This is a genomic window from Rhodococcus sp. F64268 (genome assembly GCF_023015605.1).
Classification (GTDB): domain Bacteria; phylum Actinomycetota; class Actinomycetes; order Mycobacteriales; family Mycobacteriaceae; genus Rhodococcus.
On sequence record NZ_JALKAI010000009.1, the window covers coordinates 57,481 to 114,153 of the forward strand.

The following is a 56,673-nucleotide window of genomic DNA, read 5'->3' on the forward strand; positions in this document are numbered from 1 at the left end:
GTGGTGGCATGCCAAGTCCGTGGAACAACAACGCGACTGGCAGGCCAACGCCCAGGCCCTGCTCACACGGTGGGCAGAAATCCACGAAGCCGGCCACACACCCGGCTCACCAGTTGCTCGAGCGCACGCTGCCGACCACATGGCCTGGTTCGCTGACATCCCCGGGACACCCACCCACGTCGGCGATGTCGAACGATCCGCCGCAATGGTGCGAGGCATGGCCGACCTCTACGAAACCAATCCCGACTTCCACCAGACCTTCGGCAGCCCAGAGGCCGCGCAGTTCGCCGCGAACGCCCTGCGCATCCACGTGCAGCATCTGGCCTGACAGCGGCGGGTGCCGCGGCGCCGTCCCGGACCGAAAGATGCCATGTCCCATCCCAACGCTGCCCTCACACCGCGTCACCGTCTGAAGGTTGCCCAACTCGTTGTCGAGGAGGGCTGGCCGATCAGTGAGGTCGCCGCCCGATTCCAGGTCTCGTGGCCGACCGTGAAGCGCTGGGTCGGCCGCTACCGCGCCGGCGAGCCCATGCACGACCGGTCCTCGCGCCCGAAGAGCTCGCCGAACAAGACGAGCAAGCCCGTCACGAAGCGGTGCGTCAACCTGCGGATCAGGTTGCGGGAAGGGCCAGTTCAACTATCAGCGAGGCTCGGGATCGCGCCCTCCACCGTCCACCGCATCCTCACCACTGCTCGATTGAATCGGCTGTCGCACGTCGACCGGGCGACCGGCGAACCGATCCGTCGTTACGAGCACCCGCACCCCGGGTCGCTGGTGCACGTGGACGTGAAGAAGCTGGGGAACATCCCCGACGGCGGTGGCTGGCGCTACGTCGGCCGACGCCAAGGCGACCGCAACCGCGTCGCCACGCCGGACAAGCCACGCAATCAGCACGGCGGACCCAAGCTGGGCTACGCCTACGTCCACACCGTGATCGACGATCACTCCCGCGTCGCGTACACCGAGATCCACGACGACGAGACGGCTGTCACTGCCGTTGGCGTCCTGCAACGAGCTGTCGGCTGGTTCGCCGAGCGTGGGGTCACGATCGAGCGAGTACTGTCCGACAACGGCGGTGCCTACCGGTCGCATCTGTGGCGCGGTACCTGCGAGGCGCTGTCGATCCGTCCGAGGTACACGCGCCCATATCGCCCGCAGACGAACGGGAAGGTCGAGCGCTTCCACCGCACAATGGCCGACGGGTGGGCTTACGCCCCCTGCTACCGCTCAGAGGCAGAACGACGCGACGTTCTCGAGTCATGGCTGCATCACTACAACCATCACCGACCCCACACGGCCTGCGCCAACCAGCCACCCTTCACGAGGTTGATCAATGTCCCCGGTCAGTACAGCTAGCCGGTGACGCGCGCTGCGTTCCCCGCATCGATGGGCAGCACGGTTCCGCTGATGTGCGCGGCAGCCTCGTCGCAGAAGAACAACACCGCGCGCGTGATCTCGGCAGGCTCGAGCCACGGCACGGGCTGCGCGTGCAGCGACGTGAAGACCGGAGCGACATCGTCGGCGGTGGGGTTCTCCAGATCGGGCCGGAGCATGCCGTAGAGCGCGTCGTTGTGGATCATCGGCGTGGAGATATTGCCGGGTGCGATGGCGTTGACGGTGATCCCGTTCTGCGCGAGATCCAGCGCGGCGCTCTTGGTCATGCCGATGACACCCCACTTCGATGCACCGTAGGCCACCATGTTGGTGTTTCCGGCGCGCCCGAGCATCGACGAGATCGTCACGATCCGGCCGTATCCGCGCTCGATCATCCCCGGGGCAACGCACGCGATCGTGTTGAACACACCCGTGAGGTTCGACGAGATCGTCTCGTCCCACATGGCCTGCGGCATCGACTGGACCGGTGCTGCCGTCGACACCCCGGCGTTGGCGACCGCGATATCGATACGGCCGAGCTCGTCGTGGGCGCGTGCGACAAGCCGGTCCATCGCGGCGCGATCCGCGGTGTCGAGCTTCTCCGAGACGACCTTCGCACCGGCGGCTTCGGCCAGACGCACCGTTTCCGCGAGGTCGTCCTCGGTGGCGAGAGGGTAGCGCACGACGGGCGAATCCTCGCAGCGGTCGCACAGGACGAGATCTGCTCCCGCCTCAGCGAACGCGAGCGCGTGCGAGCGTCCCTGACCACGCGCGGCTCCGGTGACAAATGCGACCTTGCCTTCGAACCTGCTCATGCCGTTCCCTTCTCGAATCCCGTACCTGCCGGACTCGGTCTACACCACGGACCGGCGACATGCCCGGGAATCTCCCGAAGACCGGGAGTCCGGTCAGGACCGTGCCAGCATCAGGCCCGACGTCGGGACACCGGTACCCGCGGTGACGAGCACATTCTCGACGGCCTCCACCTGATTCACGGACGTCCCGCGGATCTGGCGGACGCCCTCGGCGATGCCGTTCATCCCGTGGATGTATGCCTCGCCGAGCTGGCCGCCGTGCGTGTTGAGCGGCAGGTGCCCGCCGAGCTCGATTCCTCCGTCGGCGATGAAGTCCTTCGCTTCGCCGGGCTTACAGAAGCCCAGTTCTTCGAGTTGCATCAGCACGTACGGGGTGAAGTGGTCGTAGAGCACCGCAGTTTGCACGTCCTGCGGGGTCAGGCCCGACTGGCCCCACAACTGGTCGCCGACGATGCCCATCTCGGGCAGCCCCGTCAGTCCGTCGCGGTAGTAGCTCGTCATGATGTACTGATCCGGGCCGCTGCCCTGCGCCGCCGCCGTGATGATCGCCGGCGTCTGCTTCAGGTCCTTGGCGCGCTCAGGTGTCGTGATCACCAGCGCCACACCACCATCCGATTCCTGGCAGCAGTCGAGGAGATGCAGCGGCTCCGCAATCCAGCGTGAGTTCTGATGATCCTCGAGGGTGATCGGCTTACCGTGGAAGAACGCCTTCGGGTTCTTCGCCGCGTGCTTGCGGTCGGCCACCGCGACAGCACCGAAGTCGGCGCTGGTGGCGCCCGTGACATGCATATAGCGCTGCGCGGTCATCGCAACGAACGAAGCCGGGGTGCTCAGTCCGTGCGGGTAGGAGAACGCGTTGTCGGTACCCGACGAATTCACCTGGGTCGCAAGGGCACTGTTGACCTGCCCGAAGCGAGCGCCGGAGCGTTCGTTGAATGCGCGATAGGCGACGACGACATCAGCGACACCGGTCGCGACCGCCATCGCGGCCTGCTGCACCGTCGCGGCCGCGGCCCCGCCGCCGTAGTGGATGCGGGAGAAGAACTTCAGGCTCGGGATACCCACAGCACGCGCGACTGCCACCTCGGTGTTGGTGTCCATCGTGAAGGAGACGAGACCGTCGACGTCGGCCGGCGTCAGTCCGGCGTCGTCGAGGGCATCGGCGACTGCTTCGGCGGCGAGACGCAGTTCGCTGCGCCCGGAGTCCTTGGAGAAATCGGTCGCGCCGATTCCGGCGATCGCAGCCTTACGTGACAGCGTGCTCATGCGACTTCCCCTTCGGACGCGCCCTTACCTGCGAGGAACGTGGCTTTCGCGACGATGTGGTTGCCGAGCGAGTTGCTACCCACGATGTCGAGGGTGATGACACCGTCGTCGTCGATGTCGGCGACGGTGCCGTTCAACGTGAGCGTGTCGTACGCATACCACGGGACGCCGAGGCGCAGTGAGATGGATTTGACGACGGCACGCGGCCCGGCCCAGTCGGTCAGGTACCGCTGGACGAGGCCGGTGTCGGTGAGGATGTTGACGAAGATGTCCTTCGAGCCCCGCTGCTGCGCGAGGTCGCGGTCGTGATGGACGTCCTGGAAATCTCTGGTGGCCAACGCCGTCGAGATCACGAAGGTCGGATCGCCGTGGATGGACAAGGGTGGGAGCTTCTCCCCCACCGTCATCGCGGGTGTGCTCACGCGTCCTCCTCACGGGGCTGCCAGGCGTAGAGAGTCCACGGGCTTCCGCCCGTCTCGTCGTCGCCGGGGAAGTCGAGATACGTTGCCTGGACCGGCATTCCGATCTTCACGTCGGCCGGATCGACACCGCGCAGCTCGCCGAGCATGCGGATACCACCCTCGAGTTCGACCAGGGCCACCACGAACGGGAGTTGCCGTCCGGGGGCTTTCGGCGCGTGGTGCACCACGAAGCTGAACACGGTGCCGCGACCGCTCGAGACCAGGTAGTCGGTGGTCTCGTTCTTGTCGAGCCACAATGCGGGCACCGGCGGATGTTGCAACGACCCATCCGGGCGGCGCTGGATCCGCAATTCGTGTGCCGCAACGCCGTCCCAGAAGAACTTCGTATCGTGCGAGGCGGACGGGCGGAGCATCCGCGTGGGATCGAGATCGTCCGGTACCTGCTGCGCTGTGACCGAAGGTGACGTTGAGTCGGTCGAACTGGCCGAAGGTGACGTTCGGTCATTCTGGGCGGGGGGCGCGAACTTCAGGATTCGGAATATCATCTCGGCGACCGCTTCGTCGCCGACCTTCCAGATGTTGCGGGTGGTGAAGAACCACCCCTCACCGAGTCCGGTCTTCTTGGGTCCGACGACGTCCTCGAGCGTGGACTCGATCGTCACCTCTTCACCCGGGCGAAGGTAGCGGTGGTAGATCTGGTCGCAATTGGTCGCCACCACCGAGGTGTAACCGGCCTCGTCGAGGATGGCGGTCATCCGGCCGAGCGGATCATCCTTCTCCCGTTCGGCGCCCAGGCCGCGCATCGTCCACACCTGCGCCATCGCGGGAGGTGCGACGAGACCTCCGTGACCGGCCGCAATGGCCGCGGCTTCGTCGGTGTAGATGGGGTTGTCGTCGCCCAGCGCCTCCACCCAGTTGCGGATCATCGGCAGGTTCACCGGGTCGCGCCCCCAGCGGGGGGCGGAGGCCCCGTCGGCACGAACAGCGTCGGCTGAGGCGAGGATCTCGTCGGCTGTGCTCATCGTGTTCGCCTCCGTCATCGCGGCACCCGGGGCATCCCGAGACCGGCTGTTGCGATCAGTTCCCGCATCACCTCGTTGACGCCGCCGCCGAAGGTGATGACAACGTTCCGCTTGGCCTGCATGTCGAGCCAGCTGAGCAGCGCACCGGTATCCGCGTCGGCGGGGTCCCCGTAGCGTCCGACGATCTCTTCGGCGAGCATGCCGACACGCTGGATGCGCTCGGTGGCGAAGACCTTGGTGGCCGACGCGTCGGCGATGTCGACGGCGTCGCCGTCGCTCGAGGCCACCTGCCAATTGAGCAGTTCGTTGAGCCGGTACGTCGCGTGGATCTCACCGAGTGCGCGACGCACCTCGGGTTCGTCGGTGAGCTTGTGTTCGCGCACCCACTCGAGGAGGTGCTCGTAGATGCCCGCAACCTTGCCCGCCGGTCCGAGCATGACGCGCTCGTGGTTGAGCTGCGTCGTGATCAGGCGCCAACCCTTGTTCTCTTCGCCGACGAGCATGCTCGCGGGCACTCGCACGTCGCTGTAGTACGTGGCGTTGACGTGGTGGGCGCCATCGGCGGTGATGATCGGGGTCCAGCTGAATCCGGGATCGCTGGTGTCGACGATGAACACCGAGATCCCTCGGTGACGGGAGTCCGCGGAGCCGGTGCGCGCGGCGAGCCAGATGTAGTCGGCGTCGTGACCGCCGGTGGTGAAGATCTTCTGGCCGTTGATCACATACTCGTCGCCGTCGCGGACGGCGGTGGTGCGCAGCGCCGCGAGGTCGGTGCCTGCTTCGGGCTCGGAGTAGCCGATGGCGAAATGGACCTCGCCGGCGAGGATTGCGGGCAGGAACTTCTGTTTCTGCTCGTCGGTGCCGTACACCTGCAGGGTCGGGCCTACGGTCTGCAGAGTGACGCTGGGCAGGGGCACGTCGGCCCGGACGGCTTCATTGGCGAAGATCTGCTGCTCGACATCACCGAAGCCGTGGCCACCGAACTCCTTGGGCCAGCCGACTCCCAGCCAGCGGTCCTTGCCCATGCGCCGGATCACATCTCGGTAGGTCGGTCCGTGCCGCTCGGTGCGCATGATCTCGGCCTCCTCGGGCGAGATCAGGTTGGAGAAGTAGCCGCGCAGTTCGGTCTGCAGTGCGCGCTGGTCTTCGGTCAGTTCGATGAACACCGGGCCCCCACGAGGTCGAGTCGGTACGAAGCGCCGCCGAGCAGCCGCGCAATATCCTTGGCCAGAGACGAATACCTGTGCATCGGATAGGTTTCGTCGACGCCGATGCCGCCGTGCAGGTGGTGCAGCACGCGCATCGCCGGGAGTAGTTCCGCGGCGATCCAGTACGCGGTGACGTCGAGATCATCTGCAGCGTCGAGATTCTCGGAGATCCGCCAGATGGTCGACAGAGCGGCCACGTGCAGGGTACGGGCGGTGACATATACGTCGGCGATCTGCTGCGCAACCGCCTGGAAAGCCGCGAGCGGCTTGCCGAATTGGTGGCGTTCGCTCACGTGCTTCGCGGTGAGTTCGGTGGCACCGGTGAGCAGCCCATCGGAGTACGCGGCGATCCCCGCGGTCGCGAGGCTGTACAGGGTCTGGACGTCGGACGCTGCGTCGCCGTCGCCGAGCCGCGTACCGACTGCGGACTCGAGCCGGACGGAGAATTCGGGGGTGTGCGCCGAGGTGGGACTCTCGAGCAGGGTCACCCCGTCGGCGTCCGGCGCCACCGCGACGACTCCGGCGGTGGTGGGAACGAGGATGCTCTGTGCGCGATCCGCGTAGGGCACCGCGACGAACGAGCCGGTGACCGCGACACCGCCGTCGACCTCGACGACTGCGGCGGCGGGCGCCTGCGGGAAGGGCCGGCCCGGCTCGGCGAGCGCTGCGGTGAGGATTCCTCCGGAGGCGACCTCGCTCAGCAGCGCGTCCTGCTGCTCTTCGCTCGCGAGCGCGAGCACGGGAAGCACGCCGAACCCGATGGTGGGTAGCGCCGGGACCAGTGCCGCAGCGCGGCCGACCTCGGTGAGGACGGTGAGCGCCTCGGCGACTCCGAGTCCGGAACCCCCGAGTCGTTCGGGTAATGCCAGCGAAAGGAGATCCGCACCCGCGAGCGCGGACCACAATTCGTCGGAGTCGAGCCCCCGACCGAGCAGGTCGGCGGCAACTCCGGCCACTTCCTCCTGCGTCTCGTCACGTGCGAAATCCACCGTAACCACCTTCTAGTTAGAACGTGTTCTAGTTGTAGCACCATTCCGGTGTCGGCGAAACCGCCGTCTGCCCGTATCGTGCACGCCTCCGGGAGTCACCGCCTGGCTCGTCCCGACCTTCGGGACTCCGGTCCGTCAGCCCCTGGGTAGCCCCAGAAGGCGTTCAGCGGCGAGGGTGAGCAGAATCTGCTCCGTGCCGCCCGCGATGCTCAGGCAGCGCAGATTGAGGAACTCGCGCGTGAGGGGGCCCTCCACCCACCCGGCCTCCCCCGCAAGATCCATCGCGAGCTCGGCGGTGTCCTGTCGCTGACGCACTCCGATCAGCTTCCGCACGCTCGACGCAGGCCCTGGATCCTGTCCCTCGAGCTGTGCGAGCGTGGTGCGCAGGTCCAGCAGCGAGCCGACCAGTGCCTCACCGATCTGAGCGCCGATGCGGTCGTCCGCCACCGCGTCGCCCGGAGCAGCCAGGGCGAGGAGTTCTTCGATCGCGGGACCGAGCGACGATTTTCCGCCCATCGCGACCCGCTCGTTCGCCAAGGTGGTCCGTGCAAGTTTCCAGCCCCCGCCGAGCGCACCGACAACACAGTCGTCGGGCACGAACACCGAGTCGAGGAACACCTCGTTGAACAACGCGTCGCCGGTGATCTCCCGAAGCGGTGCGACGGTGATGCCGGCAGATTTCATGTCGACAAGGAAGTATGTGATGCCCTTGTGCTTCGGAACGTCCCGGTCGGTGCGAGCCAGGCAGATGGCCCAGTCCGCCTGGTGCGCGAGCGAAGTCCATACCTTCTGCCCCTGCAGTGTCCAACCGCCGTCGACCTTCTCCGCTGTAGTACGCAGGGCCGCGAGGTCCGATCCGGCACCGGGCTCGGAGAACAGCTGGCACCACACGATGTCGCCGCGGAGGGTGGGCATCGCGAAACGTTCGATCTGCTCGGCGGTCCCGTGTTCCAGAATGGTCGGCACCGCCCACCAGCCGATCACGAGGTCGGGACGCGAGACACCTGCGGCAGCGAGCTCCTCCTGAATCAGCAGCTGTTCGGCCGGCCCGGCCCCGCGTCCGTACGGCGCGGGCCAATGCGGTGCGAGACAACCTGATTCAGCAAGCGCTACCCGGTGCTCGGATTCAGGACGCGAAGCGATCGCCGCAACCTCATCGCGGATACGTTCACGATCCGCGGCATGCTCCGACAGGTCGATGCCGAGATGACGGCGCGCACCTCCGCGGGTCAGGTCGGTCAGGCGTGCCCGCCACGTGGTCGAACCCCCGAGCAGCTGCCGCGTGGCGACCGCACGCCGCAGGTAGAGGTGCGCGTCGTGCTCCCACGTGAAACCGATTCCGCCGAGCACCTGGATCGCATCCTTGGCGGTCTCCACGGCCGCGTCCAGCGACACCGCGGCAGCGACGGCAGCCGCAACGGGCAGCTCTGCCGCATCTGCATCCGCGGCGACAGCCGAGTCCCAGGCGAGAGTTCGGATCTTCTCTGTGCGGCACAGCATTTCCGCGCACAGGTGCTTGACGGCCTGGAACGAGCCGATGGGCTTGCCGAACTGCTCGCGGATCTTGGCGTACTCGACGGCGGTGGTCAGTGCCCAGCCTGCGACACCGGCGAGTTCGGCCACCGAGAGCGCAACGGTGAGATCGCGGACGAATCCTGCTGGGGTTTGCACGATTCGCTCGGCGGGAACAACCGTCCCGCCGAGTCGTACCCGCGCGAGGGGTCGCGACTTGTCGATCGTCTCGAGCACATCCAGGTGCATGCCAGGCGCATCGGAGTCCACCAGCGCCCAGCGCTCAGTACCATCGCCACCGGTATCGAGGCGGACGAGGACTGCGACACCGGACTCCGCCGCGATCACGGCACCGGCTCCACCGGTGAGCACAGCCCCGTCGGCAGTGAGTTCTGCGGCAACCGGGTCGAGCGCGACGGCCGTGGGCAGCGCGCCTTCGGCGAGCAGTGCGGCCGTCTTCGCAACCGCGTCCCCACCACGACCGAACACGAGCGCTGCGACAGCGGTGGTGACGACGGGCCCGGGCGCAAGTTCGTGCGCGGCCTGTTCGAGCATCACGGCCAGGTCGACCACAGTGGCACCGAGCCCCCCGGCCTCTTCCGGAACAGCAACAGCGAACAGACCGAGTTCGGCGAGCGATGCCCAGCCCTCGCGCCAGGCATCACCGGGGTCGCGACGTATCCTCGACACCGGCTCCACGCCTCGTGACCAGGCCCGAACAGAAGCCTGAACGGCCCGCTGCTCCTCTGTCATGGCAATACTCACAGCGGGACTCCGACCTTTCGAAATGACATCATTAGCTAGAACGTGTTCTAATATGACATCGGTCCAGAGTCAAGGTGTGAGGAAACGATCTATGGTCACCCCGTCCCGCTCGCGTTCCAACGGCAACGGAACCCTGGCCGCCCTCACCGAGGACGATCTCAGTTCCAACGCCCAGAAGGAACGGCGCAAGCGGATACTCGATGCCACCCTGACGCTCGCGTCGAAGGGCGGATACGAGGCCGTGCAGATGCGCGCCGTGGCGGAACGCGCAGATGTCGCGGTGGGCACGCTGTACCGGTACTTCCCGTCGAAGGTGCACCTGCTGGTCTCGGCACTCGGACGTGAATTCGCCCGCATCGAGGGCAAGGGGAAGATCCCGCCCGGACACAGTCCGCTCGAACGCATGCACCTGATCCTGAGCCTGATCACCAAGGCCATGCAACGCGACCCGCTGCTCACCGAGGCAATGACACGGGCGTTCATGTTCGCCGACGCGTCGGCAGCCGCCGAGGTCGACCAGGTGGGCAAGCTCATGGACCGACTCTTCGCCAGGGCGATGAACGAAGGCGAACCCACCGAGGAAGAACTCGCGATTGCGCGCGTCATCAGCGATGTGTGGCTGTCCAACCTCGTGGCGTGGCTGACCCGCCGGTCCTCGGCAACCGACGTCGCACGTCGCCTGGAACTGACCGTCGACCTGCTACTCGGCGATTCCCCGCGCGAGGTCTACTCCACGCCGGGTAGCGCCGAGTCGCACGGCGATTCCTGAGCAGAACGACCCTTTCGTCCAGCACTTCGTGGGTGTAACGCGAAACACCCCCCGCGATTGCCTCCACACGGGTCGGTGCACCGGCTTTTTCGCCTACCTTGGGACAGGTGAGCGCACTAGACCTCCCCATCGAGCTGCGCCGGGCGCTGGCCGCCGTCGCACGCGCACCCCGGTTGCTGGTTGCGAGCGACTACGACGGCACCTTGTCTCCCATCGTGTCCGATCCCGACAACGCCCATCCGCATGCCGAAGCCGTCCGCGCCATGCGGGGCCTCGCGGTCCTGCCTGCGACGTCCGCGGCGGTCATCTCGGGACGCGCGCTCAAGGACCTGGCAGCGCTTTCGCGTCTGCCGGTGGAGGTCAAGCTCGTCGGAAGTCACGGCTCCGAATTCGATGTCGGATTCGTGCACGCGATCGACGACGAATCCAGGAGCCGGCTCCGTTACATCGTCACGGGGCTCGAGGCCATCTCGAGCCGATTCCCCGGTACCAGGGTGGAGGCGAAACCCGCCAGCGCCGCCCTCCACGTACGCAACGCCGAGCCCGGGGACGCCGAACACGCCCTGACCGCGGTACGCGGCGACCTCGCGTTGCTACCCGGCATCCAGGTCACCGAAGGTAAAGCCGTCATCGAGCTATCCGTCGTCCCGACCGACAAGGGCAGCGCACTCGACATCATCCGACACCAGGAAGCCTCCAGCGCCGCCGTGTTCTTCGGCGACGACGTCACCGACGAGAAGGCATTCGCCTCCTTGCGCGGACCCGACGTCGGCATCAAGGTGGGCGAAGGCGCGACGGTCGCCGAGTACCGGGTGGACCGCTCCGAGGACGTGATCGCGGCGCTGGCATTTCTGCTCGAAGAACGCCGCACGTGGCTCTCGGGTGCGCATGCCAGCCCGATCGAGCGACTCACCATGCTCGCAAGCCCACGGTCGAAGGCGCTGGTCACCCCCGATGGCACCATCACCTGGCTGTGTCATCCCGAGCCCGATTCGGCCGCGATCTTCGCGCATCTCCTCGGCGGCGACGCCGCCGGCCATTTCACCATCGGACCTACGCGCGAAGCACTTCCGCTGAGTCAGCGGTACATCGACTCGACGATGACGGTCGTGACCCGCTGGGCGAGTCTCGCGGTGATCGACTATCTGCCGCACGACGTCGAGGCCGGGCGCACCGACCTGACGCGTGTGATCTCCGGCCGGGCAACGGCGGTCGTGACGTTTGCACCGCGTCCCGAATTCGGCCAGGGCCAGGTGGTCCTCGAAGCCGTCGACGACGGCCTACGGGTGCACGGCTTCAACGAACCGTTCGTTCTGCGGTCGCCGGGAGTCCGCTGGGACATCACCAGCGAGGGCGTCCACCAGACCGCCCACGCTGTCGTCGATCCTTCCGACGGCGATATTGTCTTGGAATTACGTTGCGGTACAGATGATCTCGAGAAGCATCCGACATCGGAGGTGGAACGGCGGGCACACGCGGAAGCGTACTGGTGGCAATGGGCCGCCGAACTCGACCTCCCCACTCTCAAGCCGGATCTCGCCAAGCGGTCGGCGCTGACGTTGCGCGGCCTCGTTCACGAGCCGACCGGGTCGATTCTCGCTGCGGTGACCACCTCACTGCCCGAAGAGATCGGTGGGGTACGCAACTGGGACTACCGGTACTGCTGGCTGCGAGATGCGGCGCTGACGTCGCACGCGCTCGTCGACGTGGGCTCCCTCGCCGAGGCGGAGAACTACCTCGACTGGGTACACGACGTTCTCGAGACCCTGCCCGGCCCCGAGCGCCTGCATCCGCTCTACACGCTTGCCGGTGGCCCGCTGCCCCCGGAGGCCGTTCTCGATTCCCTTCCCGGATACGCCGGTTCACGACCGGTGCGCGTCGGTAACGCGGCCAACCAGCAGGTTCAGCTCGATGTGTTCGGCCCCATCGTGAACCTGATCGCCGCAATCGCTCACCGGCGGGATGCACTCGGCGCCGACCGGGTCACTGCGCTCACCGACCGCGACTGGGAGCTGGTCTGCTCGATGGTCACAGCGGTCGAGCGCCGCTGGTTCGAACCTGATCACGGCATCTGGGAGATCCGCGACAACCCTCGACACCACGTCTATTCGAAGGTGATGGGCTGGCTCACCGTCGACCGGGCCCTCACTCTCGCCGATACGTTCTCCCGCCCCGCCGGTGAAGGGTGGGAATCCCTCCGCGACGAAATCGCGGAGGAGGTCCTCGAGAAGGGCTGGAACGAAGACGTCCGCTCCTACACCGCCGCATACGACGGCACCGACCTCGACGCGGCAACTCTGTTCATCGGGCTGACCGGACTGATCGACCCCACCGACGAGCGGTTCCGCGAGACGGTCCGCGCCACCGAAGCGGAACTGCGAAGCGGTTCGACGGTGTACCGGTACCGCCACGAGGACGGGCTACCGGGCGTCGAAGGTGGCTTCCATCTGTGCGCGGCGTGGCTCGTCGAGGCGTACCTGCTGATCGGGCAGCGCAACGACGCAGAGGCACTGTTCGCACAACTCGTCGCCGCGGCCGGTCCGACCGGACTGCTCAGTGAGGAGTACGACCCGGTCGCTGAGCGGTCGCTGGGCAATCACCCGCAGGCCTACAGCCACATCGGCCTCCTGCGCTGCGCGCAACTGCTCGCCGCCAACCCCGCCTGAGCCGGCCTACTCTGCGTACCAGCCGGTGCTCTCGACCGGCCCAGAGGTCTTGCCGAAGACGAGCCGAGTGTCGAGTGTCTCGATCTCGGGGATACCCGAGTGCGCGGGCGAGGCCAGCAGGAGCTCACCCGCGCGACGTCCCTTGTCCTTCTGAGGCTGGCTCACCGTGGTCAGCCCTTCGCGCAGTGCCTCGTCGACGCCGTCGAACCCGGTGATCGACAGGTGGCCGGGGACGTCGAGCCCCGCCTGGTCGGCCCATGCGAGCGCACCGAGCGCCAGCACATCGGTGGTGCACATCAGCGCAGTGATCCGCGGATTGACGCTCATGATCTGCGCCGCAGCAGACTGCCCGTCAGCGGAGGTGTGGGTGAAACGCTCGACCACGGTGAGCGCGGAATCGTCGAGCCCGGCGTCGCGCATGGCGTCGCGCACGCCGAGTATCCGCTCATGTTGGACGTGGAAGCCCGTGTCTTCCAACGCAGCGAGGTCCACGACACCGTCGTGTCGTTCGCGACCGAGCCGCATGCAGACGATCCCGAACTCGCAGTGACCGAGCTCGATCAGGTGGGCGGCGAGGTCACGCATGGGCGAGCGGTCGTCGATGCCCACGACGGGCGCCGCCCCGATACCGCGAGGCTGATCGCATGCAACGATCGGCAGGTGCCGTTCGAGCACAGCGGCCAGATACGGATCCTCGGGCGGCACGGAATAGACGACGAACCCGTCTACGGACGAGCGATGCACGACCTGCGCGGCCTCGGCGTCGGTGAGGCCCGGCCCCGCGGGAATGAGTAGCAGACCCTGCCCGGCAGCCTCACATGCTTCGGAGAGGCCGGAGAGGAAACTCATCGCGGCCGGGTCGCGGAACGAATAGCTCAGCGCCTCGGTGAGAAGTACTCCGACCGCGCCGGCCTTGCGGGTACGCAGGGATCGGGCCATCGGGTCGGGGCCGGCGTAGCCCCGGCGCTTGGCGACCTCGAAGACTCGTTCGCGCAGTTCAGTAGACAGTTGGTCGGGCCGGTTGTATGCGTTCGAGACCGTGGTACGAGAGATTTTCAGCTCGGCGGCGATCGACGCCAGGGTTGCCTGTCGGCGCGGCTGACGGGACCTGGACATGATCGGACCGTAGTCCTGTGTCGATGCTCACGACCAGGCGGGTTGGGCGGAATGCGCGGAATCGTCCGCTAAAGTGGAACGGTAACGGTTTCCAATAGCGTTAGGGTGGCCTCATCGCCTTCCCCGCGCACCGATTCAGGAGAGAACACCAGTGCGTATGTCCTCCCGCGCCGCACTCGTCGCGGCTACCCTGTCGTGCGCCACCGTCCTCGCAGCGTGTGGCTCCGGCACGACCGGCGACTCGGGCTCGGACGACGAACTGAGCGTGGTCGCGTCGACGAACGTGTGGGGCTCGATCGCCCAGGCCGTCGCGGGCGACCGGATCGAGGTCGAGTCGCTGATCTCCGAACCGAACGCAGACCCACACTCCTACGAGGCCAGTCCACTCGACGCCGCTGCCATCAGCGACGCGTCGCTGGTGGTCTACAACGGCGGCGGATACGACCACTTCGTCGACGACATCCTCGGCTCCGTCGGTGGCGACATCCCCACCGTCGAGGCATTCGCACTGTTCGAGTCGGGTGAATACAGCGACCTGCACGCCGGCCACGACCACGGCACCGACAACGCCACCCCCACCTCCGATGCTCCGACGCCGGACGAGGCCGCCCACGGTCATGACGGCCACGATCACAGCGGCATCAACGAACACGTCTGGTACGACCTCGCGACCGCGGATGCGGTCGCGCACGCTGTCGCCGAGCAACTCGCAGGCCTCGACCCCGACGGCGCGCAGGTGTACCGCGACAACGCCGCGGCATTCCACGAAAGTCTGCACGACATCTCGGACGTCACGACTAGGATCGCGGAGACCCACGCCGACGCACCCATCGCACAGACCGAGACCATCGGTCACTATCTCGTGCTGGCGGCCGGTCTCCACGACGTGACTCCCACCGATTTCACCAACGCGATCGAGAACGGCACCGACCCGTCGCCCGCGAGCATCGCCGAGACTCGGCAACTGCTGCTCGACAAGAAGGTCGGGGTCCTCCTCTACAACCCGCAGACCGAGGACAAGGTGAGCAGGGAGATGCGCTCGGCCGCCGAATCTTCGGGCATTCCCGTCGTCGAAGTTTTCGAGACCCTACCCGAGGGCGTCGATTACATTCAGTGGCAGACCCGGACCGCCGAGTCGCTCGCCACCGGACTCGATTCTGCGTCGTAGTCCCCCATCCCCTGACCACAGCTCGAGAACACGGACCCCGGTGACATCTTCCCTCCCCGACCATCCCCACGCGGTCGAACTGAGCGGCGCCAGATTGGCGTTCGGCGAACGCGTCCTCTGGGACCACCTCGACCTCGCGGTGCACCCCGGAGAGTTCGTCGCAGTCCTCGGGCCGAACGGCGCCGGAAAGACCTCTCTCCTCAAAGTCCTGCTCGGTCAGCTTCCGCTCAGCGCGGGAACGGCCACCATCGCGGGCACACCGGTCCATACCGGCAGCCCTCATGTCGGATACGTACCGCAACAGAAGACGCTCGACGTAGGTGTTCCGTTGCGTGGCCGCGACCTTGTCGGACTCGGTGTGGACGGACACCTGTGGGGCACCGGTATTCGACATTTCAAGCGCCGCAAGGCCGCCGTGGACGCCGCGATCGCCCAGGTCGGGGCGCAGTCGTACGCGAATGCGTTGGTCGGCGACCTGTCCGGAGGTGAACAGCAACGGCTCCGGGTGGCGCAAGCACTCGTGGGTGATCCGCAAGTGCTGCTGTGCGACGAACCGCTGCTCAGCCTCGACCTCGCCAATCAGCATCTCGTGTCGGCGCTCATCGACAAGCGGCGCAAGGACCACGACACCGCCGTGCTGTTCGTCACCCACGAGATCAACCCGATCCTTCCCCTCGTCGACCGGGTGCTCTATCTCGTCGACGGCCAGTTCCGCATCGGCACACCCTCGGAGGTCATGACCTCCGAGGTGCTCTCCGAGCTGTACCGCACAGAGGTCGAGGTGCTCGAGATGCGCGGGCGGCTCGTCGTCGTCGGCACGGGCGACGCCATCGATGCGCTCGGCAGCGCGGGCGGGCTCCGCCCCGGCGAAGGCGTCCACCATCACCACCCGGAGGACCACGCATGAGCAGCAAGTTCTCGGACGCCATGGGACGGCTGTTCGATTTCCAGGCCACCGCAGAACTCCTGCAGTACGACTTCGTGCAGCAGGCCCTGATCTCAGGGGCCATCCTCGGTCTCCTCGCCGGTGTCATCGGCCCCCTGATCATCAGCCGACAGATGGCGTTCTCGGTGCACGGCACCTCCGAGCTGTCGCTCACCGGCGCCGCCGCAGCACTGCTGGTGGGGGTCTCCGTCGGGATCGGCGCGGTCGTCGGTGCCGTGGTCACCGCGATCCTGTTCGGATTGCTCGGAACGCGCGCCCGCGAACGAGACTCGGTGATCGGCGTCGTCATGGCCTTCGGGCTCGGCCTCGCCGTGTTGCTGCTGTGGGCATACGACGGGCGCACCGGCGCTGCGTTCTCACTGCTGACCGGCCAGATCGTTGCGCCCGGCGGAACCGGTGTCGCGTTGCTCGCAGGGTGCGCGGTCGTGGTGATCGGCGCCCTGGTCCTGATCTACCGCCCGCTGCTGTTCTCGAGCACCGACCCCGAGGTCGCGGCCGCACGCGGCGTGCCGGTGCGGGCACTGTCGATGGTCTTCGCGGTACTCGTCGGCATCACCGCCGCGCTCGGTGTGCAGATCGTCGGTGCGCTACTCGTGATGGCCCTGCTCATCACGCCCGCTGCCGCGGCGGCGCGGGTGACCCGTGGTCCGCTCGCCGCGACGATCCTGTCGGTGATCTTCGCCGAAGTCGCGGCTGTCGGGGGCATCCTGCTCGCGCTCGCACCCGGCGTCCCGGTGTCGAGTTTCATCACCGCGATCGCCTTCGTCATCTACCTCGTATGCCGGGCGATCGGGTCGGTGCAGCGCCGCCGGGGCGCGGGGCGGGTTCTCACACCGGCGGCCTGACGTCCATTCGCTGCGGGACAATCAGCGGATGCGCTCCCGTACGAAAGTTCTCGACGCGACACTCGCGCTCATCACGAGCGACGGGTTCGATGCCGTCACCATCGCGGGCGTAGCGAAGGCGGCCGGTGTCTCCCGACAGACCGTGTACTCGATATTCGGGAGTCGGGAAGATCTGGTGTCGCAGGCGGTCGCGAGCGCTGCGCTGGGAAAGCTCGACGATATCCTCACACTGTTGGCCGGAGCGGACACCCCGTGCGAGTACCTCGTCGAACTGCTCGTCGCCGGCCGGGGGGCGGTGCGTGACAATCCGGTACTGGCCGCATTGCATCGTTCGGGCCGCGAGCATCCTTTCTTCGACACGGGCATGGTGAGCCGGGCAAAACCGGTCGTCCTTCGACTGCTCGAGCCATTGGCCCACAAATACCCCGAGATCGTTCCGCAACTCGACGACATCGCCGACATCGCACTCTTCCTCGGATTGTCGGTGGTTCTGTTCGACGATCCCGAGATGCATTCGGATGACGAACTGAGGCGCTTTCTCACCAGATGGCTGGAACCGGCGATGCCGAAACCTTGACACTCGGCACCCATATGTCTAGTTTTGCACGCGGCCCGGAGGTATCCGCCAGGGTCGAGGCAGACTCTTGGGGAGCGAAATCTTGTCGAGCATCAGCAGGCGCACATTTCTCGCAGGGGCCGCCACCGTCGGCGCTGTACTGGCAGGAACATCCGCCGCACACGCGTCCACCGGCATCGCTACCCGAACGAACAAGGTGCCGCTGACACGCGAAGAACATCGTGTGGTCGTCATCGGCTCCGGGTTCGGCGGCGGCGTGAGCGCACTGCGTCTGGCGGAAGCCGGAGTGCCCGTCACCATCCTCGAGCGGGGAAAACGCTGGCCCACCGGACCCGACTCGACGACCTTCCCGCGAGTCGACGCACCCGACGGGCGCATGCTGTGGTTCCGCTCCGCACCCGAACTCTTCGGCAGGCCCGTCATGGTGGAGCCGCACACCGGCCTGGTCGAGGCGGTTGTCGGACAGAACATGACCGCCCTGTGCGCCGCCGGCGTCGGCGGAGGTTCGCTGGTCTACCAGGGAATGTCGTTGCAGCCCAGCGAGGAAGTGTTCAACACCCACTTCCCGAACGAACTCGACTGGGCCACCATGGATCGCGTCCACTACCCGCGTGTGTCGCGGATGCTGGGACTCGCGACCGCCCCCGACGAACTCGTCTCCCACCCCAACTACGCCGCCGCGCGGATCTTCGCCGAGCGCGTGAAACAGGCCGGGCTCCCTCTCGAGAAGATTCCCATGCCGATCGACTGGGACTACGCCCTCGCCGAGCTGCGCGGTGAGATGGCTCCGTCGTACACGGACGGCTCCGGCGCTCTCGGTGTCAACAACGGCGGCAAGCATTCCGTCGACGTCACCTACATCGCTGCTGCCGAGGCCACCGGTCTGGTGACCGTGCAGACCCAGCACGAGGTCAGGGACATCGAACGGGCCTCCGACGGTCGGTGGACCGTATACGTCGACCGGATCGACACCTCCGGGAATCTCCTCGAGAACAAGATCCTCACCACCGACACACTCATCCTGGCCGCCGGCAGCCTCAACACGACCCGCTTGCTGGTCCGGGCGTCGCAGAAGGGACAGATCCCGGATCTTCCCGACGATCTCGGACGCAACTGGGGCAGCAACGCCGACCGCATCTACCTCTGGTCCGACATGCGTGAGGACTTCGGTGCGCTGCAGGGCGGCCCCGTCGTCCACGGCAGCAAGAACTGGGACGACCCGAACGCCGCGTTCACAGTGATCCAGGCATCGATCCCGGCGATCGGCGTCAACACCCGCAGCACCGTGCTCGTGGGCTACGGCATCAGCGACAGCCGCGGGTCGTTCGTCTACGACTCCGCGAAGGACGACGCGATCCTGCACTGGCCGAAGGACGGCGACGCCGCGATCCAGAATGGTCACATCGATCCCACAGTGCGCAGGATCGTCGGCAACACAGGTATCGCCACCGATACCAACGCCATCGTTCCGTCCACGTGGCACCCGCTCGGCGGGGCGAGCATGGGCGGCGTCTGCGACCTCGACGGACGAGTACACGGCCAGCGCGGTCTGTACGTGCTCGACGGTGCGCTGCTTCCGGGCCAGTCCGGTGCGTGCAACCCGTCGATGACCATCGCCGCCGTCGCCGAGCGCGCGCTCGACAACATCGTCGCGAAGGACGTCGGGGTGACGATCTGACACCCGCCCTAGAATCGGACACGTGACCCGCATCGACCTGAACAGCGACCTCGGCGAGAGCTACGGGCAGTGGCGACTCGGCGACGACAAGGCCATGCTCTCGCTTGTCACGAGCGCCAACATCGCGTGCGGGTTCCACGCGGGTGATCCATCGAATCTGCTCGAAACCTGCAGGGGTGCAGTGGATCACACCGTACGCATCGGAGCCCAGGTGGGGTACCACGATCTGGCGGGGTTCGGTCGACGGTTCATCGATGTCGAGCCGGCAGAGCTCACTGCCGAGGTGATCTACCAGATCGGCGCCCTCGACGGCCTCGCCCGGGCTGCGGGCTCAACGGTCGGATACGTCAAACCGCACGGCGCTTTGTACAACGCGATCGTTCACCACCGCGAGCAGGCCCGCGCGGTCGTGGCGGCGATCCGCTCGTACAACGCCTCACTACCTGTTCTCGGGCTTCCCGGATCGGCGTTCCTCGAGGAGGCCGAACGCGCGGGCTTGATCGTGGTGACCGAGGCGTTCGCCGACCGCGCGTACACCCCCGACGGGGCCCTCGTGTCGCGGCGCGAACCGGGTGCCGTGCTGCACGATCCGGATCTGGTGGCCCAGCGCGTGTTGCGTATGGTCACCGAAGGCGTGGTCACAGCGATCGACGGCACCGATGTGCGCGTAGACCCACAGTCCGTGTGCATCCACGGCGACTCCCCTGACGCCACCGCCATGGCCGTGGCCGTCCGGGCCCTGCTGGATGCCGAGAACATCGACGTCCGCGCATTCGTCTAGGCGGCGGCACGTGAGGATCCTGCGCAACGGCGACTCCGCAGTACTCGCGGAGTTCGATTCACTCGACGACGTACTCGCGCATTTCCGCGCACTCGACGCGAATCGGATACACGGTGTCGTCGACCTGGTGCCCGCTGCCCGCACACTGCTGGTCCGCTTCGACACGCGAACGACCCACGCCGACACGGTGCGCCGCTGGCTCGTCGAGACGCAGCCGATGCGCGCAGACACCATCCCGGGGGCCGAAGTGGTGATCCGAGTGCGGTACGACGGTCCCGACCTCGAGGAGGTCGGTGAACGAACCGGACTGGGCGTCAGCGGTGTGATCGCCGCGCACACCGGACGCGCCTGGACGGTGGCGTTCGGCGGCTTCGCTCCCGGCTTCGCCTATCTCACGGGCGGCGACAGCCGCTTGCAGGTACCACGTCGAGACTCCCCGCGGACCTCGGTGCCCGCGGGTGCCGTCGGGTTGGCAGGCGAGTTCTCCGGGATCTATCCGAGAAGCTCTCCGGGAGGCTGGCAGCTGATCGGCACCACCGAACAAGTTCTGTGGCAACCGGATCGGACTCCCCCTGCATTGTTGCACCCCGGTGCCGCAGTACGATTCGAGTCCTACTGAACACCAAGCGGTCTCGTCAAATTCCCAGCACGGCTTTCGCAATGAGAAAATACAGTACCAATCCCGTCGAATCGACGAACGTCGTGATGAACGGATTGGAGAACACTGCGGGATCCACGCGGATAGCCTTGGCGACCAACGGCATCGCCCCACCGACAGTGGCTGCGAGTGTGCACACGGTGACCAGCGTCAGCCCGATCACCGCGCCCACCGACATGTCGTAGACGGCAGTTGCGAGGACGAACGCCACGGAACCGAGCAGCACCCCGAGCGAGAACCCCACCCTGAGTTCACGGACGACGACACGGCCGACATCTCGGGGACTCACGTCGTCGAGAGCCAATGCCCGCGTAACGGTGGTCGCCGCCTGATTTCCCGTGTTGCCACCGGTGCCGATGAGCAGCGGCACGAACAACGCCAACGTCACGGCCTGTTCCAAGGTCGATTCGAACACCTCGAGCACCTGCACGGTCAATGTCGCTCCGATCGCCAGCACGAGCAGCCACACGACCCGCGAACGCACCAATTGTCTCGCCGGCGTGGCGAGATAGGGCTGGCGTAGCGGCTCGGTGCCGCCGATCCGGGCCTGGTCCTCGCTCTCGGCCGACTCCAGGATGCGCAACGCATCGTCGACAGTGAGGATGCCCACCAGTCGCGTTTCGCTGTCCACGACGATCAACGCCAGCAACTTCAGCTCGGCACAGCGGCGGGCAGCTTCCTCTGCGTCGTCGGTGGCCCGCGCGAAATACGGTTCGCTCATGATGTCGCCGACTGCGCCGTCCTTCGGGGCGCCCATCAGATCTCGCAACCCCACCACACCCACGAGGATCCGATTCCTGTCGACAACCGGCAAGGTGTAGACCGTCTCGGCATCGTGGAGGCGACTACGGACCATCGCGAGGGCTCGCTCGATCGGCATGTCTTGGCGCAACGAGACGAACTCCGGGCTCATGCGCCGTCCGAGAGCGCCCTGCCTGTAGCCGAGGATCGTCGCTGTCATCTCACGTTCGTCGTACGGGAGGCCGCGCATGAGCTTCGCCGCAACGGTGGCCGGCAACTCGTCGAGCAGTTCGACTCGATCGTCGGGCTCGAGATCAGCGAAGATCGACGCGACCTGATCGTCTTGCAGGCCGCCGACGAGGGCGCTCTGCAGACTCGGATCCAGCTGCTCGAACACCTCCATCGCCTGATCCTTGGGAAGCAACCGATAGAGCACCGCGCGGTCGGTGTGGTCCAACCGCTCGAGCACGTCGACGAGCAGTTCCACGCTCAGGTCGGCTACTGCGGCGTGCGCCGCAGCCAGATCGCCGTCGTCCAACGCACCCTCGACTGCCCGGGTCGCCTCCACCCGGGTGGCCTCGATACTGGTGGTCGGATCGTTCCGGCTCATCGTGTCTCCCTCGAACTGCGGCACTTCAACCTAACGCGCGCCGGCTGCGCTCACCGAACAGTCCTCACCGCCGCCCCGGATTGCGAGACCATGGATCCATGGCATGGCTCGAGGTGGTCACCCCTGGAATCTTCACGACTGTGCAGGATCACGGACGCATCGGATACGGGGCCGACGGCGTGACCGCATCCGGCGCTGCGGACCGCACGGCGCACGACGCTGCGAATCGCCTCGTCGGCAATCACCCGGACGCCGCGGCCCTCGAGGTGACCGGTGGCGGACTCTCGGTCCGAAGCGTCGGCGACACGATCGTCGCGATCACCGGAGCGCGCGTCGACGTGACGGTAAACGGCCGCTCGGTGGGTGATTACGCGAGGGTGCGTCTCCGCGATCAGGACGTCATCTCGGTCTCAGTGCCATCCGAGGGATTGCGGTCGTATCTGGCAGTCCGCGGCGGCATCGACGTTCCGGAGGTACTGGGAAGCCGTTCGACCGACACGTTGTCGGGCACGGGCCCAGCGCCGGTGCACATCGGTGACCGGCTGCTTGTCGGCGCACTCGCCGAAGAACTCCCCTGCGAAGAGCAGATCCCTCCGCCTGCGCCCGCGGGTGATCCCGTCGAACTCCGTGTGCGAACAGGGCCCCGCGACGACTGGTTCACTCCCGCCTCGGTCCGCGCCTTCCTACACGAATCGTGGACGGTGACTCCGCAACTCGATCGGGTGGGGATCCGGCTCCGGGGCCCCGGACCGCTACACCGCTCACGCCATGACGAACTACCCAGCGAGGGTATGGTTGCCGGGTCCGTCCAGGTACCGCCGGAGGGTCATCCGGTGCTGTTCCTCGCCGATCACCCCGTCACCGGCGGCTATCCAGTGATCGCGGTGGTGACGACAGCGGACCTTCCCACTGCGGCGCAATTACGTCCGGGGCGGCGTGTGCGGTTCGTCCGACTGATCTGAACTGTGACCTCGTTGTCACGCACAGTGATCAGGCCGTGGTCGCCGGCGCTGGTGCGCACCTCCACCGTCCCCGACACCTCATACCCCCGGGGTGCCAGGAACGCGGCGATCAGGTACTGAAGCCATTCGGAGTACCGGTAGAAGACCGGGTCGCCGTCCCACTCGAGGGCGCATCCGTCACTGCTCGGGGCCCACTGACACCACGACAGCGGCCGCCCCTCTGCCGGCAGACCGTCGCGGCCCGCGTTGTGCGGACCACTCGCGGCACCCGCGAACCCGGTGAGGAAGTCGATGTCGGGCCGACTCAATGGCGGTGTGATCTCGAAACGCCCGTCGAACGCCGTTGTGTACGCCACTGTGTGCCTCCGCTTCCGTCCGGCCCTACCGGTACAGACGCAGCGAGGGCCCGATCGGTTCCCGTCGGTACGCGCTGACCTTCGGAGCGGCCTTCAGGACCGCACTTTCAGGACCGGCGACGACGCGCGATATCGGCGAGCACGACGCCTGCCGCGACCGACGCGTTGAGCGACTCCACGTCGCCGGCCATCGGGATGGACAGGATCGAATCGCACGTCTCGCGGACGAGCCGCGAGAGTCCCTTGCCCTCGGACCCCACCACCACGACGACGGGATCGGTGCCGTCGAAAGTGTCGAGGTCGGTATCACCACCGGCATCGAGACCCACGACGCGGACGCCCTGAGACTGCCAGTCCTTGAGGGTGCGGGTCAGATTGGTTGCGCGTGCTACCGGAAGCCGCGCCGCAGCACCCGCACTGGTGCGCCAGGCCACGGCAGTGACCGACGCGCTCCGACGCTGCGGAATCACAACGCCATGGCCACCGAACGCCGCCACCGACCGGATGATCGCACCGAGGTTGCGGGGATCGGAAATGTTGTCGAGCGCCACCAGCAGGGGTCGCTCGTGCCTCTCCTTGGCGCGCACGATCAGATCGTCGGGGTGCGCGTAGCGGTACGGCGGCACCTGCAGGCCGATGCCCTGATGCATACCGTTCGCCGTGAGCCGGTCGAGTTCGCTGCGCTGCACTTCGAGAATCGAGATGCCGGCATCAGCGGCGCGCTGCACTGCTTCCTTGAGCCGGTCGTCGGCTTCCGCACCGACCGCGACGTAGAGCGCGGTCGCCGGGACCTCGGCCCGCAAGCACTCGACCACGGGGTTGCGGCCGAGGACCATCTCCGGCCCGTCCTCCGGCTTGCGTCCACCCGGACGGCGGCCTCGGTTGTCGGCGGCCTTCGCCGCTGCACGAGCGCGCCGGGCCGCAGGATGGTACGAACGATCCTCGGCCTTCGGGGTAGCGCCGCGGCCTTCGAGACCGCGCCGACGCTGACCGCCCGAACCGACGACCTGGCCTTTCTTCGTTCCGCCCTTGCGAATCGCTCCGCGGCGCTGGGAATTGCCTGCCATCACTGCCCTGCTTTCAGAGACCACTCGGGTCCGTTCGGCGTATCCGTTACTTCGATCCCCGCCGCTGTCAGCCGGTCACGTACTTCGTCGGCGACCGCCCAATTCTTCTCGGCACGGGCGCTCTGTCGACGATCGAGTTCTGCTCCCACCAGCACATCGAGGGCGGCGAGCGCACCCGACTCGTCGCCGGAGCTCTCCTGCCAGTGTGCATCGAGTGGATCGACGCCGAGGACAGAAAGCATCGCACGGATCTGGGAAGCGATGCGCACCGCTTCGGTCAGGTCTCCGTTGTCGAGCGCCTTGTTGCCCTCGCTGCGTCGGCCGTGGATCTCGGCGAGCGCTTTGGGCACCCCGAGATCGTCGTCGAGCGCTTCGGCGAACGCGTCGGTCCACGTTCCGACGGGAACGTCGCCTGCCCGGTCACGGGTCTTGATCACGAACGACTCGAGTCCCCGGTAGGCCGCGGCCGCCTCGGCCAGCGCCGTGTCGGAATATTCGAGCATCGACCGGTAGTGGGCGCTGCCGAGGTAGTAACGCAGTTCCTGGGCCCGCACGCGGGTGAGGACGTTGGGGATGGACAGCACGTTGCCGAGCGACTTGGACATCTTCTCGCCGCCCATGGTGACCCAGCCGTTGTGCAACCAGTAACGGGCGAAGCCGTCACCTGCAGCGCGGGCCTGCGCGATCTCGTTCTCGTGATGCGGAAACACCAGATCCATGCCGCCGCAATGGATGTCGAACGAGGAACCAAGATAGAACTCCGCCATGGCGGAGCATTCGAGATGCCAGCCCGGACGGCCACGACCCCACGGCGTCGGCCACGAGGGCTCCCCGGCCTTCTCGGCCTTCCACAGGGTGAAGTCGCGAGGGTCGCGCTTGCCCTGCCCGGCGCTCTCACCTTGATGGACGTCGTCGAGTTTGTGCCCCGACAACGCGCCGTACTCGGGGAAACTCATCACGTCGAAGTAGACGTTGCCGTCGGATGCGTAAGCATGACCCGCGTCGATGAGTCGACGCATGAGCTCGACCATCTGAGTGATGTGCCCGGTCGCGCGGGGCTCCACGGAGGGCGGCAACACACCCAGAGCGTCGTAGGCGCGGGTGAAAGCGCGCTCGTAGGTGGTCTTCCATTCCCACCAGGGGCGGCCCGCCTCGCTCGCCTTGCGGAGAATCTTGTCGTCGATATCGGTGACGTTTCTCACAAACGCGACGTCGAGCCCCTTCGCTGCGAGCCATCGTCGCAGAACGTCGAACGCGACGCCGCTGCGCACGTGGCCGATGTGCGGCTCACCCTGAACAGTGGCACCACACAGATACACCGAAGCGTGTCCGGGCACCAGCGGTTCGAAATCCCGCACGGCTCGTGTCTCGGTGTCGAAAAGGCGCAAAGTCACGACAGACCATCCTACCGTTGATCGACGTCAGGTAGTACGAGCGCGGTGGCGATAGCCGCCACACCTTCCCCGCGGCCGGTCAGCCCGAGCCCGTCGGTGGTGGTGGCCGACACCGACACGGGTGCGCCGAGCAGATCGGACAGCACACGCACCGCCTCGTCCCGTCGCGGCCCGATCTTCGGGCGGTTCCCGATCACCTGCACGGCCGCGTTGCCGATGGTCCAGCCTTCTTCGGTCAGCAGCCGCCGTACCTCGGTGAGCATCGAGGCCCCCGACGCTCCCGACATCTCGGGTCGATCGGTCCCGAACACCGAACCCAGGTCGCCGAGGCCGGACGCCGACAACAACGCATCACACAACGCGTGTGCGGCGACGTCGCCGTCGGAGTGCCCCGAACAACCATCTGCGTCGTCGAACAGCAGACCTGCCATCCAGCATGGACGCCCCGGTTCGACCGGGTGCACATCTGTTCCGATTCCGACACGCACGTGTGCTCAGTTCCCCTCTTGTGTCCGTTCGCCGGCGGCGAGCAGAGCTCGGGCCAGCACCAGATCCAGCGGTGTGGTGATCTTGAAGGCGAGCGGGTCGCCCGCCACGGTCTGCACGAACTCGCCGAGCCGTTCCACCAGCCCGGCATCGTCGGTTGCGTCGCCCGTATCGCGATTGGCGCGTTCGAGCAGGTCTGCCTCGAACCCCTGTGGTGTCTGCACCGCGCGCAGGGTCGCCCGCTCAGGGGTGCCGGTGACGACACCGTCGGAGTCGACGCTCTTGATGGTGTCGGCGACCGGCAGGACGGGAATCACTGCGCGCCGCCCACCCCGGAGCGCCTCGACCACTCGGGTGAACAACTCCGGTGGAGTCAGCGCCCGCGCCGCATCGTGCACGAGCACGAACTGCGCGTCCGACGCCGCCCGGAGACCCGCGCGCACAGAATCGGCGCGTTCCGCACCACCGCCGGTGACCGTGACCCGGTCGGCGTACTCCGCGCGTACGAGCTCCGCCGGAGGTGTCGAGGCGAGCTCGGGCGGCGCCACCACCACGACGCGGTCGACCGCGCCGGAACCCAGCATCGCTTCGACAGCCCGGTCGAGCATGGTGCGCCCATCGAGCTCGACGAACGCCTTGGGTAGTGACTCACCCAGACGGACGCCGCGGCCGGCCGCCGGAATGATTCCGACGACCGGCCCGCTGCGATCGTGTACTTGCTGTATTCGATTCACTTGATGTTGATTCGAGGGTCGCGTCGCCTATCAGGATGCGGCGGCGAGAACCTCGTCGAGCATGCTCTCTGCCCTGACATCGTCGGTTCCCTCGGCGAGCGCGAGCTCACCGACGAGGATCTGCCGAGCCTTCGCCAGCATTCTCTTCTCACCTGCAGAAAGGCCACGGTCCTGTTCCCGGCGCCACAGGTCGCGGACTACCTCTGCGACCTTGTTGACATCTCCGGAGGCCAACTTCTCGATGTTGGCCTTGTACCGCCGTGACCAGTTGGTCGGTTCTTCTGTATGCGGTGCGCGCAGCACCTGGAAAACCTTGTCGAGGCCTTCTTGTCCCACCACGTCGCGAACTCCGACATATTCTGCATTCTCAGCAGGTACCCGCACCGTGAGGTCGCCCTGCGCGACTTTCAGAACCAGATATTCCTTCTGCTCCCCCTTGATGGTGCGTGTTTCGATTGCTTCGATCAGCGCCGCACCGTGATGGGGGTATACGACGGTGTCTCCGACCTTGAAAATCATGTGTCCCGTGCCCCTTTCGATTCTTCGAGTTTAACACGTGACCACATCGGCCTCTCATCAACGGCGCAGGTCAGGGGCACCGACACGTGGGCGTAGGGCTTGACAGGCAACCGGTTACGTGCATCCGGTGACGTGCGACACACCCACCGCGACAGGGCGTTATGCCCCGTTGTGGTGCACAAAATGGCAATATCGATGACCCGACGCGCACTCCATGCGGGACAACTACTACTCTGCCTAGTGGATTGCGAGCCTTACCCGAGTGGAGGAAAAGTGACTGCTCTCAACACGTCGACTCGTCGAGTCGCGACCGCTGTCGCCCTGGCCGCGGGTGCGACGCTGGCGTTGTCCGCGTGCGGCGCCGGTCAGATCACCCAGACCTCCGACCAGGTGGCTGCGATCAACGGCACCAACACGGACGCGGGCAGCCTTGCACTGCGCAACGTGCACATCATCTACCCGGATTCCGAGGAGTACAGCATCGAGCCGGGGGGAACCGCTCTGCTCGGCTTCACCATCGCGAATCTCGACGGCTACCGGGACGACGTCCTCACGGGCATCGAGACCGAGTACGCGGGCTCGGTGACCGGCGCGGACAACATCACGATCCCCGCTCAAGGCTCGGTCATCGCCGGTGTTTCCCCGGAGACCACCGATCTTCTCGAGTCCGTCGACGAATCACCGCAGCCGACCTCGCCGGAGGACACCCCCGTGGTGCCCGCGACGGTCGAGACCATCGAACTCGTCGACCTGAAGGAAGGTGTCCGGCCCGGCCTGACCATCCCCTTCACCTTCTCCTTCGAGGAAGCTGGCGACGTGACCCTGTCCGTACCGGTCGATGCAGGCCCGGTTCTCGATCGCCACGAGTCGGAGATGTCGCCGATCATCGGCGAAGCGCACTGACCCAGCGCGACCGGCAAGACCCTTCCGGAAGGTTCGGACGAGCATTCTCGTCCGGACCTTCCGGCGTTCTGTCACCACGTTCGCATATCCTCCGGCAGTGGCCAGATCCAAAACGATGTACCGCTGCTCCGACTGCTCGCACACCGTCGCCAAGTGGGTCGGACGCTGCCCCGAATGCGGAACGTGGGGCTCGCTGGACGAGGCACCGGTGCAGCCGACAGCTGTCGCATCGCGACCGGGCACCTCGCTCGCGCGTGCGGGCGCCGCGGCAGTCCTCCCCACCACCCCCGCCACTCCTTTGACCCGGATCGACGGGAAGGAAACCGCGGCCAAGACCACCGGAATCTCCGAACTCGACCGGGTTCTCGGCGGGGGGATCGTGCCCGGCTCCGTCGTCCTGCTCGCGGGTGAACCCGGCGTCGGCAAGTCGACACTGCTCCTCGAGGTCGTCCACCGCTGGGCTCAGCGCAGCGCCGACGACAGGTCGCTGTACGTGACGGGCGAGGAATCCGCCGGTCAGGTCCGGCTCCGCGCCGACCGCACCGGGTCTGTCCACGAGCGGGTCTACCTGGCTGCCGAATCCGATCTGGCGACGATCTTCGGCCACGTCGAACAGGTCAAGCCGACATTGCTCGTCGTCGACTCGGTGCAGACGATGCTCGCCGCCGATGTCGACGGAGTGTCCGGCGGTGTCACTCAGGTCAAGGCCGTCACGAGCGCCCTGACCTCGCTCGCGAAGGCGAGCGGTATCCCGGTGTTGCTGATCGGTCACGTCACCAAGGACGGCGCAGTAGCGGGTCCACGCTCGCTCGAGCATCTCGTCGACGTCGTACTGCACTTCGAAGGCGACAAACATTCGACGCTGCGTATGGTCCGCGGGGTCAAGAACCGGTTCGGTGCAGCCGAGGAAGTGGGCTGCTTCGAACTCACCGAAGGCGGCATCGTCGAGGTGAGTGACCCGTCGGGACTGTTCCTGCAGCACCGGAACGAGGAGGTGTCGGGGACGGCGGTCACCGTCACGATGGACGGCAAACGCCCACTGCTCGGCGAAGTTCAAGCGCTTGTCGTCCACACCCAGAATCCGTCACCGCGGCGCGCGGTGAGCGGCCTGGATTCGGCGCGCGTCGCGATGGTGCTCGCCGTACTCGAACGGCGCTGCAACGTCCGCAATCTCGGAAAATGCGACGTATACGCATCGACGGTCGGCGGCATGCGGATCACCGATCCGTCCGCCGACCTCGCGCTGGCGCTCGCCATCGTCTCAGCGGTGCGAGATCAACCGGTCCCGCCCGGCACCGTGCTGCTCGGCGAGGTCGGGCTCGCAGGCGAAGTCCGGCGCGTGGCCGGAGCAGGCCGACGGCTCACCGAAGCACACCGGCTCGGGTTCACCCGCGCCGTGGTGCCCCGCAACACCGACGGCGCACCTTCCGGCATGAAGGTCCGCGAGGTGACCAACCTCGGGCAGGCGCTCATGAACATCGGCTGACGCCCGCTTCGAAACACGGCTAGCGGAAGGCGCCGTGTCTTCCTTCTCCCGACGTGAACCGTGAAGCGCCTGCGATGCCCTCCCGCTCGACGATCGGCACACCGTGGGCGCCTTCGGCCCGCAACGCGGTGTCGAGTGGAAGCTCGAACGAGCGGTAGACCGACGCCCGGTCCACCGACATACATTCCTGCGGAAACGTTGCCAGTTGCCGCGCGATCTCCTGCGATACAGCGAGTGACGTACCCTCGTCGACGACCCGGTTGGCGAGGCCGAACGACAGGGCCTCGGCCGCATCCACCGCGCGGCCGGTGAGGATCATGTCGAGCGCTCTTCCCTGCCCGATGATCCGCGGCAGTCGCACCGTGCCGCCGTCGATAAGCGGTACACCCCAGCGGCGGCAGAACACCCCGAAGACTGCGTCGGATTCGCACACCCGCAGGTCTGCGAGCAGTGCGAGTTCCAGTCCACCTGCGACCGCGTATCCACTCACCGCCGCGATCAGTGGTTTGGACAGCGCCATCCGGGAGGGGCCCATCGGCCCCGTGCCGCCGCCCTGCGGGTCGAGTTCGTGACGTCGCTGCACATCACCCACGGCAGTGAGGTCGGCGCCTGCACAGAAATGGCCACCCGCACCCCAGAGCACCGCGACACGTTGGTCCTCGTCGGCGTCGAATGTCTCGATGGCCTCGCGGAGCTGCGCGGCCATCGGCCCGTCCACGGCGTTTCTGCGGTCTGGGCGGTTGAGCACGATCGTGGTGACGGCACCGTCGCGTTCGAGGACGACATCGGGGACTCCACGGTCGCGGGCAGACATGGATCGTTTCTAACACCGTCCGGCCGGCAATTCTGCCGTATCGGGTTGTCGGACTCGCATGCGAACATATGTTCGTGTCCGCCCGTGCAACGATCCTCCACGCCGACCTCGACGCGTTCTACGCGTCGGTCGAGCAACGCGACGACCCGTGGCTTCGAGGAAAACCAGTGGTGGTCGGCGGTGGGGTCGTCCTCGCCGCGAGCTACGAGGCGAAAGCCTACGGAATCAAGACACCCATGCCTGGCCGTGCAGCGCGCGCTCTGTGCCCGCACGTGATCTCGATACCGCCGCGCATGGACGCGTACTCACGGGCGTCGCGGGAGGTGTTCGCGATCTTCGATCGGGTCTCCCCCGTCGTCGAAGGGGTCTCCATCGACGAGGCCTTCCTCGACGTGTCGGGGCTGCGCCGCATCTCGGGTGAGCCGTCCGACATCGCGGCACACCTGCGCGCGACGGTCATGGCCGAGGTCGGCCTGCCGATCACCGTAGGTGTGGCCCGGACGAAGTTCCTCGCGAAGGTCGCGAGTGGCGTCGCGAAACCGGACGGGCTGCTCGTCGTCCCACCCGAAGGGGAACTCGACTTCCTCCACCCCTTGCCCGTCGAACGACTGTGGGGCGTCGGCAAGGTCACCGCCGCGACTCTGCATGCGCACGGACTTCGATCGGTCGCCGATATTGCGAACGAATCCGAGTCCGACCTCATCTCGCTGCTCGGCCGGGCAACAGGCCGCCACCTGTACGCGCTCGCGACCGGGCACGACCCACGGCCGGTTCACCGTCGACGCCGGCGTTCGATGGGCGCCCAGCACGCACTCGGCCGAGGAGCCCACAGCATCGAGTCGGTCGACGCCACACTGCAGCTACTCGTCGACAAGGTTGCCGCCCGGATGCGCCGCGCCCATCGGATCGGCCGCACAGTGGTGCTCGGACTCCGCTTCGCCGATTACACGCGGGCCACGCGGTCGCGCACGCTCGGCGTCCCCACCGCGCGCACCGACGTCCTCAGCAACACCGCACGTGCCCTGCTCGAATCAGCGCGGCCGCTCATCGCCGACCGCGGGCTCACCCTGATCGGTGTCGCGGTGACGAACTTGGACGGCGAGGGCATCGAACAGCTCGAGCTTCCCTTCGACGAACCGGTGCCGTCGGCCGATCCGGGCTCGAAGGAGACCACCGCGACACATTGCCCGATCGACCGGCACGCCCTCGACACGGTCCTCGACGACGTCCACTGCCGGTTCGGGGCCGGGGCACTGACGTCCGCGACACTGCTCGGCCGCGACCACAGCGAGGGCGTACCGATGCTCCCCGATTGAGAAATGCCTCAGATCGACGAGATGTCGTCGGCCCCGGGCAAGCCGTCGACGAAATCCTTCCCCTTGTCGAAATGTTCGTGGCCGACGATCACGAACAATCCGTGCGAGCTCCCCACGATCACGTCGGGATCGGCGAGCGGGCCATCGACGATGCGCGCTTCGGCGCTCGTGTACACCTTGCGACGCACCGTCCCGTCGACTCGGGCGGTGAATTCGAGGACCGCGCCCAGCGGGATGGGGCGCTTGAAATCGGTCCCCATGTGCCCGGTGACCACAGGCTTTCGGAACACAGCGTTACATGCGAAGCCCTGGACTTCGTCGAACGCGGTCATGAGGATGCCTCCGTGAATGAACCCCGGCCCGCCCTGGAAGCGGGTGGCCACCTCGAAGCGGGCCTTCACGGACAGTCCCTCGCCGATCGTGCACTGCAGCGCGAGCCCGGTCGGCTGATCGTCACCGCAACCGAGGCACCTGGACCAGTGCTGCGGTATCGGCGCCCCCGGACCGGGATGATCCTCGCGAAGATCAGGAACGACGAGGTCATCGGGCAAGGTCCAGAGACTACTCATGAGCAAGTAATGTAGTTGCGCGCTCGCCAACGACTTTTCCGTGGCCTGCACAAATGTGACGAGAAACGCACGCGCAGCCAGGAGGACTTCGCACATGACCGAGTCGGCCGACGCTGCGACGTTGAACGAGACAATCGCGCGTCTGGCACCCGGCACAGCTCTGCGAGACGGCCTCGAACGCATCCTGCGGGGCCGCACAGGCGGCCTGATCGTGCTCGGCTTCGACGAGCACGTCGCATCGATCTGCGACGGCGGCTTCGAACTCGATGTCGAATTCGCCCCTACCCGGTTGCGCGAGTTGTCGAAGATGGACGGCGCGGTCGTGGTGTCCACCGACGGCAGCCGGATCGTGCGCGCCAACGTGCAGCTCGTGCCCGACCATCGCATCCCCACAGTCGAATCCGGTACCCGTCACCGCGCAGCCGAACGCACCGCTATCGAGACCGGATACCCCGTGGTCTCGGTGAGCCAGTCGATGAGCATCGTCAGCGTGTACGTCGAAGGGCGCAGGCATGTCATCGACGATTCCGCGATGATTCTCTCCAGGGCCAACCAGGCCGTCGCGACGCTCGAGCGGTACAAGGCTCGTCTCGACGAAGTCACTCGGCAGCTCTCGGTGGTGGAAATCGAAGACATCGTGACATTGCGCGATGCGCTCACCGTCGCGCAGCGCCTCGAAATGATGCACCGCCTGTCCGTGGAGATCGAGCAGGATGTGCTCGAGCTCGGAACGGACGGGCGACAGCTCGCACTGCAACTCGAAGAGCTCGTCGGCGACAATCAACTCGCCAGGCAACTGCTCGTGCTGGACTACCTGGCGGGAACGGAGTCACCGTCGGTCCTCGATGTGGAGCAGGCGCTCGATGCGTTGGGAGAGTTGACCGATGTCGATCTGCTGGACCTGACGACACTCGCGCGGGCGTTCGGCTATCCGAGCACCATCGAAGCGCTCGACACCGCAATGAGCCCCCGCGGGTACCGCGTCCTCAATCGTGTTCCGAGGCTCAGGGCACGTCAGATCGACCGGCTGGTGGGTGCTTTCGGAACTCTGCAGGGTTTGCTCGCGGCGACCGCCGCGGACCTTCAGGCCGTCGAAGGGATCGGAGCACTGTGGGCTCGCTACATCCGTGAGGGTCTCTCACGCCTGGCCGAGGCGTCGATCAATCACTACGACTAGCACGTCACGGACCAGCACTTCACGCTGTCATGTTGAACGGCTCCGGCGTGCTGCGCAGACCACCGAGCTGCCCGACGACCGTGTATGCGCCCGGCTGGACCGGTTCCCGCGGGGTCGCGCACCCGGGTTCGGACGTCGTGCCGGACCACCGCACCGAGAACGCGGCCTGATCGCCGGGACGGAGCGAACGCACGTCGGCGGTCGAATCGGGGAAACAGTCGGTGTTCGCCCACACTCGCTGGTTGCCGTCGAGGGTGTACACGAGGACCTGCTGCAGGCCCGCACCGAGATCACGCTCGCACGTGGACGTCCCGATATTGGTGATGACGATCGTGAACTCGGGTTCGGCTCCGACCTGATAATTCGGCTCGCCCGCCGTCACGCGCACTGCGAGCGATTGATCGGAACACTGCCCGGGTGCCGTCGACGCCGACACCGGTGTCGTGGGCGCGTCCGGATCCGCCTCATCCGATTCCGCAGCACCCGACGGGGTGGACGACCCCGAGGACGCGTTCGAGGAATTCGAGCTTCCGGATCCGGCAGTGTCCGAGCCACTATCGTCCGAACCGGTCTCTGCACCGGCTTCGACACCGGATCCGTCCGGTGTGGTCGCGGTGGTCTCGGACATCGTGGTCCCGGAGGCCGCGGGTTCCGTTTCGGGATCATCGCCGCCGGTGAAGGCGAGAACCGCCCAGATGACCAAGGCCAGCACGACCACCGCGACGACGATCGCGAGAACACGGCGTCGCCAGTAGATCTCAGGAGGAAGTGGGCCGTTGGGTTCAAACACGCTTCACACGGTATGTGTCAGCTCGTGCGATGGCCACATGGTCGTCGGCGTGTCGCGTCAGTCCGAGGTCACACCGATATCGCCGATGTGGCCTTGCAGCTGTACGTGACCGTCGTCGAGCTTGTACGTCACACCCACAACAGCGCAGCGACCATCGGCGATACGGTCCGCGATGATCTGCGAGCGTTCGGTGAGCACCTTGCCCGTTTCCACGACGTGGCGCGCCTCGAGTTCGTCGACGGTGCCCAGCCCTTCTCGGCGCCCGAGGAGAATCGAGGGTGCGACCCGCTCGACGATGCTGCGGATGAAGCCCGACGGGACCTCGCCGCCGTCGAGTGCGGACAGGGTCGCGCCGACAGCACCGCAGCTGTCGTGTCCCAACACGACGATGAGAGGAACGTTGAGAATGTCGACCGCATACTCGATCGAGCCGAGCACGGAGCTGTCGATTACGTGACCCGCAGTTCGGACGACGAACATATCGCCGAGGCCCTGGTCGAAGATGATCTCGGCCGCGACGCGGGAGTCGCCACATCCGAAGAGCACTGCAGTGGGGTGCTGGCCGTTGACGAGTTCTGCTCGGCGGTCGATGCCCTGGCTGGGGTGCAGTGGGGTGTCACTGACGAAGCGCTGGTTACCTTCGGTCAGGGCTTTCCAGGCTGAGATGGGGTTCGAATTCGGCATATGCACAGTATTCACCCCCGGTGATTTCGACTTTCACGCGGGAATACTTTTACCTATGTAAACAACCGCCCAGAACGTTTCGAAAGGACGTGGGAATGCCGGTCGATGCTGGCGTATTGCTGCGCTGGTATGCAGCGCAGGCGCGGGATCTACCGTGGCGCCGCGAGGGCGTGACGGGATGGCAGATCCTCATGTCGGAGGTCATGTTGCAGCAGACTCCCGTCGTGCGGGTCGCGCCGATCTGGGAGGAGTGGGTCCGGCGCTGGCCGGTCCCGTCGGCGATGGCCGCATCGAGTCAGGCCGAGGTGCTGCGAGCCTGGGGCAAGCTCGGTTATCCGCGTCGGGCGTTGCGCTTGCACGAGTGCGCCGGGGTCCTCGCCGCCGAGCACGACGACCGGGTCCCCGAGGATGTCGACGTCCTGCTGTCGCTGCCGGGGATCGGCGCGTACACGGCGCGAGCAGTCGCGTGTTTCGCATACGGGCAGCGCGTTCCCGTGGTGGACACCAATGTGCGCCGCGTCGTCGCGCGCGCCGTCCACGGCAAGGCGGAGCCCGGGAACCCTTCCACGCGAAGGGACCTCGCAGACGTCGAGATTCTGCTGCCGCGCACCCGCGCGCGGGCCGCGACGTTCTCTGCTGCCCTGATGGAGCTCGGCGCGACGGTGTGCACCGCGCGGAACCCTGACTGTGATCGATGCCCGCTCCCCGAATGCGCGTGGGTCCAGGCCGGTCGTCCGGCTCACGACGGCCCGGCCCGGCGCGTGCAGAAGTTCGCCGGTACCGACCGTCAAGTGCGCGGAAAACTGATGGCAGTCCTCCGCGACAGCGACACTCCGGTGGAGCGTCCGGCACTCGATCAGGTGTGGCTCACAGACCCCGGGCAGCGCGATCGGGCCCTGCATTCGTTGCTCCTCGACGGACTTGTCGAACAGACCGACGACGGACGCTTCGCTCTCGCCGGAGAAGGCACGCGCTAGTCGAACGTAGTCAAAAACTGCTCGACCGCCGCGCGATACTCGTCGGGCTTGTCGTCGTGGACCAGGTGCCCGGCACCGGCGATACGGACGTACTCGGTGCCGGGTCGGCTACTCATCTTTCGCATCTGCCCTTCGGGGGTGATGGTGAACTCGCCCTCGATGAGCAGGGCGGGGACACGAATCGAGTGCCATTCGTCCCAGAAGGCGCGGATGCCCCATTCCTCCGAGATATCCCGGAACGTCGCGACCTCACCGTGCAGGTACCAGCCGTCGTCGCGGTGGTCGAACGAATCGAGAAAGTACTGTCCGGCGACCGGGCCGAAGAAGTCGACCACCGCCTGCTCGGTGGGGAACGGCTGCGGCCACTGCTCGATCATCGCGGCCCAGTTCGCTGCCGTACGTCCCCGGAAGTCCGGGGCCATGTCCTCGAGCACCAGTGCCGCCACACGGTCGGGATGCGCGGCGGCGAGGCACCACGCATGCAGCGCGCCCATCGAATGCCCGATGACGACGAGCGGCTCGTCGAACGCGTCGAGATGGGATGCCAGGTCCTCAACGAAGGCACCGGTGGTGAGCTCTGCCGGCGCGGGGCGTCCGTGCCCCGCCGCATCGAACGTGTGGACGTGGCCGTGCTCGCGTAGCCACGGCACGTGAGTACGCCACGTGCGCGCGCTCCCCATCAATCCGTGCAACAGCAGGATCGGACGTCCCTTACCACCCTCGTCGTGCAACACAATCGCCCAAGGTAGCGGAGTAGGCTCGCGCGCATGGCAGTCGTGAAGATCAACGCAATCGAAATCCCCGAGGGCGCAGGCCCCGAGCTGGAGAAGCGGTTCGCCAATCGCGCGCACACCGTCGACAATTCCAAGGGCTTCCTCGGATTCCAGCTCCTCCGCCCGACTGCGGGCGAGACCCGCTACTTCGTCGTCACCCAGTGGGAGACCGAGGAGGACTTCGCTGCATGGCGTGACGGCGACGCTCGAGCCGCGCACGCGGGCGAGGCCAAGAAGCCCGTTGCGTCGGGCGCATCGCTGCTCGAGTTCGAAGTCGTCCTCGACGTCAAGAAGTCCTGATGTCCGTGCCCGGCGGATCCGGGCGCGAGTTCAACTATCCCGATGTGGGCGCCGGCCGGGAAGATGTCTTCCCGGCCGGCTACCGGTCGTTGGCGATGGTGCGTGAACTGGGCACCGGCGACCGGATTTTCGATGCCGCATCCCGCCGGCTGTTCGGCTGGCAGATGCACCGCGCCGCCGGTATCCGGGTGGCGCAAGGCACCCCGCATCCCACTCCCGGACTCGACATACGCCTCGAATGGGGCATCGGGCCCATCCGTGCGACAGCGTGGTGCCGGGTGGTCGACGTCATCGACGAGCCCGGTCGTCGCGGTTTCTCGTACGGCACGTTGACCGGGCATCCAGAGAGCGGCGAGGAGACTTTCCTCGTCGAACGTGGCATCGACGGCAACGTCACTGCTCGGATCACTGCGTTCTCCCGCCCTGCACGCTGGTACACCCGGCTCGCGGGCCCGCTCGGTCGCCTGGTGCAACGCCGTATCACGCAGCGCTATCTCGACGGGATCGCCGACGATCAGTGTCTCGACGGGATCGCCGACGATCAGTGGTGAGCGTGCGGATCGAAACCGTCCGGAGGGCGGTCCAGAAACGCCGTCACACCGCGTACCCGGCCCCGGTCGTCCACGACGAGAATGTCGGTTCCTGTCGCGAACGGGTCCGCATCGGGGGTGATCAGCTCCCAGATCACCCGCGCCCGATCGTGATGGACATCGGGCTCACCGCGAAGTCTGTATTCGTAGCCCCTCATGTGTTCACCGAATTGCTTCCGGAAGTCGACGAGCGCGGCCGGACCGCCGAGTACCCCCACTGGTGCGCAGTATTCGACGTCGTCGGACCACGTGTCGCGGGTGAGCGATTCGTCGTCGCCGGAATTCCAGAACCGCACGTACCGCTCGATCGCGGCCGCAACGTCGGTTCCTTCGAAGTTCGTCGTGTCGGTCATGTCATCCTCCTGTCGGAATCGTGGCCGCGAAGTACTGCGACCGAATCGAGCCTGATCCATCCGGAGGCCGCAAGTCGATGACGTCGGAGGTCATTGCTGCACCGCACGCGGTCGCGGATCGTGGAGACATGGCCGACCACCCCGCAACACGTACAGGCCCCGCCACACGTACAGGCCCCGCCACACGGACAGACGGTGTCGGACTGCTTCTGAAGTCGTGGCGTGAGCAACGCGGCCGCTCCCAACTCGAACTGTCGATCGCTGCAGACCTGTCGACCCGGCACCTCAGCTACGTCGAGACCGGTCGATCCGTCCCCGGCCGCGGTGTGATCGAACGATTGTCGGAAGAGCTCGGGATCCCGCTCCGAGAGCGCAATCGGCTGTACCTCGCGGCAGGTTACGCGCCTGCCCATCCCGAGCATCCGCTCGAGGATCTGGGGGCCGCGCGAGATGCGGTCGAGGCGGTCCTCAGGGGACACGAGCCGAATCCGGCGATGGCGGTGAACGCACGCTGGGAACTACTCGCGGCGAACGGACCTGCGAACGGCCTGCTCACGGGCATCGCGCCCCATCTACTCGAACCGCCCGCCAACATCCTTCGGGCGACGCTCCACCCAGAGGGCCTGGCGCCGGCGATCCGCAACTTCGTGCCGTGGCGAGCCCACGTCCTCCGGAGAGTCGAGCGCCAACTCTCGCACACCGCGATGCCGGAGCTCACGCAGTTGCGCGATGAACTCGCGGAGTATCCGGTTCCGGAAGGCCAGCGGGACGACGACACGGTGCCGAACGATCTCGCGATGCCTCTCGTGTTCGCCACGGCTCACGGCGATCTCGCCCTGCTCTATACGACGACGGTGTTCGGGTCCCCGCACGATGTGACACTCGACGAGATCGCGATCGAGACGTTCTTCCCCGCGGACGCCTCGACCGCAAGGATCCTCCGGTCGATGTGACCTACGTTCACACCTCGCAGCTGTCTCCCGCGCATCCGTCAGCGTCATCGGCAACCGGATCTACGACGGGCTCAGCACTGTCTGCGTCGGAAATCGCGCGTTCCAGCAATGCGAGAAACACGTCCTTCGTCTGAGCTCCCGACACCGCGACCGCGCGGTCGGCGACGAAGAACGGGACTCCGGTGACACCGAGCTTCCGGGCCTCCAGGAGGTCGGCGCGGACGGCATCGGCAGCAGCGTCGGACTCGAGATCGGTGCGGATCTCATCCGCATCCAGTCCCACCGACACGGCGATACGCACCAGCTCCTCACGATCGTCCACAACCTTGCCGTCGACGAAATGCGCACGGAACAGTGCCTCGAGCAGTTCGTCACGCTTGTCGCCGGCGAGGTGCACCAGACGGTGTGCGTCGAAGGTGTTCGCCGCGATCACCGTGTCGAATTCGATGTCCAGCCCGACCTGCGCAGCAGTGGCGGACACCTGGGCGAACATGTGCCGAACCTGTTCGGCGGGCATGCCCTTCATCTCGACCAGCGCCTCGATCTCGGGCTTCCTCAGGCCCGCGGGCGTCTCGGGTGCGAGCTGATACGACCGCCACGTCACCGTGACCCGGTCGCGCTGCGGGAAATCAGCGAGGGCTGCGGAAAATCGGCGCTTGCCGATGTAGCACCACGGGCAGGCAATATCCGACCAGATCTCGATTTGGGCGGCGGGAAGGGTTGTATCGGCAGGTACGTTCACGAGTCGAACAACGGCGAGGCTGCCGCGGATTGTTCCCGATCCGCGAAGCTCGACGTCGCGCGACTCCGGCTCCCCCTTCGAACGGACGTTGCACCGCCGCCGAGAGACGCCGATTCTCGGCAGCGGCGCAGGGTCAGGATTCGAGTGCCGCGTCGAGCGTGATCTCGACACCCGTCAGCGCGCGGCTCACCGGGCAGATCTCTTTCGCTGTCTGCGCGGCCTTCTCGAAGCCTGCGGCGTCGAGGCCGTCGACTTCACCGCGGACGGTCAGCTTGATTCCGGTGAGCCGGAACCCCACCTCGGGGTGCGGGCCGAGCGACACGTCGGCTTTGACCTCGAGACTCTGCGGGGTGCCCCCGGATTCGGCGATCACCGCGGACAACTGCATCGCAAAACACGTCGAGTGGGCCGCGGCGATCAGTTCTTCCGGGCTCGTCGCACCGTCGGCGTTCTCCGCCGATCGCTTCGGGAACGACACATCGAATGTCCCGCGTCCCGAGCTGGTCAGTTCGACCTGGCCCGACCCGTCCTCGAGTCCACCGTTCCATGCGGTCCGTGCACTCCGTGTCGGCATTGCTACTCCCTCCATCCGGCCCGATTCAAACACTCTGGCCCGAACCTACGCCGATTCGTGCGCCACAGTCTCCGGTTCTCGGACAATCGGCGGAAGCTTCACTGCCCGATCATCGGTGGCGAGCCGAAAGCTTCAGCGCCTGCATGCGGATCTCGTCGCGCAGCGCCTGCGGTGCCAGAAGTTCGGCGTCGTCACCGAGTTGCCACATCACCGCTCCTGCGTGGCCCGAACTCCCGAACTCGACCTCGGCGAGACACCACCGTTCGTCGTCCGCAGGGCGTTCGGCCACCGAGATCGCGACCGCAGCGAGTTCGTCTCGGCGACTCTCGCGCACCTTCACGGTCGCGGAGATGGTGGGCATACCCGCGCGGAATCGAGCCCGCCTGCGCTGCCAGATCTCGGCGAGATCGACATCGTCCGGTCGCTCGGCCTTGACGTCGAGCACTTTCACCTCATCGATACGCGAGAGCCGGTAGGTGCGTTCGTCGCCGCGGTGCAAGGCCACCAGGTACCACCGACCGGCGGCGCTGACGACACCGACCGGGTCGACGGTCCGCCACCCGGCGTCGCGGTCGCGCGGGCGATACCGGATCCGTAGGCGTACGCCGTCGAACACAGCTTGCTGCACCGCGCCGAGGTGGGGATCGACCGATGAATCCGTGATCCATCCGGAGCCGGTGACCAGAATCCGTTCCGATGCCCGGATGGCTGCCGTGCGCCCTGCTTCGGGCAACGCGTCGGTGACCTTCCGCATCGCGGCGGCGAACGCAGGCGCCATGCCGAGGGCCGCAGTATCGGTGGAAGCGCTCGCGGCGAGCAGCGCTGTCGCCTCGTCGATAGTCAACCCGGTGAGGTCGGTGGTGAAGCCGGGCAGCAACGCGAAGCCTCCGTCACGGCCGCGTTCCGCATACACCGGAATTCCGGCCGACGACAGCGCCTCGACGTCGCGCAGGACGGTCCGCACCGAGACTTCGAGTTCGCGGGCGATGGCCGGGGCGGTCATCCGGCCCCGATTTCTGAGCATCAACACCAGCGAGAGCAGCCGTTCAGCGCGCATCACCGAATCATGGCACCGAAACCCGACACGAAGTGTCGTGATTGCTTCTCTAGGTCAGGACCGTTCGATTGCGCTGCGGTGCCGGTACGACGACGGGGACTGTCCGCAGAAGTCGCTGAATGCCCGAGCGAACGAGCTTCCGTTGTCGAACCCGACGGCGCGGGCGGTTTCCTGCACCGATTGCTCGGGCGAGGCGAGGAGCGCCATCGCGCGCAACATCCGGGCCTGGAGCAGATAGGTGCGCCACGACATCCCCACGTGCTCGTCGAACAACCGGCGCAAGGTGCGATCCGATACCGACACCGCGCGGCCGACCTCGCCGATGGTGACGTCGTGGAGATTCGCCTTCGCGAACGCCATTGCCTCGTGCACGACGGGATGATCCGACATCGGAAGGCTGAGGAGCGCTTCGTCGGAGTCGATCGCGTCGAGGACGAGACCGCCCAGGGTCGCGAAGAAGCGCTCTGCCGCGGTGTCGTCGGACAATCTGCCGACGGGCCATCGCTGCGCGTAGATGATCATCTCCCGGATGAGCGGCGAGACGTCGAGGACAGCGGCGCGTTCACCGTGGAATCGCACCAGTTCCGGATCGAACATCACGGCGATCGAGCGGACCCTGGGGCTCATGGTCGCCTGGTGGCGCAGTCCCGCCGGTATCCACACCGCCTGCTGAGGTGGCAGCAGGTAGTGGGTGGTCGCGGTCTCCACTTCGACCACGCCACCGACGGCGTACTCGATCTGGTGCATATCGTGGCTGTGCCAGTCCGTCACGAGGCTCCCGCCCTCGTAGAGGTAACTTCCGGCGGTTATCGCCGCACTGCGACGCAGACTCTTGAGGTTGTCCGATCCTGCACGATGCATGGCCGATTGCGTAGAGACGGTCATGCCTATGAACGGTACAACAGGAGTAACCCCTATGTGATGAGCAGCACCCAGGAGTGAATATGCAACTCGACGACATGATTCTCGTGAGCATCGATGACCACGTGGTCGAACCACCCGACATGTTCGCCCGCCACGTTCCGGCCAAGTACCGGGACGAAGCACCCAAGGTCATCGTCACCGAGCAAGGTGTCGACCAGTGGGTCTACCAGGGAAAACCGACCGGGGTCAGCGGACTCAACGCGGTGGTCTCGTGGCCCGCAGAAGAATGGGGTCGCGATCCCGCGCGGTTCGCCGAGATGCGCCCCGGCGTGTACGACATCCACGAGCGCGTACGCGACATGGACCGCAACGGCATCGTCGGTTCCATGTGCTTTCCCACGTTCACCGGTTTCTCTGCACGCCACCTGAACCAGCACCAGGCCGAGGTGACCGTCGTGATGGTGCAGGCCTACAACGACTGGCACATCGACGAATGGTGCGGTGCCTACCCCGATCGGTTCCTGCCGCTCGCCCTCCTGCCCACGTGGAACGTGCCTGCGATGTGCGACGAGATCCGACGCGTCGCAGCCAAGGGCTGTCGCGCCGTAACCATGCCCGAACTCCCCCACCTCGAGGGACTTCCCAGCTACCACGACATCGACTACTGGGGCCCGGTGTTCCAGACCCTGTCCGACGAGGGCGTCGTGATGTGCCTGCATATCGGTTCGGGGTTCGGCGCGATCTCGATGGCGAAGGATGCGCCCATCGACAACCTGATCGTGCTCGCCACCCAGATCTCCGCCATCGCGGCGCAGGATCTCCTGTGGGGCCCGGCCATGCGTTCCTACCCGGACCTCAAGTTCGCCTTCTCCGAAGGCGGCATCGGCTGGATACCCTTCTTCCTCGACCGCTGCGACCGGCACTACACCAATCAACGCTGGCTCCGTCGCGACTTCGGCGGCAAACTTCCCAGCGAGGTCTTCAAGGAGCACTCGCTCGCCTGCTACGTCACCGACCCCACCGCACTCAAGCTGCGTCACGAAATCGGCATCGACATCATCGCGTGGGAGTGCGACTACCCCCACTCCGATTGCTTCTGGCCCGATGCGCCGGAGAAGGTACTCGGCGAGCTGGAGGCCGCGGGAGCGACCGACGCCGAGATCGACAAGATCACCTGGCAGAACTCCTGCCGTTTCTTCAACTGGGACCCGTTCTCGAAGATCAAGCGCGAGGACGCGACCGTCGGAGCGTTGCGGGCCACGGCGACCGACGTCGACACCTCGATCCGGTCCCGCGCCGAGTGGGCGAAGCTCTACGAAGCCAAACACAAGGATTCCGTGACCGCGGGATGATCTCCTCGGAATCGGTCCGGAATACATGACAGAGGGTGACGTGTTTCGGGCCCATGCTGGGTGTCATGACAACGACGCAGACAGACCCGCGCCCCCTGTTCCGTGACGCCCTCGACTGGGTGGCCGGACTCATCGACGGAGTCCGGCCCGCCCAGTTCACCGACCCCACCCCGTGCCCTGAATTCGACGTGCGTTCGCTCATCGGGCATCTCGTCTCCACCGTCGAGAAAGGTCGTCTCATCGGAGCAGGCGGCGACCCTGCGACCGTGCCCGAAGTCGTCACCGAACCGGATGACAGATGGGTCTCCGCGCTGCGCACGAGCGCCGACCGCTACTGGGAGGTGTGGAACGACGACGCGATGCTCGACACGGAAGTCAGCGCTCCCTGGGGCACCTTTCCCGGGCGCGCCGCGGTCCTCATCGCGCTCAACGAAGCACTCGTGCACGGTTGGGACCTGGCGGCAGCAACAGGTCAACCGGCGGAGGCCGACCCGGCCCTGGCCGACGCAGCACTCGGCATCATGCAGCGTGCACTCCCCGAGACCCCGCGGGGCGGGCCTGTCCCATTCGGACCGGTGGTGGAACCCACTCCTGCCGCGGGAGCCACCGAACGCCTCGCCAACTGGTCCGGACGACCGACCGCCACGTGGAAGAACTGACGCCTGAACCAGCTGCCCAGCAATCTGCAACGCCGAGGGGCGGCACTCCATCCGGAGTGCCGCCCCTCGGCGTCTACGCGCGTTGTTACTGGGCTTCCGCTTCGCCCTCGCCGCTCTTCGCGAGCGCTACTGCCGGGGTGTCGGGCACCTCGGCCGGCTTCTCACTCGCCGCGAAGGTGAACCTCGCGTTCTCACCGGAACCTTCACCGTCCCAGCCCTCGACGTCGACCAGGACGATGTGGCCTGCGCCGATCTCGCCGAAGAGGATCTTCTCGGAGAGTTGATCCTCGATCTCGCGCTGGATGGTGCGACGCAGCGGGCGGGCACCGAGCACCGGATCGAATCCGCGCTTGGCCAGCAGAGACTTCGCCTTCTCGGTGAGTTCGATCCCCATGTCCTTGTTCTTGAGCTGGGTCTCGACACGACCGATCATCAGGTCGACCATCTCGATGATCTGTTCCTGCGTGAGCTGGTGGAACACGATGATGTCGTCGATACGGTTGAGGAACTCCGGGCGGAAGTGCTTCTTCAGCTCGTCGTTGACCTTGTTCTTCATCCGCTCGTAGTTCGACTGGTCTCCCTTGCCGGAGCTGAAGCCCAGGCCGACAGCCTTCGAGATGTCCGACGTACCGAGGTTCGACGTGAAGATCAGCACTGTGTTCTTGAAGTCCACCGTGCGGCCCTGACCGTCGGTCAGGCGACCGTCTTCGAGGACCTGCAGGAGTGTGTTGTAGATCTCCTGGTGTGCCTTCTCGATCTCGTCGAACAGCACAACGGAGAACGGCTTGCGGCGGACCTTCTCGGTGAGCTGGCCGCCCTCTTCGTATCCGACGTATCCGGGAGGCGCACCGAACAGGCGCGACGCGGTGAATCGGTCGTGGAACTCGCCCATGTCGATCTGGATGAGCGCGTCGTCCTCGCCGAACAGGAAGTTCGCGAGCGCCTTGGACAGCTCGGTCTTACCGACACCGGACGGACCGGCGAAGATGAACGAGCCGGACGGCCGCTTCGGATCCTTGAGGCCGGCACGCGTACGACGGATGGCCTTCGCTACCGCCTTGACGGCGTCCTCCTGGCCGATGATCCGCTTGTGCAGCTCTTCCTCCATACGGAGAAGACGGGTGGTCTCCTCCTCGGTGAGCTTGAACACGGGAATGCCGGTCCAGTTCGCGAGCACCTCGGCGATCTGCTCTTCGTCGACCTCAGCCACGACATCAAGATCGCCTGCACGCCACTGCTTCTCGCGCTCGGAGCGCTGTGCGACGAGCTGCTTCTCCTTGTCGCGCAGGCTCGCGGCCTTCTCGAAGTCCTGCGCGTCGATCGCCGATTCCTTCTCGCGGCGCGCATCGGCGATCTTGTCGTCGAACTCGCGCAGGTCCGGCGGCGCGGTCATCCGGCGGATGCGCATCCGGGCACCGGCCTCATCGATGAGGTCGATCGCCTTGTCCGGCAGGAAGCGGTCGTTGATGTAGCGGTCGGCGAGAGTCGCCGCAGCCACGAGCGCCTTGTCCGAGATCGACACACGGTGGTGCGCCTCGTAGCGGTCGCGCAGCCCCTTGAGGATCTCGATGGTGTGCTCGACCGTCGGCTCGCCGACCTGGACGGGCTGGAAGCGACGCTCGAGCGCCGCGTCCTTCTCGATGTACTTCCGGTACTCGTCGAGAGTGGTCGCGCCGATCGTCTGCAGTTCACCGCGAGCGAGCTTCGGCTTGAGGATCGACGCGGCGTCGATCGCGCCTTCTGCTGCACCCGCGCCGACGAGCGTATGCAGCTCGTCGATGAACAGGATGATGTCGCCGCGGCTGTTGATCTCCTTGAGGACCTTCTTGAGTCGTTCCTCGAAGTCGCCGCGGTACCGGCTGCCTGCGACGAGAGAACCCAGATCGAGCGTGTAGAGCTGCTTGTCCTTGAGGGTTTCCGGAACCTCGCCGTTGACGATCGCCTGAGCCAGGCCCTCGACCACGGCGGTCTTGCCGACGCCGGGCTCACCGATGAGCACCGGGTTGTTCTTGGTGCGGCGGGACAGCACCTGCATGACCCGCTCGATTTCCTTCGCACGACCGATGACCGGATCGAGCTTGCCTTCGAGAGCGGCCTGCGTGAGGTTCCGGCCGAACTGGTCGAGCACGAGCGACGTCGACGGGGTGCCGGCCTCGCCGCGGCTGGTGCCGGCCTCCTGCGGCTCCTTGCCCTGGTAACCCGAGAGCAGCTGGATGACCTGCTGGCGAACGCGGTTCAGGTCGGCGCCGAGCTTCACGAGCACCTGAGCTGCCACACCTTCGCCTTCACGGATGAGGCCCAGGAGGATGTGCTCGGTACCGATGTAGTTGTGACCGAGCTGCAGCGCCTCACGGAGGCTGAGCTCGAGCACCTTCTTGGCACGGGGAGTGAACGGAATGTGCCCGGACGGGGCCTGCTGTCCCTGGCCGATGATCTCCTCGACCTGACTGCGGACACCTTCCAGGGAGATCCCCAACGACTCGAGCGACTTCGCCGCCACGCCCTCACCCTCGTGGATGAGGCCCAGGAGGATGTGCTCCGTGCCGATGTAGTTGTGGTTGAGCATCCTGGCTTCTTCCTGAGCCAGGACAACGACGCGCCGCGCGCGATCGGTGAACCTTTCGAACATCGCACTCCCTCACACTCTCGGCCGACGGATCCGGTACGAGGTTGTCCCGGACCCCGGCAGCCGCTCTTCGCTCCGGCACTCGAGTCGTTCACATCGAACCAGCGAAGGTTCCACGATCCCACTCGACACTCTAGTTGGCGTGAATTCCACCCGCTTCCCCTCCACCCCGGAAGGTGGTAGCGGAAAACACGACTACAAGAGGTAACGCTGCACGTGACGCATACGTTTCCGCAACCTGTACGCCAGAAGCGAACAGACGGTCAGCGAGTGAGAACCTGTCGGATCCGCCGACCTGCACTCTTCGGTGCCCGCTCCGGATCCATGAGCGCGTTCTCCGCGAGGGGACTGCCCTCCTGTCCAACCGTACCCGGTCCGAACGGACGCAGGGAACGGCCCGAACCCCGCAGGCGCTCGATCGCCGCGAGCAACGACCCCTCTTCCTCGACGGCCCGGTCCCAGGTCTGCGCATCGACATCGAGGTGCTCGCAGAGAAGCCTGCTGCGCAGGTCTGCCGCCGCGCGAGAGACCGGATCGCCCGCACCAGCGGCTTCGAGTGCAAGATCGCATTCGGTGTCGAAGCCCATGGACCGGTTGTTGAGGTTCGACGATCCGATCCGCACCAGGATGTCGTCCATGACGACGACCTTCGCGTGCACATAGATCGGCCTACCGGCCTCGGTCACCGGGTAGTAGGCCTCAAACCTGCCGTGGACGTCGGCGGCCCACAGCAGATGCAACAGGGAACGCCTGGCACCGTCCATCGCCTTCCGCTCGAGCCAACCCTCCGCATTGCGGGGTATCACGAGCACGATCTCGGGGCCATCGTCCTCACCCAGCCTCGCGGCGAGCGCTTCCGCGATGGTGCGGGACGCCAGATACTGACTTTCGAGGTACAGGCTGCTCCGGGTCTTCGCGATCACTGCGAGATAGAGCGCCTCGATCTCGTGGACGTCCTCACGGTCGCCGTACTCGGGCAGAGTTCTGGCGATCGACACGTCGATGTCGGTGACCGAAGGCGCGAGCCCGTCAGGCCAGAATGCGTCACGAGGACCGGCGGGGTCGAGATCCACCCCCGTTGCCGACTTCCATCGCGCACGCGCCTGGTCGCCGAGTGCGCGTGCGGCCGCGCCGTCCACCGCGGCAGTGACGTCGTGCCAGGGACCGTAGCGTCGCCCGTTCGGTTCACGTCGATATCGACTGCGGTCGGGGTGATCGGAGGTGTCCCACCGGTCGACGGTCATGTCGATGCCACCGCAGAATGCGAGTGCGTCGTCGATGACGATGATCTTCTGGTGATGGGCTGCACCGACCGGGTGCGCGCCATCCATTTCGAAATGCACGCGCGGGTCGGTGAGCCAGTCGAGGACGAACACCGGCGTCATGCCCCTGCCGATCGCCGCGAGTGCGCCGATGTTCCATTTGAGGAGGTGGATGTCGAGGTCGGGATTCTGCTTCGGGAGCCATTTCAGAAATGCGCCGAGCCGGTTCGGCCCGTCCAGCGTGCGACCGCCCGGTTCGAACTTGATCCGGGTATCGAAATCCCATCCGATCAACATGATGCGTTCACGCGCCTGCAACATCGCCGATTTCGCGTGACGAAAATAGTCTGCCGCCTCGACGATGAAGGTGAGCCGATCGGCATGCTCCGTCCTCCAGCATGTTTCCCCCGGCACCAGCACACGTTCGGCCATGAGCAGAGATGTTACGCCGGAAGACACCGGCGACAAATGCACGCGAACGAAATGCGACAGCGCCGTCGGCGTCCGCAGCAGCGGACACCGACGGCGCTGTTCGGCCTGGGCCGAAAAACTCAGTGCGCGTTGTTGTACTGCTCGATAATGTCGGCAGAGATCCGCCCACGTGCGGAGACCTGGAGATCGTTGTTTCGCGCCCATTCACGGATAGCAGCAGTTTGCTCGCGATCCGTTGTTCCCCGCGACGACTTGCTCGCCGCCGGTGCACTTTGTACGGCTTTGCTGCGCTTACGGCCGCCGACCTTACGGGCGTGCTGAATCCAGTACTCCAACTGTTCCCGCAACGCTGCCGCATTGTCTTCCGACAGATCGATCTCGTAGGTCACGCCGTCGAGTCCGAACTCTACCGACTCGTCTGCCGCCGATTCCTGGTCGACATCGTCGATAAGTGTGACGGTGACCTTCTTTGCCATGTGCTGGAAACCCTCTCCATCAAGAAATGCGCTTTCCCCCCACGGGACCAGACCACAATACCGCGCAATTAACGCATGTCTATACCGAAAGGTTTCGGGCCTATTCAGCGAGTGGTCGGGCGAACAATGGGGAAGAGGATAGTTTCCCTGATTCCCAGGCCGGTCAGCGCCATCAGCAACCGATCGATTCCCATCCCGGTTCCGGTGGTAGGCGGCATTCCCTGTTCCATAGCGGCGAGGAAATCCTCGTCGAGAGCCATTGCCTCGTCATCGCCCTCGGCCGCGAGACGTGCCTGATCCACGAACCGCTCACGCTGAATTACGGGATCGACGAGTTCCGAATATCCGGTGGCCAGCTCGAAACCGCGCACATAGAGGTCCCATTTTTCCGTGACTCCGCGCACAGTGCGGTGATCGCGGGTGAGCGGCGAGGTCTCGACCGGGAAATTGCGGACGAATGTGGGCTCGTTCAACTGGTCGCTGCACATGTGCTCCCACAGCTCTTCCACGAGCTTACCGTGCCCCCATCCCTTCCCTTCGGGAATTTCGAGCCCCACTTTGCCTGCCAGATCGGTCAATTCCGCGATCGTGGTGTCGGGTGTGACATCGGTTCCGATCGCCTGCGACAACGACGGGTACATCTCGAGGACTTTCCATTCCCCGCCGAAGTCGTATTCGGTGCCGTCCGCCAGAGTGACGACGTGGCTGCCGAACACAGCGAAGGCGACCTCCTGGATCATCTCACGAATCATCTTCGCGGAATCGTCGTACGTACCGTAGGCCTCGTAGGTCTCGAGCATCGCGAACTCCGGTGAATGCGTGGAGTCGGCACCCTCGTTACGGAAATTGCGGTTGATTTCGAAGACCTTGTCGATGCCGCCGACCACACAACGCTTCAGAAAAAGCTCGGGCGCGATACGCAGATACAGGTCGATGTCGAGGGCATTCGAATGCGTCACGAAGGGGCGCGCGGCAGCACCACCGTGCAGCGTCTGGAGCATCGGCGTCTCGACCTCGAGAAATCCGCGGCGCTCGAGCGCGTTTCGAACCTCACGCACGACCTCGACGCGCATCCGGGCGTTCTTGCGGGCCTCCGGGCGGACGATCAGGTCGACGTAACGCTGCCGAACCCGGGATTCCTCGTTCATCTCCTTGTGCGCGACAGGGAGCGGTCGCAGAGCCTTCGACGCCATCGACCACGAATCGGCCATGACGCTGAGTTCACCGCGCTTGGAGCTGATCACCTCACCGTGCACGAACACGAAGTCACCGAGATCGACGAGCGACTTCCACTCGGCGAGGGACTCCTCGCCCACGGCGGCGAGACTGACCATCACCTGCAGCTGGGTTCCGTCGCCTTCCTGCAGGGTGGCGAAGCACAGCTTGCCGGTGTTGCGCATGAAGATCACACGTCCGACCACACCGACCTGCACACCGGTCGCTGTGTCCGGTTCGAGATCGGGGTACTCGGCACGAATCTCCGCGAGCGTGTGCGTGCGCGGCACGACGACGGGATACGCATCCTTGCCTTCGGCCAGGAGTCGTTCGCGCTTGTCGCGGCGGACCCGGATCTGTTCGGGGGTATCGTCGGGCTGCTGAACGCTGGCATCACTCACGGGTAACCAGACTATCCGAGAGCGCCACGTCACAACGTCGCAGCCGCACAGTTCCTCAGTGCGCTGTGACGCGCTCCACGTCGGCGAGGATGTGATGGGCCTGCGTGACGGCCTGAACCATCCGGGCCTCCAGGATCGCGTGGTAGCCGCCCGCCATGTGGGAGACACGACGCAGGCCTCGCTCTTGCAGGCCCGCGACGAGGCGGTGTGAATCGGCGCCCTCGGCGGATACCAGGATCCACTCGACGTCCAGGTCGACGGCGACGGCCAGACGACCGGGATTCGCGGGGTCGAGTCGGGCCGTGACCAGCTCCTCGGAGATCGCGAGGGCGCCGGGCAGCGTGCCCTGAGCCTCGCGCTGAGCCGTGGTGCGGACATCGACGATCACTGCGCCGCGAGCAACGGCGGCAGCCAGTTCTGTGGGATAGGTTCGCTCGACGGCAAGCGGCAGAAGCGCAACCGGAACGGAGGGCGATGAAGAGAAGGACGAGACAAGCGCAGCGCGCATGAAAAAGCTCCCAGGAAGGTGTTATCGATCGAGGCGGACGTCAGCCTCGACAACACTCCTGGGCACACATGCGGCGGATCACGGGAGACATTCTTACACAGAATTGCGGCGCGCGGAAGCCTCGGCGGCCCCCCGCCTCGACGCACGCCGTTCCTGATTCCGCTCGTAGACCAACCTCAGACCTTCGAGGGTCAAGTCCGGTTCGTGATGCTCGAGCAGACGCGATTCCTCCATGATCAGCGGGGCGCTGTCGCCGGTGGCGATCACCACGACGTCGTCACCGCCGAATCCGGGGACCTCCGCGCACACTCGGCCGACGAGCCCGTCGACCATGCCGGCAAAGCCGAAAACCGCTCCTGATTGCATGCATTCGACGGTGTTCTTGCCGAGCACCGCCCGCGGCCGCACGAGTTCGACCATGCGCAAAGCCGCCGATTGCGACGCAAGTGCGTCCATCGAGATCTCCACCCCGGGCGCGATGCAACCACCGAGGAACTCGCCCTTCGCAGACACCACGTCGACGCAGGTCGACGTACCGAAATCGACGACGATGCAGGGGCCGCCGTAGAAATGATGGGCGGCAAGACTGTTGACGATCCGGTCGGCGCCGACCTCCTTCGGATTGTCGACGAGCAGCGGAACCCCCGTACGGACACCGGGTTCGACCACCACGTGGGGTACCCGATCCCAGTACCGGGCGAGCATCACCCTCAACTCTCGCAACACCGACGGGACCGTCGACAGCGCAACGACACCGGTGATCTGCTCCACGTGATCACCCAGCAATCCCCGGAACGCGAAAGCGAGTTCGTCCGCGGTCATCCGCGAATCGGTACGAATCCGCCAATCCCGCAGCAGTTTTGCGTGCGAACCGCTGCCGGTGAACAGGCCCAGAACGATGTCGGAATTCCGGACATCGACAGCCAGGAGCACCACTACACCATCGATGCGTCGAGAGTCGACAGCATCCGCGGGGTGATCAGACCGGACCCCTCGGGTGCGTGCGCGGGGTCGCTGCCCAGTTCGACCTGGCGGTTCTCCGCATCGACGAACACGACACGCGGCGCGTAATCCTTGCATTCCTGTTCGTTCATCACGCCGTAGGCAATGAGAATGACCAGGTCGCCGGGATTCACGAGATGCGCTGCAGCGCCGTTGATCCCGATGACACCGGATCCACGCTCGCCGGCGATGACGTACGTCTCGAGACGGTTGCCGTTGTCGATGTCGACGATGCACACCTGCTCACCTTCGAGCAGATCCGCCGCGTCCATCAGATCCTGGTCGACCGTCACCGAACCGACGTAATGCAGGTCGGCGTGCGTCACCGTTGCGCGGTGGATCTTCGACTTCATCATGGTGCGAAACATGTCGGTCCTCAGTTTCTTTCTTCTCGTCGTGAACTCGCGTCAGCGAGCGAGCAGGTCGTCTTCGGCATCGGGATCGACCGGGCCGGTCGCCCGTTCGAGGAAGCCTGTTCCGACCGCGACCCCCACGTTGTCGATCAAACGGGTGGAGCCCAGTCGTGCGGCCACGAGCAGCCGGCCGTCGCCTCGCTCGGGAGCTTCGCCAAGGTCGGCTCCGCGCAACTCCAGATAGTCCACCTCGATTGCAGGTGCGGAGGCCAGCACGTCGTGCGCCGCCGACAGGATCGCGTCGGCGCCACCGGCAGCGGCATGCGCGCCCGCGACGAGCGCCGCGGACAGGACGGTGGCGATCTCCCGCTGCTCGGCGTCGAGGTAGCGGTTGCGCGACGACAACGCGAGGCCGTCGGCTTCCCGGACCGTGGGCACACCGATGATCCGAACGTCGAAGTTCAGGTCGGTCACCATCTGGCGGATCAACGTGAGCTGCTGATAGTCCTTCTCGCCGAAGAACGCGCTGTTCGGTCCGACGATCTGCAGCAACTTCGCGACGACCGTGAGCATGCCAGCGAAATGCGTCGGGCGCGATCCGCCTTCGAGCTCGGCACCGAGCGGGCCCGGATGGATCATCGTACGACGCCCCGCCGGGTACATCGCGGCGACGGACGGGACGAACACGAGTTCCACTCCGGCTTCGCGCAGCAACTCGATGTCCGCGTCGACGGTGCGCGGGTAAGCGTCGAGATCTTCGTTCGCACCGAACTGCAATGGATTGACGAAGATCGACACCACCACGACCGCGCCGGTCAGCTTGGCCTGCCGCACGAGTTCGAGGTGCCCGGTGTGGAGTGCACCCATCGTCGGTACGAGGGCCACGGTACGACCGACGCCGCGCAACGCCTTCGTGACCTTGGTCAAGGCAGCCGGGTCGTGGTGCACGGTCAGTTCGCCGCGCACGTATCCGCGCTGTTCCGTTTCACTCACTGTGATCAGCCCCTTCGAGGATTTCCATCAGTTCCGGCTTCGAACCGGTGCGCTGCGCAGATCTCAACGACAGAGCGCGGTATCCGGCGGCGATCTGCGGATCGACGTCCTCGAGCACACGCAAGTGTGTGGCCACCGCGTCAGCGTCGCCGCGTGCCACCGGGCCGGTCAGGGCCGCCGGACCGCGCCGCAGGACGTTGTCGAGCGCCGCGGTGAGCAGCGGCGCTATGACACGCTCGGCGACTCCACCGGGCTCGGCATCGACGAGTTGCTGGCCGAGGAGTTCGTCCCCTGCAAGTGCGGTCCGCAGGGCTTCGACAGCGTCGGATACCAGTGTGACCAGGTGATTGCTGCCGTGAGCGAGAGCCGCGTGGTAGAGCGGGCGCATCGCCTCGGACACCCGGACCGGTTCGCCGCCGATCTCGATGACGAGCGCCTGCGCAATCGCGTAACCGACCTCGTCGGCGGCGGTGATCCCGAAACACGTCGACGACAGACGTGCTGTGTCCTCGTCGTGACCGGTGAAGGTCATCGCGGGATGGATCGCGAGTGGAGTTGCGCCTACTCGGGTCAGCGGCGCGAGGATCTCGATGCCGTGGGCACCGGAACAGTGCACGACCAACGTGCCACGGCGCACGACTCCGGTGGCTGCGAGGCCGGCAACCAATCCGGCGAGCTCCGAATCAGGCACTGCCAGCAGGAGCAGATCGCATCTGCCCGCGACTTCGTCGACAGGCAGGATCTGAGACTCCGGCAGACGCGTGTGGGCGCGATGTTTGGACACTTCGGACACCGCCGAACATGCAACGACGACGTGTCCGGCACGTTCGAGCGCCGCTCCCAGTGCGGTTCCGACACGCCCTGCGGAGACGATGCCCACGGACAGCCGGGCAGGGGCGGGCGCGTTTGTGATCCCGAAGGAAGTCACGGGGGTCCTCTCGTTCGTTCCAGTCCCGCGCAGCGGGTACCAGACGTTCTGCACGACAATAGCGCGCGGCCTTTGTGACAGGCCATGGAGAAGCGGCGTGATCTATACCTCACCGGAGAGGCCGGCGAGCGCGGTTCTCAGCGATCCGACGACAGGTTCGCCAGGATTTCAGCGACGGACCGACCCTGTACGTGGCTGCCGGACGCCTCCGCATCACGGCGACGACGAGCCCGCCGCCCCGCCGGTACACCCGGCGTGTCCGACTTCGCGGCCGCGGCTTCGGCGTCATCGGATTCGGCGTCGACCGCTCGCTCCGCATCCGACTGTTCGGCACCGGACGTCACGATCTCGGTTTCCGCCGTCAACGGTTCGTCGTCGGGCGATGCAAATGCCGGACCGGAGGGGCTCGGAGCGTTCACCCGGGGCGCGCTGTCGAGTTCGCGGACGGACTCGCCCTCCAGCGCAAGACCGTCATCGGGGAGCTTCCCGTCGAACAAGGCTTCGAGGCTGCGGCGCAGCGCCGCGAGTTCGGTTCGCAGTGCGGTCATTTCGTCGGCGTCGATCCGGAGCTCGGACCGGACCTTCTCCTCGACCCCCAACTCGTATTCGCGGCGTGCCGAGATCTCGCGGTCGAGTTGCAACTCGTACACGGTCTTGAGGTCTTCCGCCTTGGCCCTGTCGAGCGCCGATTCCCGGCGGTATTTGGTCATTGCAATGGCCCCGACGACCGCGCACCACAACGCGACGACCACGGCGATTCGTAGCATCTGAACGCTGTCGCTGAACACGAGCAACAACGAGGCGACCATCGCGAGCGCAAGAAGCCCGGCAACGATGACCGAGCCGGAACTACGCCACGGCCGCCGATCCTTACTGCCTCGCGCCCGGAACACCATGATTGCCAGGGTACTGGCCGACGCTCGGCCGGGCCTGAGATCATCGCGACACGCAGTCGAATCGCGACGATCGGCCCACGGGGCCGACCGCACCCTCAGGTCGCGGGCTCGGACGGCTCGTCCGGATCCTCGGGTGTGCGGCAACAATGTTCGAGCCACAATGCTGCCGCGACGAGCGCCACACCCGCGATCGCACCGACGATCACGCCCGACGTGTCTTCGGACGCGGCCTGCACCGTGCCTCGCTGCGGCAGGAGATACAGCAGAAAGCCCGCCCACACGCCGGCACTCGCCGCTCCGACGAGTGCAGACGCCTTGGCCAGCGCCACCGAGCGTGCCGCGGTGATGGGGTGCAACTGGCGAGGTCCGTCGCCGAGCTGATGGTTGTTCACCCGCGAGCGGATCATGAATGCAAGCACCATTTCGAGGGCAGCCACCGGATACAGCGATGCACCGGCATACACCGGGATCGGCGGCAACGAACCGTACATGGTGCGGATCAGCAACCACGCAACAACCGCGGCGAGCAGCCCGAGAGCCAGCAGGTCGCGGATTCGTGTCGCTTTCATCATCGGCGATCCCCGGGATCGTCCTCCGCGCCCGGCGCATGATCGACCAGCACCAGGTCGGTGCGGTGCACGCCGACCCGTTCGGCCTCGTCGAGGTCCGAGAGCCAGTCCGAGATCGGTCGGGTGTGCCCATTCGCGGCGAGACTCGCAGCCGGTTCGACGTCGAGCCACGGAACCAGGACGAAGGCACGCTCGTGTGCGCGAGGATGCGGCAGCAACAACTCGGGGTCGTCACTGCGCACCTCCCCCGCATCGGTTCGGCAGACGACGACATCGACGTCGAGACTTCGAGGGCCCCAATGCTGCACTCTGACGCGATCCGCAGCAGCTTCGAGTTCACGTCCCAGAGTCAGCCAGTCGTACTCGCCGAAACTGTCGTCCTCGGCGACCACGACGGCGTTGAGGAAATCCTGCTGCTCGACACCACCCCACGGCGCAGTGGAGTACACACTCGACACCGCGCATACTCGCGGCCCGAGGGCGTCGACAACGGTTTTCAGATACGCGAGCCGGTCTCCGAGATTGGAGCCGATCGACAGCACCGCGCGACTCATTCGGTGCCCCGGACCCGATCGACCACCACCGCCACATCGGTGAACGTCAGGGGGATCGGCGCCGACGGCTTGTGCACG

General features: G+C 66.1%; 60 protein-coding genes (2 of these 60 cut by a window edge). 22 read left to right on the forward strand and 38 right to left on the reverse strand.

Annotated elements, in window-relative coordinates:
• Together MWU77_RS19700 and MWU77_RS19705 are read left to right on the forward strand one after the other, a co-directional pair.
• On the forward strand, positions 1–328 hold the 3' end of the coding sequence (locus MWU77_RS19700; protein WP_169688092.1) for a MerR family transcriptional regulator. Its footprint begins 440 nt before the window's first position; 328 of the gene's 768 nt are visible here — the last part of the coding sequence; its start codon lies beyond the left edge, outside the window; it ends in the stop codon at positions 326–328.
• Between the two features lie 42 nt (positions 329–370).
• Entirely contained in the window at positions 371–1,357 is a 987-nt protein-coding gene (locus MWU77_RS19705) for an IS481 family transposase (protein WP_247274571.1), read from the forward strand.
• Here the strand turns inward: MWU77_RS19705 and MWU77_RS19710 are convergent.
• The 7 genes from MWU77_RS19710 to MWU77_RS19740 form a co-directional block, all read right to left on the reverse strand.
• Complete coding sequence (locus MWU77_RS19710; RefSeq protein WP_169688090.1) at positions 1,354–2,190, reverse strand: mycofactocin-coupled SDR family oxidoreductase; 837 nt, start codon at positions 2,188–2,190, stop codon at positions 1,354–1,356. The two genes, MWU77_RS19705 and MWU77_RS19710, sit on opposite strands and share 4 nt — an antisense overlap.
• A 93-nt stretch (positions 2,191–2,283) precedes the next feature.
• Positions 2,284–3,456 carry a lipid-transfer protein gene (locus MWU77_RS19715; protein ID WP_169688089.1) on the reverse strand — a complete coding sequence of 391 codons (1,173 nt, stop codon included), beginning with the start codon at positions 3,454–3,456 and terminating at the stop codon, positions 2,284–2,286.
• A complete protein-coding gene (locus tag MWU77_RS19720) occupies positions 3,453–3,863 on the reverse strand; it encodes a MaoC family dehydratase (RefSeq protein WP_169688439.1) in 411 nt (136 codons plus the stop codon). Before MWU77_RS19720 ends, MWU77_RS19715 begins: the two co-directional genes overlap by 4 nt.
• A gap of 11 nt (positions 3,864–3,874) precedes the next feature.
• The gene (locus tag MWU77_RS19725; protein ID WP_169688088.1) at positions 3,875–4,918 is read right to left on the reverse strand and encodes a bifunctional MaoC family dehydratase N-terminal/OB-fold nucleic acid binding domain-containing protein; all 1,044 of its coding nucleotides are present in this window, start codon (positions 4,916–4,918) and stop codon (positions 3,875–3,877) included.
• Entirely contained in the window at positions 4,915–6,066 is a 1,152-nt protein-coding gene (locus tag MWU77_RS19730) for an acyl-CoA dehydrogenase family protein (RefSeq protein ID WP_247274572.1), read from the reverse strand. Before MWU77_RS19730 ends, MWU77_RS19725 begins: the two co-directional genes overlap by 4 nt.
• The gene (locus MWU77_RS19735) at positions 6,051–7,097 is read right to left on the reverse strand and encodes an acyl-CoA dehydrogenase family protein (RefSeq protein WP_247274573.1); all 1,047 of its coding nucleotides are present in this window, start codon (positions 7,095–7,097) and stop codon (positions 6,051–6,053) included. Before MWU77_RS19735 ends, MWU77_RS19730 begins: the two co-directional genes overlap by 16 nt.
• Before the next feature lie 135 nt (positions 7,098–7,232).
• On the reverse strand, positions 7,233–9,374 hold the full coding sequence (locus MWU77_RS19740) for an acyl-CoA dehydrogenase (protein ID WP_169688085.1): 2,142 nt from the start codon (positions 9,372–9,374) through the stop codon (positions 7,233–7,235).
• A 91-nt stretch (positions 9,375–9,465) separates the two neighbouring features.
• Here MWU77_RS19740 and kstR point away from each other — a divergent pair, with 91 nt between their 5' ends.
• Both kstR and otsB read left to right on the forward strand, forming a co-directional pair.
• Positions 9,466–10,143, forward strand: coding sequence for a cholesterol catabolism transcriptional regulator KstR (gene kstR, locus MWU77_RS19745; RefSeq protein WP_169688084.1), 678 nt, complete (start codon positions 9,466–9,468; stop codon positions 10,141–10,143).
• A gap of 107 nt (positions 10,144–10,250) precedes the next feature.
• On the forward strand, positions 10,251–12,809 hold the full coding sequence (otsB, locus tag MWU77_RS19750; RefSeq protein WP_247274574.1) for a trehalose-phosphatase: 2,559 nt from the start codon (positions 10,251–10,253) through the stop codon (positions 12,807–12,809).
• Positions 12,810–12,815: 6 nt separating this feature from the next.
• Here the strand turns inward: otsB and MWU77_RS19755 are convergent, their stop codons facing one another.
• Positions 12,816–13,925 (reverse strand): LacI family DNA-binding transcriptional regulator, encoded by a 1,110-nt coding sequence (locus MWU77_RS19755; RefSeq protein ID WP_169688082.1) that lies wholly within the window; start codon positions 13,923–13,925, stop codon positions 12,816–12,818.
• Between the two features lie 151 nt (positions 13,926–14,076).
• On the opposite strand from MWU77_RS19755, the gene MWU77_RS19760 reads away from it, so the two are divergent.
• The 7 genes from MWU77_RS19760 to MWU77_RS19790 all read left to right on the forward strand — a co-directional run bounded on the left by MWU77_RS19760 (position 14,077) and on the right by MWU77_RS19790 (position 20,539).
• The gene (locus MWU77_RS19760; protein WP_374229926.1) at positions 14,077–15,093 is read left to right on the forward strand and encodes a metal ABC transporter solute-binding protein, Zn/Mn family; all 1,017 of its coding nucleotides are present in this window, start codon (positions 14,077–14,079) and stop codon (positions 15,091–15,093) included.
• A gap of 40 nt (positions 15,094–15,133) precedes the next feature.
• Positions 15,134–16,000, forward strand: a complete 867-nt coding sequence (locus MWU77_RS19765; RefSeq protein ID WP_169688081.1) for a metal ABC transporter ATP-binding protein — start codon at positions 15,134–15,136, stop codon at positions 15,998–16,000.
• Positions 15,997–16,884 carry a metal ABC transporter permease gene (locus tag MWU77_RS19770; protein WP_247274575.1) on the forward strand — a complete coding sequence of 296 codons (888 nt, stop codon included), beginning with the start codon at positions 15,997–15,999 and terminating at the stop codon, positions 16,882–16,884. The genes MWU77_RS19765 and MWU77_RS19770 overlap by 4 nt, the downstream gene beginning before the upstream one ends.
• A gap of 28 nt (positions 16,885–16,912) precedes the next feature.
• Complete coding sequence (locus MWU77_RS19775) at positions 16,913–17,461, forward strand: TetR/AcrR family transcriptional regulator (protein ID WP_169688079.1); 549 nt, start codon at positions 16,913–16,915, stop codon at positions 17,459–17,461.
• Between the two features lie 82 nt (positions 17,462–17,543).
• A complete protein-coding gene (locus MWU77_RS19780; protein ID WP_247274576.1) occupies positions 17,544–19,139 on the forward strand; it encodes a GMC oxidoreductase in 1,596 nt (531 codons plus the stop codon).
• A 22-nt stretch (positions 19,140–19,161) separates the two neighbouring features.
• Positions 19,162–19,920 carry a 5-oxoprolinase subunit PxpA gene (locus MWU77_RS19785; protein ID WP_169688077.1) on the forward strand — a complete coding sequence of 253 codons (759 nt, stop codon included), beginning with the start codon at positions 19,162–19,164 and terminating at the stop codon, positions 19,918–19,920.
• A gap of 10 nt (positions 19,921–19,930) precedes the next feature.
• The gene (locus MWU77_RS19790; RefSeq protein WP_169688076.1) at positions 19,931–20,539 is read left to right on the forward strand and encodes an allophanate hydrolase subunit 1; all 609 of its coding nucleotides are present in this window, start codon (positions 19,931–19,933) and stop codon (positions 20,537–20,539) included.
• 16 nt (positions 20,540–20,555) lie between these two features.
• Here MWU77_RS19790 and mgtE read toward each other — a convergent pair whose 3' ends face one another.
• Positions 20,556–21,929, reverse strand: coding sequence for a magnesium transporter (gene mgtE / locus MWU77_RS19795; RefSeq protein WP_169688075.1), 1,374 nt, complete (start codon positions 21,927–21,929; stop codon positions 20,556–20,558).
• A 98-nt stretch (positions 21,930–22,027) separates the two neighbouring features.
• On the opposite strand from mgtE, the gene MWU77_RS19800 reads away from it, so the two are divergent.
• The gene (locus MWU77_RS19800; protein WP_247274577.1) at positions 22,028–22,891 is read left to right on the forward strand and encodes a biotin-dependent carboxyltransferase family protein; all 864 of its coding nucleotides are present in this window, start codon (positions 22,028–22,030) and stop codon (positions 22,889–22,891) included.
• On the opposite strand, the gene MWU77_RS19805 is transcribed toward MWU77_RS19800, so the two are convergent.
• From MWU77_RS19805 to carD, 6 genes are all read right to left on the reverse strand, one after another.
• Positions 22,798–23,247 carry a hypothetical protein gene (locus MWU77_RS19805; RefSeq protein ID WP_169688073.1) on the reverse strand — a complete coding sequence of 150 codons (450 nt, stop codon included), beginning with the start codon at positions 23,245–23,247 and terminating at the stop codon, positions 22,798–22,800. The two genes, MWU77_RS19800 and MWU77_RS19805, sit on opposite strands and share 94 nt — an antisense overlap.
• A 107-nt stretch (positions 23,248–23,354) precedes the next feature.
• Positions 23,355–24,314, reverse strand: a complete 960-nt coding sequence (rlmB, locus tag MWU77_RS19810) for a 23S rRNA (guanosine(2251)-2'-O)-methyltransferase RlmB (RefSeq protein ID WP_169688072.1) — start codon at positions 24,312–24,314, stop codon at positions 23,355–23,357.
• Complete coding sequence (gene cysS / locus MWU77_RS19815; protein ID WP_169688071.1) at positions 24,314–25,708, reverse strand: cysteine--tRNA ligase; 1,395 nt, start codon at positions 25,706–25,708, stop codon at positions 24,314–24,316. The genes rlmB and cysS overlap by 1 nt, the downstream gene beginning before the upstream one ends.
• An 11-nt stretch (positions 25,709–25,719) precedes the next feature.
• Positions 25,720–26,196, reverse strand: coding sequence for a 2-C-methyl-D-erythritol 2,4-cyclodiphosphate synthase (gene ispF / locus MWU77_RS19820; RefSeq protein WP_247274578.1), 477 nt, complete (start codon positions 26,194–26,196; stop codon positions 25,720–25,722).
• Positions 26,197–26,202: 6 nt separating this feature from the next.
• Positions 26,203–26,919, reverse strand: coding sequence for a 2-C-methyl-D-erythritol 4-phosphate cytidylyltransferase (gene ispD / locus MWU77_RS19825; protein ID WP_169688437.1), 717 nt, complete (start codon positions 26,917–26,919; stop codon positions 26,203–26,205).
• Between the two features lie 39 nt (positions 26,920–26,958).
• Complete coding sequence (gene carD / locus MWU77_RS19830; RefSeq protein WP_169688069.1) at positions 26,959–27,447, reverse strand: RNA polymerase-binding transcription factor CarD; 489 nt, start codon at positions 27,445–27,447, stop codon at positions 26,959–26,961.
• A gap of 273 nt (positions 27,448–27,720) precedes the next feature.
• Here carD and MWU77_RS19835 point away from each other — a divergent pair, with 273 nt between their 5' ends.
• Together MWU77_RS19835 and radA are read left to right on the forward strand one after the other, a co-directional pair.
• Positions 27,721–28,350, forward strand: coding sequence for a hypothetical protein (locus MWU77_RS19835; RefSeq protein ID WP_169688068.1), 630 nt, complete (start codon positions 27,721–27,723; stop codon positions 28,348–28,350).
• Between the two features lie 97 nt (positions 28,351–28,447).
• Positions 28,448–29,836, forward strand: coding sequence for a DNA repair protein RadA (gene radA, locus MWU77_RS19840; protein ID WP_169688067.1), 1,389 nt, complete (start codon positions 28,448–28,450; stop codon positions 29,834–29,836).
• A 19-nt stretch (positions 29,837–29,855) separates the two neighbouring features.
• Here radA and MWU77_RS19845 read toward each other — a convergent pair whose 3' ends face one another.
• Positions 29,856–30,650, reverse strand: a complete 795-nt coding sequence (locus tag MWU77_RS19845; protein ID WP_247274579.1) for a crotonase/enoyl-CoA hydratase family protein — start codon at positions 30,648–30,650, stop codon at positions 29,856–29,858.
• A gap of 68 nt (positions 30,651–30,718) precedes the next feature.
• Here MWU77_RS19845 and dinB point away from each other — a divergent pair, with 68 nt between their 5' ends.
• Positions 30,719–31,966: a DNA polymerase IV gene (gene dinB, locus MWU77_RS19850; protein WP_247274580.1), complete on the forward strand. Its 1,248-nt coding sequence runs from the start codon at positions 30,719–30,721 to the stop codon at positions 31,964–31,966.
• 8 nt (positions 31,967–31,974) lie between these two features.
• Here the strand turns inward: dinB and MWU77_RS19855 are convergent, their stop codons facing one another.
• On the reverse strand, positions 31,975–32,535 hold the full coding sequence (locus MWU77_RS19855) for a PaaI family thioesterase (RefSeq protein WP_247274581.1): 561 nt from the start codon (positions 32,533–32,535) through the stop codon (positions 31,975–31,977).
• A gap of 94 nt (positions 32,536–32,629) precedes the next feature.
• Between MWU77_RS19855 and disA the strand changes: the two genes are divergently transcribed.
• On the forward strand, positions 32,630–33,712 hold the full coding sequence (gene disA, locus MWU77_RS19860; RefSeq protein ID WP_169688063.1) for a DNA integrity scanning diadenylate cyclase DisA: 1,083 nt from the start codon (positions 32,630–32,632) through the stop codon (positions 33,710–33,712).
• Between the two features lie 19 nt (positions 33,713–33,731).
• On the opposite strand, the gene MWU77_RS19865 is transcribed toward disA, so the two are convergent.
• Entirely contained in the window at positions 33,732–34,502 is a 771-nt protein-coding gene (locus tag MWU77_RS19865; RefSeq protein WP_247274582.1) for a hypothetical protein, read from the reverse strand.
• 57 nt (positions 34,503–34,559) lie between these two features.
• Positions 34,560–35,186, reverse strand: coding sequence for a carbonic anhydrase (locus MWU77_RS19870; RefSeq protein WP_169688061.1), 627 nt, complete (start codon positions 35,184–35,186; stop codon positions 34,560–34,562).
• A 95-nt stretch (positions 35,187–35,281) separates the two neighbouring features.
• On the opposite strand from MWU77_RS19870, the gene MWU77_RS19875 reads away from it, so the two are divergent.
• Complete coding sequence (locus MWU77_RS19875; RefSeq protein WP_169688060.1) at positions 35,282–36,163, forward strand: A/G-specific adenine glycosylase; 882 nt, start codon at positions 35,282–35,284, stop codon at positions 36,161–36,163.
• Here the strand turns inward: MWU77_RS19875 and MWU77_RS19880 are convergent.
• Positions 36,160–36,897, reverse strand: a complete 738-nt coding sequence (locus MWU77_RS19880) for an alpha/beta fold hydrolase (RefSeq protein WP_169688059.1) — start codon at positions 36,895–36,897, stop codon at positions 36,160–36,162. The genes MWU77_RS19875 and MWU77_RS19880 overlap by 4 nt on opposite strands.
• A 33-nt stretch (positions 36,898–36,930) precedes the next feature.
• On the opposite strand from MWU77_RS19880, the gene MWU77_RS19885 reads away from it, so the two are divergent.
• Together MWU77_RS19885 and MWU77_RS19890 are read left to right on the forward strand one after the other, a co-directional pair.
• Positions 36,931–37,236 (forward strand): antibiotic biosynthesis monooxygenase, encoded by a 306-nt coding sequence (locus tag MWU77_RS19885; RefSeq protein WP_054713867.1) that lies wholly within the window; start codon positions 36,931–36,933, stop codon positions 37,234–37,236.
• Complete coding sequence (locus MWU77_RS19890; RefSeq protein ID WP_169688058.1) at positions 37,236–37,787, forward strand: DUF1990 family protein; 552 nt, start codon at positions 37,236–37,238, stop codon at positions 37,785–37,787. Before MWU77_RS19885 ends, MWU77_RS19890 begins: the two co-directional genes overlap by 1 nt.
• Here MWU77_RS19890 and MWU77_RS19895 read toward each other — a convergent pair.
• Positions 37,778–38,179 carry a nuclear transport factor 2 family protein gene (locus tag MWU77_RS19895; protein WP_169688057.1) on the reverse strand — a complete coding sequence of 134 codons (402 nt, stop codon included), beginning with the start codon at positions 38,177–38,179 and terminating at the stop codon, positions 37,778–37,780. The two genes, MWU77_RS19890 and MWU77_RS19895, sit on opposite strands and share 10 nt — an antisense overlap.
• Positions 38,180–38,256: 77 nt before the next feature.
• On the opposite strand from MWU77_RS19895, the gene MWU77_RS19900 reads away from it, so the two are divergent.
• The gene (locus MWU77_RS19900; protein WP_240959126.1) at positions 38,257–39,132 is read left to right on the forward strand and encodes a helix-turn-helix domain-containing protein; all 876 of its coding nucleotides are present in this window, start codon (positions 38,257–38,259) and stop codon (positions 39,130–39,132) included.
• A 7-nt stretch (positions 39,133–39,139) separates the two neighbouring features.
• Here the strand turns inward: MWU77_RS19900 and MWU77_RS19905 are convergent, their stop codons facing one another.
• The 4 genes from MWU77_RS19905 to MWU77_RS19920 all read right to left on the reverse strand — a co-directional run bounded on the left by MWU77_RS19905 (position 39,140) and on the right by MWU77_RS19920 (position 42,390).
• Entirely contained in the window at positions 39,140–39,874 is a 735-nt protein-coding gene (locus MWU77_RS19905) for a DsbA family oxidoreductase (RefSeq protein WP_169688056.1), read from the reverse strand.
• Between the two features lie 133 nt (positions 39,875–40,007).
• Positions 40,008–40,448, reverse strand: coding sequence for an OsmC family peroxiredoxin (locus MWU77_RS19910; protein ID WP_169688055.1), 441 nt, complete (start codon positions 40,446–40,448; stop codon positions 40,008–40,010).
• A 109-nt stretch (positions 40,449–40,557) separates the two neighbouring features.
• Positions 40,558–41,505: a YafY family protein gene (locus MWU77_RS19915; protein WP_169688054.1), complete on the reverse strand. Its 948-nt coding sequence runs from the start codon at positions 41,503–41,505 to the stop codon at positions 40,558–40,560.
• Positions 41,506–41,559: 54 nt separating this feature from the next.
• On the reverse strand, positions 41,560–42,390 hold the full coding sequence (locus MWU77_RS19920) for a helix-turn-helix transcriptional regulator (RefSeq protein ID WP_247274583.1): 831 nt from the start codon (positions 42,388–42,390) through the stop codon (positions 41,560–41,562).
• A gap of 59 nt (positions 42,391–42,449) precedes the next feature.
• On the opposite strand from MWU77_RS19920, the gene MWU77_RS19925 reads away from it, so the two are divergent.
• On the forward strand, positions 42,450–43,721 hold the full coding sequence (locus MWU77_RS19925) for an amidohydrolase family protein (protein WP_247274584.1): 1,272 nt from the start codon (positions 42,450–42,452) through the stop codon (positions 43,719–43,721).
• A gap of 65 nt (positions 43,722–43,786) precedes the next feature.
• A complete protein-coding gene (locus MWU77_RS19930; protein ID WP_247274585.1) occupies positions 43,787–44,380 on the forward strand; it encodes a TIGR03086 family metal-binding protein in 594 nt (197 codons plus the stop codon).
• 85 nt (positions 44,381–44,465) lie between these two features.
• Here MWU77_RS19930 and MWU77_RS19935 read toward each other — a convergent pair whose 3' ends face one another.
• From MWU77_RS19935 to folB, 13 genes are all read right to left on the reverse strand, one after another.
• Positions 44,466–47,009 (reverse strand): ATP-dependent Clp protease ATP-binding subunit, encoded by a 2,544-nt coding sequence (locus MWU77_RS19935; protein ID WP_169688050.1) that lies wholly within the window; start codon positions 47,007–47,009, stop codon positions 44,466–44,468.
• Between the two features lie 260 nt (positions 47,010–47,269).
• The gene (locus MWU77_RS19940) at positions 47,270–48,700 is read right to left on the reverse strand and encodes a phospholipase D-like domain-containing protein (protein ID WP_169688049.1); all 1,431 of its coding nucleotides are present in this window, start codon (positions 48,698–48,700) and stop codon (positions 47,270–47,272) included.
• Positions 48,701–48,819: 119 nt separating this feature from the next.
• Positions 48,820–49,176 carry an Lsr2 family protein gene (locus MWU77_RS19945; RefSeq protein WP_169688048.1) on the reverse strand — a complete coding sequence of 119 codons (357 nt, stop codon included), beginning with the start codon at positions 49,174–49,176 and terminating at the stop codon, positions 48,820–48,822.
• Positions 49,177–49,280: 104 nt separating this feature from the next.
• Entirely contained in the window at positions 49,281–50,792 is a 1,512-nt protein-coding gene (lysS, locus tag MWU77_RS19950) for a lysine--tRNA ligase (RefSeq protein WP_169688047.1), read from the reverse strand.
• A 55-nt stretch (positions 50,793–50,847) separates the two neighbouring features.
• On the reverse strand, positions 50,848–51,300 hold the full coding sequence (locus MWU77_RS19955) for a rhodanese-like domain-containing protein (RefSeq protein ID WP_169688046.1): 453 nt from the start codon (positions 51,298–51,300) through the stop codon (positions 50,848–50,850).
• A 93-nt stretch (positions 51,301–51,393) separates the two neighbouring features.
• A complete protein-coding gene (locus tag MWU77_RS19960; RefSeq protein WP_169688435.1) occupies positions 51,394–52,233 on the reverse strand; it encodes a type III pantothenate kinase in 840 nt (279 codons plus the stop codon).
• A gap of 2 nt (positions 52,234–52,235) precedes the next feature.
• A complete protein-coding gene (panD, locus tag MWU77_RS19965; RefSeq protein ID WP_054718669.1) occupies positions 52,236–52,670 on the reverse strand; it encodes an aspartate 1-decarboxylase in 435 nt (144 codons plus the stop codon).
• Positions 52,671–52,709: 39 nt separating this feature from the next.
• Positions 52,710–53,648, reverse strand: a complete 939-nt coding sequence (panC, locus tag MWU77_RS19970) for a pantoate--beta-alanine ligase (protein ID WP_247274586.1) — start codon at positions 53,646–53,648, stop codon at positions 52,710–52,712.
• Positions 53,641–54,576, reverse strand: coding sequence for a Rossmann-like and DUF2520 domain-containing protein (locus MWU77_RS19975; RefSeq protein ID WP_247274587.1), 936 nt, complete (start codon positions 54,574–54,576; stop codon positions 53,641–53,643). The genes panC and MWU77_RS19975 overlap by 8 nt, the downstream gene beginning before the upstream one ends.
• 137 nt (positions 54,577–54,713) lie before the next feature.
• Positions 54,714–55,472 (reverse strand): DUF6779 domain-containing protein, encoded by a 759-nt coding sequence (locus MWU77_RS19980; RefSeq protein ID WP_247274588.1) that lies wholly within the window; start codon positions 55,470–55,472, stop codon positions 54,714–54,716.
• A gap of 95 nt (positions 55,473–55,567) precedes the next feature.
• Positions 55,568–56,044, reverse strand: coding sequence for a DUF3180 domain-containing protein (locus MWU77_RS19985; RefSeq protein WP_169688042.1), 477 nt, complete (start codon positions 56,042–56,044; stop codon positions 55,568–55,570).
• A complete protein-coding gene (gene folK, locus MWU77_RS19990; RefSeq protein WP_247274589.1) occupies positions 56,041–56,595 on the reverse strand; it encodes a 2-amino-4-hydroxy-6-hydroxymethyldihydropteridine diphosphokinase in 555 nt (184 codons plus the stop codon). Before folK ends, MWU77_RS19985 begins: the two co-directional genes overlap by 4 nt.
• Positions 56,592–56,673: the final stretch of a dihydroneopterin aldolase gene (gene folB / locus MWU77_RS19995; RefSeq protein WP_169688040.1), read on the reverse strand. The gene runs 287 nt beyond the window's last position; the window shows 82 of its 369 coding nt (coding positions 288–369); its start codon lies beyond the right edge, outside the window; it ends in the stop codon at positions 56,592–56,594. Before folB ends, folK begins: the two co-directional genes overlap by 4 nt.

Coding starts and splice junctions, on each gene's coding strand:
- MWU77_RS19705 (WP_247274571.1), top strand. CDS start 371: ATGTCCCATCCCAACGCTGCCCTCACACCGCGTCACCGTCTGAAGGTT.
- MWU77_RS19710 (WP_169688090.1), bottom strand. CDS start 2,190: ATGAGCAGGTTCGAAGGCAAGGTCGCATTTGTCACCGGAGCCGCGCGT.
- MWU77_RS19715 (WP_169688089.1), bottom strand. CDS start 3,456: ATGAGCACGCTGTCACGTAAGGCTGCGATCGCCGGAATCGGCGCGACC.
- MWU77_RS19720 (WP_169688439.1), bottom strand. CDS start 3,863: ATGACGGTGGGGGAGAAGCTCCCACCCTTGTCCATCCACGGCGATCCG.
- MWU77_RS19725 (WP_169688088.1), bottom strand. CDS start 4,918: ATGACGGAGGCGAACACGATGAGCACAGCCGACGAGATCCTCGCCTCA.
- kstR (WP_169688084.1), top strand. CDS start 9,466: ATGGTCACCCCGTCCCGCTCGCGTTCCAACGGCAACGGAACCCTGGCC.
- MWU77_RS19755 (WP_169688082.1), bottom strand. CDS start 13,925: ATGTCCAGGTCCCGTCAGCCGCGCCGACAGGCAACCCTGGCGTCGATC.
- MWU77_RS19770 (WP_247274575.1), top strand. CDS start 15,997: ATGAGCAGCAAGTTCTCGGACGCCATGGGACGGCTGTTCGATTTCCAG.
- MWU77_RS19775 (WP_169688079.1), top strand. CDS start 16,913: ATGCGCTCCCGTACGAAAGTTCTCGACGCGACACTCGCGCTCATCACG.
- mgtE (WP_169688075.1), bottom strand. CDS start 21,929: ATGAGCCGGAACGATCCGACCACCAGTATCGAGGCCACCCGGGTGGAG.
- MWU77_RS19800 (WP_247274577.1), top strand. CDS start 22,028: ATGGCATGGCTCGAGGTGGTCACCCCTGGAATCTTCACGACTGTGCAG.
- rlmB (WP_169688072.1), bottom strand. CDS start 24,314: ATGGCAGGCAATTCCCAGCGCCGCGGAGCGATTCGCAAGGGCGGAACG.
- carD (WP_169688069.1), bottom strand. CDS start 27,447: ATGATTTTCAAGGTCGGAGACACCGTCGTATACCCCCATCACGGTGCG.
- MWU77_RS19845 (WP_247274579.1), bottom strand. CDS start 30,650: ATGTCTGCCCGCGACCGTGGAGTCCCCGATGTCGTCCTCGAACGCGAC.
- dinB (WP_247274580.1), top strand. CDS start 30,719: ATGTTCGTGTCCGCCCGTGCAACGATCCTCCACGCCGACCTCGACGCG.
- MWU77_RS19855 (WP_247274581.1), bottom strand. CDS start 32,535: ATGAGTAGTCTCTGGACCTTGCCCGATGACCTCGTCGTTCCTGATCTT.
- disA (WP_169688063.1), top strand. CDS start 32,630: ATGACCGAGTCGGCCGACGCTGCGACGTTGAACGAGACAATCGCGCGT.
- MWU77_RS19870 (WP_169688061.1), bottom strand. CDS start 35,186: ATGCCGAATTCGAACCCCATCTCAGCCTGGAAAGCCCTGACCGAAGGT.
- MWU77_RS19875 (WP_169688060.1), top strand. CDS start 35,282: ATGCCGGTCGATGCTGGCGTATTGCTGCGCTGGTATGCAGCGCAGGCG.
- MWU77_RS19885 (WP_054713867.1), top strand. CDS start 36,931: ATGGCAGTCGTGAAGATCAACGCAATCGAAATCCCCGAGGGCGCAGGC.
- MWU77_RS19890 (WP_169688058.1), top strand. CDS start 37,236: ATGTCCGTGCCCGGCGGATCCGGGCGCGAGTTCAACTATCCCGATGTG.
- MWU77_RS19895 (WP_169688057.1), bottom strand. CDS start 38,179: ATGACCGACACGACGAACTTCGAAGGAACCGACGTTGCGGCCGCGATC.
- MWU77_RS19900 (WP_240959126.1), top strand. CDS start 38,257: ATGACGTCGGAGGTCATTGCTGCACCGCACGCGGTCGCGGATCGTGGA.
- MWU77_RS19910 (WP_169688055.1), bottom strand. CDS start 40,448: ATGCCGACACGGAGTGCACGGACCGCATGGAACGGTGGACTCGAGGAC.
- MWU77_RS19915 (WP_169688054.1), bottom strand. CDS start 41,505: ATGCGCGCTGAACGGCTGCTCTCGCTGGTGTTGATGCTCAGAAATCGG.
- MWU77_RS19920 (WP_247274583.1), bottom strand. CDS start 42,390: ATGACCGTCTCTACGCAATCGGCCATGCATCGTGCAGGATCGGACAAC.
- MWU77_RS19925 (WP_247274584.1), top strand. CDS start 42,450: ATGCAACTCGACGACATGATTCTCGTGAGCATCGATGACCACGTGGTC.
- MWU77_RS19930 (WP_247274585.1), top strand. CDS start 43,787: ATGACAACGACGCAGACAGACCCGCGCCCCCTGTTCCGTGACGCCCTC.
- MWU77_RS19935 (WP_169688050.1), bottom strand. CDS start 47,009: ATGTTCGAAAGGTTCACCGATCGCGCGCGGCGCGTCGTTGTCCTGGCT.
- MWU77_RS19940 (WP_169688049.1), bottom strand. CDS start 48,700: ATGGCCGAACGTGTGCTGGTGCCGGGGGAAACATGCTGGAGGACGGAG.
- MWU77_RS19945 (WP_169688048.1), bottom strand. CDS start 49,176: ATGGCAAAGAAGGTCACCGTCACACTTATCGACGATGTCGACCAGGAA.
- MWU77_RS19955 (WP_169688046.1), bottom strand. CDS start 51,300: ATGCGCGCTGCGCTTGTCTCGTCCTTCTCTTCATCGCCCTCCGTTCCG.
- panD (WP_054718669.1), bottom strand. CDS start 52,670: ATGTTTCGCACCATGATGAAGTCGAAGATCCACCGCGCAACGGTGACG.
- MWU77_RS19980 (WP_247274588.1), bottom strand. CDS start 55,472: ATGGTGTTCCGGGCGCGAGGCAGTAAGGATCGGCGGCCGTGGCGTAGT.
- MWU77_RS19985 (WP_169688042.1), bottom strand. CDS start 56,044: ATGATGAAAGCGACACGAATCCGCGACCTGCTGGCTCTCGGGCTGCTC.
- folK (WP_247274589.1), bottom strand. CDS start 56,595: ATGAGTCGCGCGGTGCTGTCGATCGGCTCCAATCTCGGAGACCGGCTC.